General features: G+C 62.7%; 43 protein-coding genes, 1 rRNA gene and 1 pseudogene (1 of these 45 cut by a window edge). 28 read left to right on the top strand and 17 right to left on the bottom strand.

The annotated features are described in order from the left end of the window. Positions 1-29: 29 nt before the first annotated feature. Positions 30-142: ribosomal RNA gene (gene rrf, locus BM193_RS09630) — 5S ribosomal RNA — on the top strand. A 233-nt stretch (positions 143-375) separates the two neighbouring features. Here rrf and uraH read toward each other — a convergent pair. Next, a complete protein-coding gene (uraH, locus tag BM193_RS09625) occupies positions 376-729 on the bottom strand; it encodes a hydroxyisourate hydrolase (protein WP_072454221.1) in 354 nt (117 codons plus the stop codon). 121 nt (positions 730-850) lie between these two features. Here uraH and puuE point away from each other — a divergent pair, with 121 nt between their 5' ends. The 10 genes from puuE (at position 851) to BM193_RS09575 (ending at position 18,034) form a co-directional block, all read left to right on the top strand. Then, complete coding sequence (gene puuE, locus BM193_RS09620) at positions 851-1,804, top strand: allantoinase PuuE (protein WP_092798086.1); 954 nt, start codon at positions 851-853, stop codon at positions 1,802-1,804. Positions 1,805-1,903: 99 nt separating this feature from the next. Beyond that, on the top strand, positions 1,904-3,370 hold the full coding sequence (xdhA, locus tag BM193_RS09615; RefSeq protein WP_092798087.1) for a xanthine dehydrogenase small subunit: 1,467 nt from the start codon (positions 1,904-1,906) through the stop codon (positions 3,368-3,370). A gap of 10 nt (positions 3,371-3,380) precedes the next feature. Next, complete coding sequence (gene xdhB, locus BM193_RS09610) at positions 3,381-5,726, top strand: xanthine dehydrogenase molybdopterin binding subunit (protein ID WP_092798088.1); 2,346 nt, start codon at positions 3,381-3,383, stop codon at positions 5,724-5,726. 10 nt (positions 5,727-5,736) lie between these two features. After that, the gene (gene xdhC, locus BM193_RS09605; RefSeq protein WP_092798089.1) at positions 5,737-6,804 is read left to right on the top strand and encodes a xanthine dehydrogenase accessory protein XdhC; all 1,068 of its coding nucleotides are present in this window, start codon (positions 5,737-5,739) and stop codon (positions 6,802-6,804) included. 9 nt (positions 6,805-6,813) lie between these two features. After that, on the top strand, positions 6,814-8,130 hold the full coding sequence (guaD, locus tag BM193_RS09600; RefSeq protein ID WP_092798090.1) for a guanine deaminase: 1,317 nt from the start codon (positions 6,814-6,816) through the stop codon (positions 8,128-8,130). A 43-nt stretch (positions 8,131-8,173) separates the two neighbouring features. Beyond that, positions 8,174-9,676: an adenosine deaminase family protein gene (locus BM193_RS09595; protein ID WP_092798091.1), complete on the top strand. Its 1,503-nt coding sequence runs from the start codon at positions 8,174-8,176 to the stop codon at positions 9,674-9,676. Between the two features lie 832 nt (positions 9,677-10,508). Beyond that, a complete protein-coding gene (locus BM193_RS09590) occupies positions 10,509-13,880 on the top strand; it encodes a TonB-dependent receptor domain-containing protein (protein ID WP_368087087.1) in 3,372 nt (1,123 codons plus the stop codon). 113 nt (positions 13,881-13,993) lie between these two features. Continuing rightward, complete coding sequence (locus tag BM193_RS09585; RefSeq protein WP_254785990.1) at positions 13,994-15,703, top strand: bifunctional metallophosphatase/5'-nucleotidase; 1,710 nt, start codon at positions 13,994-13,996, stop codon at positions 15,701-15,703. Between the two features lie 16 nt (positions 15,704-15,719). After that, complete coding sequence (locus tag BM193_RS09580) at positions 15,720-16,949, top strand: phospholipase D-like domain-containing protein (protein ID WP_092798093.1); 1,230 nt, start codon at positions 15,720-15,722, stop codon at positions 16,947-16,949. Positions 16,950-16,963: 14 nt separating this feature from the next. Continuing rightward, positions 16,964-18,034: a S1/P1 nuclease gene (locus tag BM193_RS09575; RefSeq protein ID WP_092798533.1), complete on the top strand. Its 1,071-nt coding sequence runs from the start codon at positions 16,964-16,966 to the stop codon at positions 18,032-18,034. A 33-nt stretch (positions 18,035-18,067) separates the two neighbouring features. Here BM193_RS09575 and BM193_RS09570 read toward each other — a convergent pair whose 3' ends face one another. Then, entirely contained in the window at positions 18,068-18,832 is a 765-nt protein-coding gene (locus BM193_RS09570; protein WP_092798094.1) for a DeoR/GlpR family DNA-binding transcription regulator, read from the bottom strand. An 85-nt stretch (positions 18,833-18,917) separates the two neighbouring features. Here BM193_RS09570 and BM193_RS29070 point away from each other — a divergent pair. Then, positions 18,918-19,502: pseudogene (locus BM193_RS29070) on the top strand (NUDIX domain-containing protein); the annotation flags it as partial. A 435-nt stretch (positions 19,503-19,937) separates the two neighbouring features. On the opposite strand, the gene BM193_RS09560 reads toward BM193_RS29070, so the two are convergent. The 7 genes from BM193_RS09560 to BM193_RS09530 all read right to left on the bottom strand — a co-directional run bounded on the left by BM193_RS09560 (position 19,938) and on the right by BM193_RS09530 (position 28,118). Beyond that, positions 19,938-20,909 (bottom strand): ABC transporter permease, encoded by a 972-nt coding sequence (locus tag BM193_RS09560; RefSeq protein ID WP_086145100.1) that lies wholly within the window; start codon positions 20,907-20,909, stop codon positions 19,938-19,940. A 4-nt stretch (positions 20,910-20,913) separates the two neighbouring features. Beyond that, positions 20,914-21,993: an ABC transporter permease gene (locus BM193_RS09555; protein WP_092798096.1), complete on the bottom strand. Its 1,080-nt coding sequence runs from the start codon at positions 21,991-21,993 to the stop codon at positions 20,914-20,916. Beyond that, complete coding sequence (locus BM193_RS09550; protein ID WP_092798097.1) at positions 21,990-23,519, bottom strand: ABC transporter ATP-binding protein; 1,530 nt, start codon at positions 23,517-23,519, stop codon at positions 21,990-21,992. Before BM193_RS09550 ends, BM193_RS09555 begins: the two co-directional genes overlap by 4 nt. 81 nt (positions 23,520-23,600) lie before the next feature. After that, on the bottom strand, positions 23,601-24,596 hold the full coding sequence (locus BM193_RS09545) for a BMP family lipoprotein (RefSeq protein ID WP_092798098.1): 996 nt from the start codon (positions 24,594-24,596) through the stop codon (positions 23,601-23,603). Between the two features lie 437 nt (positions 24,597-25,033). Beyond that, positions 25,034-25,936 (bottom strand): LysR family transcriptional regulator, encoded by a 903-nt coding sequence (locus tag BM193_RS09540; RefSeq protein WP_092798099.1) that lies wholly within the window; start codon positions 25,934-25,936, stop codon positions 25,034-25,036. A gap of 79 nt (positions 25,937-26,015) precedes the next feature. Beyond that, a complete protein-coding gene (locus BM193_RS09535; RefSeq protein ID WP_092798534.1) occupies positions 26,016-26,936 on the bottom strand; it encodes a pseudouridine-5'-phosphate glycosidase in 921 nt (306 codons plus the stop codon). 12 nt (positions 26,937-26,948) lie between these two features. After that, positions 26,949-28,118, bottom strand: a complete 1,170-nt coding sequence (locus BM193_RS09530) for a carbohydrate kinase (RefSeq protein WP_092798100.1) — start codon at positions 28,116-28,118, stop codon at positions 26,949-26,951. A 388-nt stretch (positions 28,119-28,506) separates the two neighbouring features. Here BM193_RS09530 and xapA point away from each other — a divergent pair, with 388 nt between their 5' ends. The 7 genes from xapA to BM193_RS09495 all read left to right on the top strand — a co-directional run bounded on the left by xapA (position 28,507) and on the right by BM193_RS09495 (position 37,140). After that, on the top strand, positions 28,507-29,346 hold the full coding sequence (xapA, locus tag BM193_RS09525) for a xanthosine phosphorylase (RefSeq protein ID WP_092798101.1): 840 nt from the start codon (positions 28,507-28,509) through the stop codon (positions 29,344-29,346). 118 nt (positions 29,347-29,464) lie between these two features. Further along, on the top strand, positions 29,465-30,658 hold the full coding sequence (locus BM193_RS09520; protein WP_092798102.1) for a phosphopentomutase: 1,194 nt from the start codon (positions 29,465-29,467) through the stop codon (positions 30,656-30,658). Then, the gene (deoC, locus tag BM193_RS09515; RefSeq protein WP_092798103.1) at positions 30,655-31,614 is read left to right on the top strand and encodes a deoxyribose-phosphate aldolase; all 960 of its coding nucleotides are present in this window, start codon (positions 30,655-30,657) and stop codon (positions 31,612-31,614) included. The genes BM193_RS09520 and deoC overlap by 4 nt, the downstream gene beginning before the upstream one ends. 42 nt (positions 31,615-31,656) lie before the next feature. Continuing rightward, complete coding sequence (locus BM193_RS09510) at positions 31,657-34,008, top strand: aldehyde dehydrogenase family protein (protein WP_092798104.1); 2,352 nt, start codon at positions 31,657-31,659, stop codon at positions 34,006-34,008. 89 nt (positions 34,009-34,097) lie between these two features. Beyond that, entirely contained in the window at positions 34,098-35,420 is a 1,323-nt protein-coding gene (gene deoA / locus BM193_RS09505) for a thymidine phosphorylase (RefSeq protein ID WP_092798105.1), read from the top strand. Between the two features lie 82 nt (positions 35,421-35,502). Continuing rightward, positions 35,503-35,910 (top strand): cytidine deaminase, encoded by a 408-nt coding sequence (locus BM193_RS09500; protein ID WP_092798106.1) that lies wholly within the window; start codon positions 35,503-35,505, stop codon positions 35,908-35,910. A gap of 12 nt (positions 35,911-35,922) precedes the next feature. Continuing rightward, complete coding sequence (locus BM193_RS09495; protein WP_175533219.1) at positions 35,923-37,140, top strand: nucleoside deaminase; 1,218 nt, start codon at positions 35,923-35,925, stop codon at positions 37,138-37,140. On the opposite strand, the gene BM193_RS09490 is transcribed toward BM193_RS09495, so the two are convergent. The 4 genes from BM193_RS09490 to BM193_RS09475 all read right to left on the bottom strand — a co-directional run bounded on the left by BM193_RS09490 (position 37,137) and on the right by BM193_RS09475 (position 39,781). Further along, the gene (locus BM193_RS09490; protein ID WP_092798108.1) at positions 37,137-38,300 is read right to left on the bottom strand and encodes a dipeptidase; all 1,164 of its coding nucleotides are present in this window, start codon (positions 38,298-38,300) and stop codon (positions 37,137-37,139) included. The genes BM193_RS09495 and BM193_RS09490 overlap by 4 nt on opposite strands. A gap of 11 nt (positions 38,301-38,311) precedes the next feature. Beyond that, positions 38,312-38,734, bottom strand: coding sequence for a VOC family protein (locus BM193_RS09485; RefSeq protein WP_092798109.1), 423 nt, complete (start codon positions 38,732-38,734; stop codon positions 38,312-38,314). A 144-nt stretch (positions 38,735-38,878) separates the two neighbouring features. Then, on the bottom strand, positions 38,879-39,151 hold the full coding sequence (locus tag BM193_RS09480; RefSeq protein ID WP_092798110.1) for a hypothetical protein: 273 nt from the start codon (positions 39,149-39,151) through the stop codon (positions 38,879-38,881). Between the two features lie 147 nt (positions 39,152-39,298). Continuing rightward, entirely contained in the window at positions 39,299-39,781 is a 483-nt protein-coding gene (locus BM193_RS09475) for a hypothetical protein (RefSeq protein ID WP_092798111.1), read from the bottom strand. 301 nt (positions 39,782-40,082) lie between these two features. On the opposite strand from BM193_RS09475, the gene BM193_RS09470 reads away from it, so the two are divergent. Next, positions 40,083-41,027 (top strand): choice-of-anchor A family protein, encoded by a 945-nt coding sequence (locus tag BM193_RS09470; RefSeq protein ID WP_092798112.1) that lies wholly within the window; start codon positions 40,083-40,085, stop codon positions 41,025-41,027. Positions 41,028-41,055: 28 nt separating this feature from the next. Here the strand turns inward: BM193_RS09470 and BM193_RS09465 are convergent, their stop codons facing one another. Both BM193_RS09465 and BM193_RS09460 read right to left on the bottom strand, forming a co-directional pair. Further along, entirely contained in the window at positions 41,056-41,739 is a 684-nt protein-coding gene (locus BM193_RS09465; RefSeq protein WP_092798113.1) for a TetR/AcrR family transcriptional regulator, read from the bottom strand. Between the two features lie 10 nt (positions 41,740-41,749). After that, positions 41,750-43,207 (bottom strand): aminotransferase-like domain-containing protein, encoded by a 1,458-nt coding sequence (locus BM193_RS09460; RefSeq protein WP_092798114.1) that lies wholly within the window; start codon positions 43,205-43,207, stop codon positions 41,750-41,752. A gap of 203 nt (positions 43,208-43,410) precedes the next feature. Here BM193_RS09460 and BM193_RS09455 point away from each other — a divergent pair, with 203 nt between their 5' ends. From BM193_RS09455 to BM193_RS09425, 7 genes are all read left to right on the top strand, one after another. Further along, the gene (locus tag BM193_RS09455; protein WP_092798115.1) at positions 43,411-44,727 is read left to right on the top strand and encodes an omega-aminotransferase AptA; all 1,317 of its coding nucleotides are present in this window, start codon (positions 43,411-43,413) and stop codon (positions 44,725-44,727) included. Between the two features lie 82 nt (positions 44,728-44,809). Beyond that, complete coding sequence (locus tag BM193_RS09450; protein WP_092832290.1) at positions 44,810-46,312, top strand: CoA-acylating methylmalonate-semialdehyde dehydrogenase; 1,503 nt, start codon at positions 44,810-44,812, stop codon at positions 46,310-46,312. A gap of 46 nt (positions 46,313-46,358) precedes the next feature. Next, positions 46,359-47,726, top strand: a complete 1,368-nt coding sequence (locus BM193_RS09445) for an NAD(P)-dependent oxidoreductase (protein ID WP_092798117.1) — start codon at positions 46,359-46,361, stop codon at positions 47,724-47,726. Next, positions 47,726-49,006, top strand: coding sequence for an NAD-dependent dihydropyrimidine dehydrogenase subunit PreA (preA, locus tag BM193_RS09440; RefSeq protein WP_217638481.1), 1,281 nt, complete (start codon positions 47,726-47,728; stop codon positions 49,004-49,006). The genes BM193_RS09445 and preA overlap by 1 nt, the downstream gene beginning before the upstream one ends. A gap of 113 nt (positions 49,007-49,119) precedes the next feature. Further along, complete coding sequence (locus tag BM193_RS09435) at positions 49,120-50,604, top strand: NCS1 family nucleobase:cation symporter-1 (RefSeq protein WP_092798119.1); 1,485 nt, start codon at positions 49,120-49,122, stop codon at positions 50,602-50,604. A gap of 26 nt (positions 50,605-50,630) precedes the next feature. Beyond that, entirely contained in the window at positions 50,631-52,022 is a 1,392-nt protein-coding gene (hydA, locus tag BM193_RS09430; RefSeq protein WP_092798120.1) for a dihydropyrimidinase, read from the top strand. Between the two features lie 13 nt (positions 52,023-52,035). Continuing rightward, a complete protein-coding gene (locus BM193_RS09425; RefSeq protein ID WP_092798121.1) occupies positions 52,036-53,271 on the top strand; it encodes a Zn-dependent hydrolase in 1,236 nt (411 codons plus the stop codon). Positions 53,272-53,291: 20 nt separating this feature from the next. On the opposite strand, the gene BM193_RS09420 is transcribed toward BM193_RS09425, so the two are convergent. Further along, positions 53,292-55,046: an allantoate amidohydrolase gene (locus tag BM193_RS09420; RefSeq protein WP_092798122.1), complete on the bottom strand. Its 1,755-nt coding sequence runs from the start codon at positions 55,044-55,046 to the stop codon at positions 53,292-53,294. Between the two features lie 72 nt (positions 55,047-55,118). Continuing rightward, positions 55,119-56,057 carry a LysR family transcriptional regulator gene (locus tag BM193_RS09415; protein WP_092798123.1) on the bottom strand — a complete coding sequence of 313 codons (939 nt, stop codon included), beginning with the start codon at positions 56,055-56,057 and terminating at the stop codon, positions 55,119-55,121. Between the two features lie 131 nt (positions 56,058-56,188). Here BM193_RS09415 and BM193_RS09410 point away from each other — a divergent pair, with 131 nt between their 5' ends. Further along, positions 56,189-57,225, top strand: the 5' portion of a protein-coding gene (locus BM193_RS09410) for a urate hydroxylase PuuD (protein WP_092798124.1). 196 nt of this gene lie beyond the right edge of the window; the window shows 1,037 of its 1,233 coding nt (coding positions 1-1,037); its start codon is at positions 56,189-56,191; its stop codon lies off the right edge, out of view.

Genomic DNA, 57,225 nt, shown 5'->3' with positions numbered 1-57,225 from the left:
ACTGAGAACAAGCGTCATTACAAGTTATGCCTGATGACCATAGCAAGTTGGTCCCACCCCTTCCCATCCCGAACAGGACCGTGAAACAACTTTGCGCCGATGATAGTGCTGCAACCAGTGTGAAAGTAGGTTATCGTCAGGCTTGTTATTCGCAGTAAGAGAAAAACCCGATCAGCAATGGTCGGGTTTTTTTTCGTCTGGTGTTTTTAACGTTAGCCCCAAGCGAAGGCTGGGGTCAGACCCCCATGGGCGAGCGCGCAAGCCCCTGCGTTTGCGGCATGGAGGGTCTGACCCCGGCTGTTCATTCGTCGGCTGTGCATGCAACAGACGAAAAAAAAGGCAGCGCTGCGCGCTGCCTCTGTCATTGAACGTCGCTTAACTTCCTCGATAAGTCGAATACGACCACGGCGATACCACCAGCGGCACGTGGTAGTTCTCATCCGTATGGGCAATGCCGAAGGACAGGGTCACGAGGTCGATGAAGCGCGGCGAGGGCAATTCCACGCCTTGGGCGGCGAAATAGTCGCCCGCATTGAACACCAGCTCATATTGCCCCGCCTTCATGCTGTCGCCTTCCAGCAAGGGCGAGCTGCAACGGCCGTCGCTATTCGTCATATCCATCTTCAATAACACTTTGCCTTCCGGCGCCACCGAAAACAGGGCCACCTTGACGCCGGCTCCCGGCTTGCCGTGGGCGATATCGAGTACGTGCGTGCTGAGTTTTCCCATTTGCTATCCTGTATATAGGGTGAGTGAATGTGCTTATCGTGCAAATCATATACCGATGACGGCAGCGGGCTATATGATTGGACATATAGCCCACATTGTCCTCCTATAGGCGAGCCAGCGCATGAGCACTTACGACCATTATCCACGTGACCTGATCGGCTATGGCCGCACACCGCCCCATCCGCAATGGCCGGGCAATGCCCGCATCGCGCTGCAGTTCGTCCTCAATTACGAGGAAGGGGCGGAAAACAGCGTGCTGCACGGCGATGCCGCCTCGGAAACGTTTTTGTCGGAAATGATCGGCGCCGCCGCTTTTCCCGCTCGCCACCTGAGCATGGAATCGATTTACGAATATGGTTCGCGCGCGGGGCTGTGGCGCTTGCTGCGCATGTTCGAGGAGCGGCATCTGCCGTTGACGGTATTCGGCGTCTCCATGGCCTTGAAACGCAATCCGGAAGCCGTGGCGGCATTCCAGCAACTGGGCCATGAAATCGCCTGCCACGGCTTGCGCTGGATTTCCTATCAAAACATGGACGAGGCCACGGAGCGCGAACACATGCGCGAGGCCGTGCAGATCATCCGCGAATTGACGGGGGCCGCCCCGCAAGGCTGGTACACGGGGCGCGATTCGCCAAATACGCGCAAACTGGTGGTGGAGCATGGCGGCTTCCGCTACGACGCCGATTATTATGGCGACGACTTGCCCTTCTGGGAAAAGGTGGCGTACACGGATGCGACCGGCAAGCCGGCCATGCAGCCGCAGCTGATCGTGCCTTATACCCTGGACACGAACGATATGCGTTTTGCCGCCATGCAAGGTTTTAATTCGGGCACGCAATTCTTTGATTATTTGAAGGATGCCTTCGATGTACTGTATGCGGAAGGCGATCCGAACGGCTTGAACCAGCCGAAGATGTTGTCGGTGGGCTTGCATTGCCGGCTGGTGGGACGACCTGGCCGCGCGGCGGCGCTGGCGCGCTTCCTCGACTATGTGCAGCGCCACGAGCAGGTCTGGATCACGCGCCGCATCGATATCGCCGAGCATTGGCACGCGGCACATCCGTTCCAGGGATGAGTTTTATTGATATGAAATGATAAGTAAAATCAGTCTTTGCATATAGTTGTCCTGTGTGCCGGTGTTAATCTTCTCCACTGGGACTATTCCGAGGCCAGCATGTCAGAACCGATTCGCTTTTATTACCGTGGTGCCGTACAGGAAGTACGCAACGCCGCCCCTACGCAGACTGTATTGCAGCACCTGCGCGAGGACCTGCATTGCACGGGCACCAAGGAAGGTTGCGCCGAAGGCGACTGCGGTGCCTGCACCGTGGTCATCGGCAGCCTGGTGGATGGCCAGGTCGAGATGAAGGCCGTCAACGCCTGCATCCAGCTCACGCCCACGCTCGATGGCAAGGCCCTGTTTTCCGTGGAAGACTTGCAGCAGCCCGATGGTGCCCTGCACCCGGTGCAGCAGGCGATGGTCGAATGCCACGGTTCTCAGTGCGGTTTTTGCACGCCCGGCTTTGTCATGTCCTTGTGGGGCATGTATCTGAAGAAAAATGGCGCAATGCCCACGCGCTGCGAAATCGACGATACGCTGTCGGGCAATCTGTGCCGCTGTACCGGCTACCGGCCCATCATCGACGCGGCCAGGCGCATGGGCGAATTGCCGCACGTGGAATTTGATCGCCCTGCCTTGCAAACACAATTGCAGGCGCTGCAGCGCGGCAGCCTGCTGACCTACGAACATGACGGCCAGCGCTTCCACGCGCCGCGCAGCATCGAGGAACTGGTGACGTTGCGTGCCGCACATCCCCAGGCATGCCTGCTGGCCGGCTCCACCGATATCGGCTTGTGGGTCACCAAGCAACTGCGCGACCTGGGCGACATCATTTATTTGGGCAACGTGGCCACGCTGAAGAAGATTGCCATCGTCGACGGCAAGCTGGAGATCGGTGCTGGCGCCAGCCTGAACGATGCTTACGGGGCGCTGTGCCAGCATTACCCTGAGGAATTGTCGGAACTGTGGCAGCGCTTTGCTTCCTTGCCGATCCGCAACGCGGGCACCCTGGGTGGCAATGTCGCGAATGGCTCGCCCATCGGCGACTCGATGCCGTGGCTGATCGCGCTGGGCAGCGAGATTGTGCTGCGCGGCCCCGGTGGACAACGCGTGATGCCGCTTGAAAATTTCTACCTTGGCTACCAAAGGAAGGATCTGCAGCCTGGCGAGTTCGTCGAGGGCGTGCGCGTGCCCTTGCCGCGGGCCGGTGTGCATTTCCGCACGTATAAACTGGCCAAGCGCTTTGACCAGGATATCTCGGCCGTGTGCGCCGCATTTGCCTTTGAGCTCGATGGCGAGCGCATCGCCGATGCGCGCATCGCCTTTGGCGGCATGGCGGCCACGCCGCAGCGGGCCGCGCAAACGGAAGCGTTCCTGCGCGGACAGGCGTGGACGGAAGACAATGTGCTCATCGCCATGCGCTTGCTGGCCGACGATTACGCGCCGCTGTCGGACATGCGCGCGTCGAACAGCTACCGCATGACGACGGCGCAAAACCTGTTGCGCCGCTTCTGGCTGGAAACCCGTCCCGGTGCGCCGTTGCCCCCGACGTCCCTCAACGCCTACGCTTGCCGCGCCTGAAAGGACCAGCATGAACCATCCTGCCACGCCCGAACTGCAAGCGGCCGCCTGGGCCGCCGTGGGCAAGCCCAGTCCGCATGAATCGGCCCAGTTGCATGTACTGGGGCAAGCCACCTACACGGACGATATCGCCGAACTGCAGGGCACCTTGCACGCGGCCCTGGGCCTGTCGCAAAAGCCCCACGCGCGCATCACGGCCATCGACTTGTCCGCCGTGCGCGCCGCGCGTGGCGTCGTCGCCGTCTACACGGCGCAGGATATTCCGGGCACCAATGATTGCGGCCCCATCATCCATGACGATCCCATCCTGGCTTTTGATCTGGTGCAATACGTGGGCCAGCCCATCTTCATTGTTGTGGCCAATACGCACGACCATGCGCGCCGCGCCGCGCGCCTGGCGCAAGTGACGTATGAGGAGCTGCCGGCGATCATGACGCCGCAAGCGGCCAAGGCGGCGCAGTCCTACGTGCTGCCACCGATGCGCCTGGCGCGCGGCGATTATCAAGCCGCGTTCGAGCAAGCGCCGCACGTGGTCAAGGGCCAGCTGTATGTGGGCGGGCAGGAACAGTTTTATCTGGAAGGACAGATTTCCTACGCCATTCCGAAGGAAGCGCAGGGCATGCTGGTGCTGTGTTCGACCCAGCATCCGAGCGAGATGCAGCACGTGGTGGCGCATGCGCTGGGCGTGCATTCGCATAACATCACCGTCGAATGCCGGCGCATGGGTGGCGGCTTCGGCGGCAAGGAATCGCAATCGGCCCTGTGGGCGGCGGCTTCGGCCATCGCGGCAGCGACATTGAAACGGCCCGTCAAGTTGCGCGCCGACCGCGACGACGACATGCTGGTGACGGGCAAGCGCCACTGTTTTTACTATGAGTACGAAGTGGGCTACGACGACGAGGGCAAGATTCTCGCCGCCAAGGTCGACATGACCACGCGCGCCGGGTACTCGGCGGACTTGTCCGGCCCCGTCGCCACGCGCGCCGTCTGCCACTTCGACAACACCTATTATTTGTCCGACGTGGACATCCGCGCCGCGTGCGGCAAGACGAACACGCAGTCGAACACGGCTTTCCGTGGCTTTGGTGGGCCGCAGGGCGCCATCGCCATCGAATACGTGATCGATGAAATCGCCCGCCACCTGCAGCGCGATGCGCTCGACATCCGCCTGCTCAATTTCTATGGCCGCAACGATGGTGAAGGGCGCAACGTCACGCCGTACGGGCAAAAAATCGTCGACAACGTGATCCATGAACTGGTTGCCGAACTGGAACAGAGCAGCGACTACCGGGCGCGCCGCCGTGCCATCGACGCCTACAACGAAGCCAGCCCGGTCCTGAAAAAGGGGCTGGCATTCACGCCCTTGAAATTCGGCATCGCCTTCAATGTCACGCATCTGAACCAGGCTGGCGCCCTGGTCCACGTGTACGTGGATGGCTCCGTGCTGGTCAACCATGGCGGCACGGAAATGGGGCAGGGCATCAATACCAAGGTGATGCAGGTGGTGGCGCACGAGCTGGGCCTGGACCTGGAGCGCGTGCGCGCCACGGCCACCGACACCAGCAAGGTGGCGAACACGTCGGCCACGGCGGCCTCCACTGGCGCCGACCTGAACGGCAAGGCGGCGCAGGATGCGGCGCGGCAAATCCGTGAACGCCTGGCCGCTTACGCGGTCAAACTGTATGGCGGCGAAGACAGCGCCGTGCGCTTCTTCGATAACCACATCCATGTGAATGGCCATGTCGTGCCGTTTGCCGAACTGGTGCAGAAGGCGTATCTGGCCCGGGTGCAACTGTGGTCGGACGGCTTCTATGCCACGCCCGGCTTGTCATGGGATGCGAAGACGATGACGGGCCATCCGTTTTCGTATTACGCGTATGGCGCGGCTGTGGCGGAAGTGGTGGTCGATACCCTGACGGGCGAATGGAAGCTGCTGCGCGCCGATGCCTTGTACGATGCGGGCCAGTCGCTCAATCCCGCCATCGACCTGGGCCAGGTGGAAGGCGCGTTTATCCAGGGCATGGGCTGGCTGACGACGGAGCAGCTGTGGTGGAATGCGGCGGGCAAGCTGATGACGCATGCGCCTTCGACGTATAAAATTCCCGGCATTTCCGATTGTCCCGAAGATTTTCGCGTGCAGTTGTTCCAGAACCGCAATGTGGAAGACAGCATCCACCGCTCGAAAGCCGTGGGCGAACCGCCGTTGCTGTTGCCGTTTTCCGTCTTCTTTGCCATCCGCGACGCCATTTCCAGCGTCGCCAATCACGCTGTCCAGCCACCGCTGAATGCCCCCGCCACCAGCGAGGAAATCCTCAAGGCGGTGATGGCCGTGCAAGCGGCTGGCGTGGCGGCGTAAGGAGCGAATGATGAGCGACTGGCTGACGACGCTGGAAGATGAGACGCAAGCGTGCGTGCTGGTGACGGTGGCCGTGGTGGAGGGCTCCGGGCCACGCGAGGCGGGCGCGAAGATGCGCGTCACCACGCGCGGACAGCTCGACACCATCGGTGGCGGCCACCTGGAATTGCGCGCCGTCGAAATTGCCAAGACCATGCTGGTCACGGGCAATACCCAGGCGCGCCTGGAGCGCTTTGCGCTGGGCCCCAGCCTGGGCCAGTGCTGTGGCGGCGTCGTCTGGCTGGCATTCGAACCCGTCGATGCCGGCCTGGCGGCCGTATTGGCCGCCTTGCGCGAACGCCGCCAGCAGGACAGCTGGCGTTTGACGGCGTTCGACGGCGCTGCCGCTGCGGCCCTGTTCGATGCGGCGGGCAAGCTGATCGCTGGCACGGGCGACCAGGCGCCCGATACGTTTTCACGCGAACGCGGCGCGCATGTGGCGCAAGGCATGGATGGGCGGCGCTGGCTGGTCGACCCAATCCTGGCGCCGCGCGCCCACCTGACCCTGTTTGGCGCCGGCCACGTGGGCGCCGCCATCGTGCGCGCGCTGGCCCACTTGCCGTGCAATGTCACCTGGGTCGATGAACGCGAGGACATGTTTCCTGCGCAGATGCCCGATAATGTGCGCATCGCCGCCACCGACACGCCAGAAGAGTTTGTGTCCATGGCGCCGCCGGGCGGCAGTTTTCTCGTCATGACGCACAGCCATGCGCTGGATCAGCGCTTGACGCAAGCCATCATGGCGCGCGACGATGCGGGCTGGTTCGGTCTGATCGGTTCGCAAACGAAACGCAAGCAGTTCGAGCATCGCCTGCAGGCGCGCGGCGTGCCGGACGAGCGTATCGCCGCCATGGTGTGTCCGATCGGCATGCCGGGTATCCGCAACAAGGCGCCGGCCGTGATCGCCGCGTCCGTTGCCTGTCAATTATTGATGGTGTGGGAGGAAGCCGCCAGCGCGGCCCTGGCCGCACCGCTGCGGCTGGTAACTGCCAGCGCGCCGCCGCGCCGCAAAAGCCGCGCGGCCATTCACCCCTTATAGAAAGACGTCATGCCGATTGTTCCTGCCACATTGCAAGCTTACCGTGCCAGCTTGCTGCACTTCCACGCCGATCCCGCATTCAATGAAGCGGCGCATGCCTGGCATGCGGATGGCTTGCTGATCGTTGCCGACGGAAAAGTTGTGGCAGCCGGTGATTACGCGCAACTGCTGCCGACCCTGCCGCCGGGCACCGGCATCGTCGATTACAGCGGCAAGCTGATCGTCCCTGGTTTTATCGACACGCACCTGCATTTCCCGCAGACGGAAATGATCGCCTCGCCCGCACCGGGCTTGCTGCCGTGGCTGGAAACGTACACGTTTCCTACCGAGCGCGCGTTCGAGGACCCTGTGCATGCGCGCAACGTGGCCGAGTTCTTCCTCGACGAACTGCTGCGCTGCGGCACCACCACGGCGATGGTGTATGGCAGCGTGCATCCGCAATCGGTTGATGCCTTCTTTGGCGCCAGCGAGGCGCGCGGCTTGCGCATGGTGGCGGGCAAGGTCATGATGGACCGCAACTGCCCGGAATTCTTGCGCGACACGGCCGAGTCGGGCGCGCATGAGAGCGAAGAATTGATACGCCGCTGGCACAAGCGCGGCCGCTCGCTGTATGCCATCACGCCCCGCTTCGTGCCTACGTCGACGAATGAACAGATGCATCTGGCGGGCGAGCTGGCGCGCGCTTACCCGGATACCTATCTGCAGACGCACGTGTCGGAAAACGAGGATGAATGCCGCTGGGTGCGCGAACTGCACCCGCAGGCGCGCAGCTACCTCGATGTGTATGACCAGTACGGCATGCTGCGCCCGCGCGCCATGTTCGGCCACTGCATCTGGCTCGATGAGCGCGACCGCGCACGCATGGCGGAAAGCGCCTCGGCGGCGGCCATCTGCCCCACGTCCAATCTCTTCCTCGGCAGCGGACTATTCGATTTTGAACGGGCCGATGCGGCGCGGGTGCTCATCTCGCTGGCCACGGACGTGGGCGGTGGCACTTCGTTCTCGATGTTGCAAACCATGAACGAAGCCTATAAAGTAGCACGCTTGAAAGGCAGCTACCTGCCTGCCTTGCGCATGTTTTACCTGGCCACGCTGGGCGCCGCGCGGGCCATGCAACTGGAAGGCATCCTGGGCAATTTCACGGCCGGCACGGAAGCGGATTTTATTGTGCTCGACAAGAAGTCGACACCGCTGCTGGCGCGCCGCACGGCGGCTTGCCAAAGCCTCGAGGAATTGCTGTTTGCCTTCGCGTTGCTGGGCGATGACCGCACCGTGGCCGCCACCTATTCGGGCGGCCGCTGCGTGCATGTGCGGGAGCAGGGCTGACCTACCCGTTGTTCAATAGGAATCACTCTGATCGAGAACGCTGATGCAAAAGAAACTCACTAGCCTGGCGCTTGGCGCCGCGCTGGCTATGTCCGGGACGGCGTACGCCGCGACGGCCACCGCCACTCCGTCCGCCAACGAAGCGGCCACCGCGCGTCATTTTGCCGCGCTGGTGGCGGGTAGCCAGCCCAGGACTGCCGAGCTGAGCCTGTTCTTTTCCATGATGCCCAAGGGCGGCGACTTGCATCATCACTACTCGGGCGCCATCTACGCGGAGCAATTCCTCGACTGGGTCGACAAGGAAAACTATTGCGTCAACAAGACGACCTACCGCATCGAGAGCAACAAGGAGGTCGTGGCGGCCGAGCGCGCCAAGCCGGCCGCACAGCGCAGCTGCCTGTCGTCCACGGAAGTGTTTGCCGATGCGGGCCTGTATGCGGAATTGCTGCAGCGCTGGTCGACCAAGGATTTTTACAACCACGGCGCCATCCAGACGCCACCGGACCGCACTTTTTTTGACACCTTCGGCTACTTCGGCCCTGTGGCGTCGACGAATACGGCCGATGGACTGAACACCCTGAAGCAGCGTGCCATCGCGGAAAACCTGAGCTATATCGAAACGATTTTCGAACTGTCGCCGTTCGTGCAAAACGCCCAGTTCGACCAGCAGGTGCTGGCACCGGGCTTGCCGCCGGCGGCCTTGCATACCGTGCTGGCCAACTGGACCCAGAGCCTGGAGCAGGATGCCAGCTTCCAGAAAAGCATCCGCGCCTACAACGATAACGTGAACAGCAGCAGCGCCGGCATCGATGACGCGCACTTCACCATGCGCTACCAGGCGTACGTGCTGCGCTTTCTGTCGCCATCGCAAGTGTTCTCTTCGATGGTGGCGGCATTCAAGGCGGCCAGCCTGAATCCGCTGGTGGTGGGCGTGAACATCGTGGGCCAGGAAAGCGTGAATGTTTCCATGCGCGATTACAGCCTGCACATGGAAATGTTCAAGTTCCTCAAGACAAAATATCCGAACGTCAAGATCGCCCTGCACGCGGGCGAGCTGGCGCTGGGCATGGTGCCGCCGGAAGGCATGGCTTTCCACATCGCCGAAGCCGTCGACGTGGCCGGTGCCGATCGTATCGGCCACGGCATGGATATCGCCTATGAGCACAATGCGCTGGCCACCATGCAGAAGATGCGTGAGCGGAACATCCCCGTGGAAGTGAACCTGACCAGCAACGACTACATCCTCGGTATCAAGGGCCAGGCCCATCCGATCACCCTGTACCGCAAGTACGGCGTGCCGTTCGTGATTTCGACGGATGACGCGGGCGTGTCGCGCAATACCTTGTCGAATGAGTACGTGCTGTTTGCCAGCCAGTACAAGACCGATTATGCGGAATTGAAGCAGCTGTCGTATAACAGCCTGCGCTACTCCTTCCTGGCTGATGCAGACAAACAACGTTTGTTGAAAGCGCTCGACGCGCGTTTTGCCCGCTTTGAGGCGCAGATCGCTGCCGCCGACAAAGCGGGAAAAAGAAGCAAACCGTAAGTTTCGGCATTGTCGATACTGAGACTTTCACAACGGCCGGATTCTCCGGCCGTTTCTTTTTTCCCCTTCCCATTCCGTGCTGTTTTTTTGTTAATTTTGTGGCGGACATGCGACACAATTAACGACAGATGCGCGACTTTGCGCAATTTGATGGATGAATCAAATTCAAGGACATATTGCTCATTTATAATCTCGCGCCATGAGCCCGGACGCTGTCAGCACGATATCAATCCAGCCAGTTCTCCCACGCTATTTATATTTAAAATATATAAATATGTAAAAAAAAACGTATTTGTCATCCATTTTTTGATGATGCATAGTGGGATGAGCGTGATGTTAAAAAGTCACAATTCAGATGGCTGATAGCGTATGAAGATGGGTATTTGCAGTAAATAACGGTGAGATGCAGAGTGGAACAAACAGTCGCGTCGCTAAATGACGACATTCCTCCGTATCTTGCCGCCGTGTCACAGTCTTGAAATATTTAACAATTACACTCGCGGCTTGCCATGTTGGCCGGCTCAGCATGTCGGGTGAATGACACAGGTGCTAGCGCCCTGGGTTGTACAGACAGGAAGCATGGTTTTCTGTCGTTATTGCTTGAATCTTCCATGGCCGTGATGTGTGGAAAGGCGTTTGTGATGGTCTTTGTCAGGACCGCAGCCAGTCCAGCCGGCGTAACAGTTGCAGCATCGTAAAGAGGAAATGTTGTGTTTGTGTTGCTGTGCGGCGCAGCCGGGCAGCGGGGCAATCCAGGATTTTCAAAAAATAATAGTCTTTTCTGGGGTTAAAGATGATCAATCACAAGCGACTTCGGCTGACGCAAATCGCGTTGAGCCTGTCTATTGCACTGGCGGCGGCACCATCGTTCGCACAGAACACTACATCTTCCATCGGCGGCCGTATCTCGGCCACCGACGGCAAGCCGGCAGCTGGCGCGCAAGTCAATATCGTTCACGTTGAGTCCGGTTCGGCCAGCAACGTGACCACCGATGCAGAAGGCCGTTATGTTGCACGCGGCCTGCGTGCCGGCGGTCCTTACACCATCACCATTACCAAAAATGGCGTCGTTGAAAAACGCGAAGGCGTGTATATCGCCCTGGCCGAAACGGCCAACGTCGATGCGACGCTGGGCGCCGACATGCAAGTGGTGAAAGTCAGCACCAACGCTATCCGCAATCAGGTTTTCAACCGCAACAACATGGGCGCCGGCACGAATATCGGCCCGACCGAACTGGCTACCCAGGCATCGATCTCGCGCAGCCTGCAAGACTATGCCCGCGCCGACCCACGCCTGTCGCAAACGGACAAAGAGCGCGGTGAAATCTCCGTTGCCGGTCAAAACTCGCGCTACAACTCGATGACGATTGACGGCGTGGCCGTGAACGACACGTTCGGCCTGGAAGCGTCCGGTACCGCGACTGGCAAGCAGCCAATTTCGATCGAAGCGATCCAGTCGGTGCAGGTGAACGTGGCCAACTACGACGTCACCCAAAAAGGCTACACCGGCGCGAACGTCAACGCGGTGACCAAATCGGGCACCAACAAGGTCAAGGGCAGTGTCTACTACGCTTTCCGTAATGACACCATGTCGGGCGACCGTTACAACAGCACCGACGACACGTACTACGCACCGCCAAAATCGAAAGACACCACCAAGGGCATCACCCTGGGCGGCCCGCTGATCGAAGACAAGCTGTTCCTGTTTGCTAACTACGAAAAAACCACCAGCTCGCGCGGCGCGCCAGCATTCGGTCCTGTCGGCAGCGCACAGACCAACGTTGCCATTACCCAAGGCGCCATCGATAGCGCGATTGCGATTGCCAAGGATAAATACGGTATCGATGCTGGTACTTCGGCAGTTCCTGCGGGTTCCGAATTCACGGCGACGGAAAAGTTGCTCAAGCTGGACTGGAACCTGACCGACACCCAGCGCATGATGCTGCGTTACACCAAGACGGAACAGTCCGAGCCGATTTACACCGGTTTTTCCGGCACTGGCCTGTCGCTGAGCTCGTACTGGTATGACCAGAACAAGAGCCTGGAAACCCTGGTTGGTCAATGGACCGCCGAGTGGACCCCGACCTTCTCGACCGAAGTCAAAGTGTCCTCGCGCGACTACGACAGCGTACCGCGCAACAACGCTTATCTGCCGGCAATCGGCCTGCAGTTCAGCGGCGCGCTGCCAGCGGGCGCACCGTCGAGCCTGGCTACCGGCAACCGCTTCCTGAACTTTGGTACCGAAATGAGCCGTCAGCGTAACATTCTTGGCACCAAAACCAAGGATTTCTACGCAGCCGGTACCTGGTCGCTGGGCGAGCATGAAGTCAAGTTCGGCACCGACTACAGCAAGAACGACGTCTATAATGCGTTCCTGCAAAACGTCAACGGTAACTACACCTTCGGCTGTATTAACAGCAGCGCCACGTTTGCCTATTCGTTCGGTGCCATCAACTGCGGTACCGCCACGGCGGCGCAATTGCAGGCAGCCGTGCTGGAAAACTTCAGCCGTGGCCGTCCTAGCTCGTACACCTATCAGGTGCCACAAGCAGGCCGCACGCTGGATGATGCCGTGGCGACGTTCTCGCTGAAAAACATCGGCCTGTTCCTGCAAGACACCTGGGAAGTCAACAAGCAGCTGACGCTGACCGCCGGCCTGCGCATCGACGGCACCCGCATCGGCGAAAAGCCGATCTACAATGCGCGTGCAGCACAGGCAACCGTCGCCCGTACCACGCCTACCGGTCGCCAGACCGGCGGTTTCGGTATCGATAACTCGCATACCATCGACGGCGAAAACCTGTATCAGCCACGTTTTGGCTTCAACTACAAGCTGGAATCGGCGCGTCCGACGCAAATTCGCGGCGGCGTCGGCTTGTTCCAGGGCGCGGCGATGAGCGTCTGGCTGGGCAATCCTTACCAGAACACCGGCATGGCAACCCAGAACATTACTTGCGCCTCGTCGGCCGGCACTTGCCCGACCTCCGATGGTTTCTTCAATCCTGATCCAACCAAGCAGCCAACGAGCGTGCCGGCGGTTATCCCGGCAATGAAGGTCGATGCCCTGAGCCAGGACCTGGCGCAACCATCGGTATGGAAAGCCAACCTGGCCATCGAACATGAGTTGCCATGGATGGGCCTGATTGTCAGCGCGGAATACCTGCGCTTCCAGACCAAGAGCGCGATTTACTACGAAGAGCTGAACATGGGCGCGCCAACGGCGACCGGCAGCGATGGCCGTCCAATGTACTATGGTCCTAACGCCTACAATACGGCTTGCTGGAATGCAAATGGCGCCCTGATCGGCGGCGCCAATTGCAGCGCCTTGACCAAGGCTGGCAGCAATGCCGCTTTCGGCCAGGTGCTGATGGCTAAAAATACCGACAAGGGCGAGTCGAACGTGCTGACCCTGTCGGTGCGCAGCCCGACCCGTGATGGCCTGTCGTGGGGCTCGTCGTACACCTACACCGATGGCACTGAAGTATCGCCGCTGACGTCGTCGACCTCGAGCTCGAACTGGGGTTCGCGCGCCGTGTTCAATCCGAATGAAAACGTGGCGTCCAACTCGAACTATCTGGTCAAGGATCGCTTCACCGCCAACGTGAACTGGCAAAAACGTTTCTTCGGCGAATACAAGACCACCTTCGGTCTGTTCTATGAAGGCCGTAGCGGCAAGCCATACAGCTGGACCATCAACAACGACTTGAACGGTGACGGCCTGGCCGGCAACGACCTGATGTACATCCCTAGCGCGCCAGGTTCGGGCGAAGTGGTGTTCTCCGGTGCGACGCCAGCAGCGCGCGCCGCCAACGAGGCAGCGTTCTGGAAAGTGGTCAACGCCAATGGCGACCTGCGCAAAGCCAAAGGTGGCGTGATTGGCCGTAACGAGAGTTTTTCTCCATGGACCAACAGCTTCGATGTGCGCATGAGCCAGGAAGTACCAGGCTTCTTCAAGGGTAACAAAGGCATCATTACCTTCGATATCCTGAACGTCGGCAACCTGCTGAATCGCAAATGGGGCCGCATCAATGAAGTGGGCTTCCAGAGCGCAGGTGGCCAGGTGCGCAGCTTCGTGGACTATGTCGGTATGGAAAACGGCAAGTATGTGTACAACACCCGTCCTGTGGTGGAAAGCCTGGAAACGCGTCAAGTCAAAGGCGAATCGCAATGGGCGCTGCAAGCCACGGTCAAGTACGAGTTCTAATATCGTCCTTGCCTCGTAGCTTGGCAGACTAAAAAACGGCTGGTGGCGACACCAGCCGTTTTTTTTATACAGAAGATGGTTTACTCTTTCCCCTTTTTAATAAATATCATTCCATGGCTCACTTCCTACGCACTCCGGTCGCCAGCGCGGCCCTGATCCTCATCCTGTCCGGCTGCAGCCATTTCGCTTCCGCGCCACAGGCTGCGTCCAGCGGCCCGATTGAAGTGAACCTGGTCGCCCTGAACGATTTCCACGGCAACCTCGACCGCAGCAAATTCACCTACACCAGCGTTACCGACCCGGTTCGCCAGACGGTGCAGGCGGGCGGCATCGATACCTTGTCCGGCGCCCTGGCGGCATGGCGCAAGGAGGATGCGCAATTGATTTTTGTCGGCAATGGCGACCTGGTGGGCGCCAGTCCCGCCATGTCGGCGCTGTGGGCGGACGAGCCGAGCATCGTGGCCATGAATATGCTGGGCATGAAGGCCAGTTCGGTCGGCAACCATGAGTTTGACCAGGGCAAGGCGGAATTGCTGCGCCAGCAGCGCGGCGGCTGCGAATCGTCGCGCGCCGACAAGGCGTGCAAGTTCAGCCCCGACTTCAAGGGCGCCAGCTATGCCTACCTGGCCGCCAACGTGATCGACACGCAGACGGGCAAGTCACTGCTGCCGGCCTACCGCATCGAAGAGGCGCATGGCGTCAAGGTGGGCCTGATCGGCGCCGTGCTGAAAGACACGCCCTCCGTGGTGACGGCGGCCGGCATCACGGGCTTGCAGTTCGGCGATGAAGCCGACGCCATCAACGCCACCTTGCCGCCATTGCGCGCGCAGGGCGTGGGCGTCTTTGTCGTGCTGCTGCACCAGGGCGGCGAGACGCCCGAAGCTGTTGACCAGGCGGATTGCAGCGGCCTGAAGGGTGAAGTGGTCGACGTGGTGAAGCGCCTCGATCCCGCCATCCAGCTGGTCATCAGCGGCCACTCGCACCAGGGCTATCTGTGCCGCGTCGATGGCCGCCTGGTCACGCAAGCACAGATGGGCGGGCACATGCTCACGCGCATCAAGCTCAAGGTCGATCCCGTCAAAAATGCCGTGATCGATGCCAGCGCACGCAACGTCGTCATGCTGCCGGGCCAGTTTGAGCCAGATCCTGCCGTGGCAGCCTACCTGGAATCGGTGAAGCGGCGCAGCGCGGCCGAATTGTCGCGTCCCGTGGCCGTCATCGCCGTGCCTACCGTGGGCCGCAGCACCAAGGGCAGCGGTGCTTCCGCGCTGGGCGACCTGGTGGCCGACAGCACCCTGTTCGGCGCGCGCGCTGCAGGCGCGCAAATCGGCCTGATGAACAATGGCGGCATCCGCAAGGACCTGGAAGCGGGCGCGGACCTGATGACGAACGTGGGCCAGAACCAGGCCGTGGTCCCGTTCGGGAATACCTTGATCGTCGTCAGTCTGTCCGGCGCGCAAATCCGCACCTTGCTCGAACAGCAATGGCCGGGCGAAGAGGCCGGCGAGGGCAATCTGCTGCAAGTGTCCGAAGGTTTTACCTACCGCTGGGACAGCACGCAGCCCCAGGGGCAGCGCGTGCTGCCAGGCAGCATCATGCTCGATGGCGTGGCCATCGATGATCGTCAACAATACAGAGTCGCCGCCAATAGTTTCCTCGCCGGCGGCGGCGACCGCTTTACCGTGCTGGCGGCCGGCACGCGCCGCCTGGATACGGGCGTGCGCGACATCGACGCCTTCAGCGACTACCTGATCGCCCGCGCGCGCGCCGGCAAGCCCGCTGGCAGCGCCACGTCGGCGGGCCGCATCGTGCGCGTCAAATAACCTACAAGGAAAAACCATGCGTCGTTTATATGTTTCCGTACTTCTCTCCAGCCTGTTCGCGGCCAGCGCCCACGCCGATTTCACGATACCCGGCTACGAGCTGGTGCACACCTCGCCCGTAGAAACCACCTTGACCAATCCCGATCTGCGCGAGCCCGTCGCCGTCTGGACCGAGCTGTTCGACGGGGCAAAGAAAGAGATCGTCATCGCCCAGTTCTATGCCGTCAGCAAGCCGGGCACGGCCTTTGAAAAAGTGCTGGCCAGCCTGACAGCCGCCGGCCAGCGCGGCGTGAAGATCCGCTTCCTGCTGGACCAGAAGGGCGTGGGCCTGTCGGAAGCGGCGACCATCGCGCAGATCAAGGCGATTCCCAACCTGGACTTGCGCCTCATCGATTTCAACAAGGTCACGGGCAATGGCATCGTGCACGCGAAATACCTGGCCGTCGATGGCCAGGTGGCGTACATCGGCAGCCAGAATTTCGACTGGCGCTCGTTCGAGCACATCCATGAGACGGGATTGAAGATCACGGAGCCCGCCATGGTCAGCCAGGTACAAGCCATCTTCGAGCAGGATTGGCAAGCGCAGGCATTGACGTCGCAAGGCAGCCGCGCCACTGTACTCAACAGCAAGGTGGTGCCGGCCAATTACGCGCAAAACGCTTTCCTGCTGGCCAGCCCGAATGCGTATAACCCGGCCGGCGTGGGCGATTCGGAAACGGGCTTGCCGGCCTTGCTGGCGGACGCGAAAAGCGAGGTGCGCATCCAGCTGCTCGATTACGCACCGCTGTCGTATGGCCCGAACCGCACGCGCCCGTATTACGCCGTGATCGACAACGCCGTGCGCGCGGCCGCCCAGCGTGGCGTGAAGATCAAGCTGATGGTATCGAACTGGAACACGGAAGCGCCCGCCATTGCCTACCTGAAAAGCCTGGCCCTGGTGCCGAACGTGGAAATCCGCATCGTCGCCTTGCCGACAGCATCGACGGGTTTTATTCCGTTCGCGCGCGTGATCCACAGCAAGACCATGAGCATCGACGGCAAGCTGGCCTGGGTCGGCACGAGCAACTGGGCGGGCGGCTATTTCGACTTGTCGCGCAACCTGGAAGTGGTGCTGCGCAACGATGCCATGGCGCAACGCATCGCGGCCTTGCATGAGCAGACGTGGAACTCGGCGTATGCGCAGCCGATCGACATCAACAAGCAGTATCCGAAGCCGGCCAAGGCCGCGCCGCAAGGCAAGGAGTAACGGTGAAGAATTCGATGAACAAATTACTCAGCGTGCTGGCGCTGGGCGCCGCCTTTGCTTCCGGCAATGCGCTGGCCTGGGGTAGCGATGGCCACCGCGCCGTGGGCGCCATCGCCGATCAATTGCTCAAGGGCAGCGCGGCGCAGGCGCACATCAGCCAGTTGCTGCTGCCGGGCGAAAGCCTGGAAAAGATCGCCAACTGGCCCGATTGCGTGAAGGGCACGTATTGCGGCCCGCAATCGCCGGAAATGCTGACCTACGTGGCGGCGAACCCCAAGCATGGCCAATACCATTACACGAACGTGCCCTTCCAGAGCGCGCATTACCACGACCATGGCGTGGGCACGGCCGATGACGATATCGTGCAGACGCTCAAGCAGGCGATCCTGGTACTGCAAGGCAAGGCTGATGCGGCCAGCAATCCGCATGGCTTCAGCCAGCGCGAAGCGCTGATTTTGATCACGCACCTGGTGGGCGATATCCACCAGCCGCTGCATGTGGGCAATGCGTTTCTCGGCAAGGATGGCCAGTTCTTCGTGCCCGCCACGCAGGCGCAGATCGACGACGTCGCCGTTTTCAATGCGCGCGGCGGCAACGACTTGCTGCTCGACGATGCGAAGATGACGGCCTTGTCGGACGCCGTGATTCCCGCGCCGCTGCCGGCGGACGAGGGCGATGCCAAGCCTGCCAGCAACTATCCGAAGTCGCCCACCAAGCCCCTGCATTCCTACTGGGATACGACCGTGGTCGATTACGCCATGCGCCGCCTGAGCACGCGCACGCCGCAGCAGTTTGCCAGCACCGTGATCGCCAGCGCGCCTGAGGTCAGTGGCAACAGCGGCGACCCCGTCAACTGGCCGTATCAATGGGCCGATGCCTCGCTGGCCGCCTCGAAGCTTGCCTTCGCGGACGTGGCGGCGGGACCGGCCACGCAGCAGACCAGCCGCAAGGGCGAGGTCTACAACGTCTGGAGTTTGACGGTGCCCGACAATTATCCGGTGCCCAGCTCGGCGCTGGCAAAGCAGCAGCTGATCGAGGGCGGCTATCACCTGGCCTCGCTGTTACAGGCCATTTGGCCGCAGTGAAATGAGTGAAAAGCGGCCTGCGGGCCGCTTTTTTCATGCCAGGGTGAGGTGGATTCCCATCTCGCGGTAGGGGGCCAGCAGTGTTTCATCGGTTTCGCGGTGCACGACGATATCGCTGACCTGGTTCAAGGGCGCGACTTGGAACGGCGAAGTTGTGTTGAACTTTTCCGGCGATGCCAGCACAACGGTGCGTGCGGCGGCGTCGCTCAGCGCGCGTTTCACGCACGCTTCCTCATAGTCGCCCGTGGTGATGCCCGCCTGCGGATGCAGGCTGGACACGCCCATGAAATACAGGTCGGCGCGGATGCGGCCGATCGCTTCCACCGTGGCGGCACCGACGCCCACGATCGAGTGCTTGTACAGGCGCCCGCCTAGCATCAGCACCTCGATCGATGGGTGATGCAACAGTTCGACGGCAATCGACGGGCTGTGCGTGACGATGGTGGCGCGCAATTCGCGCGGCAGCTGGCGCGCCAGCTGCACGGCGGTCGTGCCGCCATCGATGAACACCACTTGCCCCGTTTGTATCATGGCGCCCGCCGCGCGGCCGATGGCGGGCTTGGCTTCCGCGGAAATCTGTTCGCGCCCCGCAAACGGCGCCAGCGCGGGCGAGCGGGGCAGCAAGGGCAGGGCGCCGCCGTGCACGCGCTCCAGTAATCCCTCTTTTGCCAGTTCGCGCAAGTCGCGGCGTATCGTGTCTTCCGACAAGCCCAGGGCGTCGCTGACGGCCTTGGCGACGATCTGGCCTTCGCGCTGGAGCAAGTCCAGCAGGTATTGTTTGCGTTGATGTGTGAGCATGGATTTTCTTGTATTTTCTTGATATTGCACGAGTTTGCATGATAAAGTCGGCGAAGGCAAGCACATGTCAACACAAGGAGACACGATGGGTGAACAAACTAAACAGCCGGAGCGGGTCCGCATCCAGGGCGTGCAGACGCTGTCGCACGACTGGTATCTGTTGCAGAAAACCACGTTCGATTATCTGCGCCGTGACGGCCAGTGGCAGACGCAGACGCGGGAAACCTATGACCGCGGCGACGGGGCCACCATCCTGCTCTACAACAAAGTCAAGCGCACGGTGATCCTGATCCGCCAGTTCCGCTTCCCCACGTATCGTCAAGGCCATGACGGTTTCCTGATCGAGGCGGCGGCCGGCTTGCTGGAACAGGCCAGCGCCGAGCAGCGCATCCGCGCCGAAGTGGAAGAAGAAACGGGCTACGCCGTGGGCGACGTACACAAGGTGTTCGAGGCCTTCATGAGCCCCGGCTCCGTGACGGAGCGTCTGCATTTCTTTGTCGCCGAATACGACCCGGCCAGCCGCATCAGCGATGGGGGCGGACTGGCGCATGAAGGCGAAGATATCGAAGTGCTGGAGTTGCCGCTGGCGCAGGCGATGCGGATGGTGGCCGATGGGCGCATCTGCGACGGCAAGACCATCATGCTGCTGCAGCATGTGCAACTGCAACTGATGCCGCCAGCGCAAGAGAGGTGGCAGGGCATGCAGATTCTCGTCGCCGGCCCCTACCGCTCCGGCACGGGTGACGATCCCGCCCTGATGGCGGCGAACGTGGCGGCCATGCAAGCCGTCTGCCTGCCCTTGTATGCCAAGGGACACATGCCCGTGCTCGGTGAATGGCTGGCCTTGCCCATGCTGGCGCTGGCAGGCTCAACCCGGGTGGGCGATGCCGTGTACGAGGAATTGTTTCACGCGCATGCGACGCGTTTATTGAGCCATTGCGATGCCGTGCTGCGCATTGGCGGAGCGTCGGCCGGGGCCGACCAGATGGTGGCCGTGGCGCGCGGCCTGGGCTTGCCCGTGTTTTTCTCGCCGGACGAGATTACCCAGGCGTAAAAAAAGCGAAGCCCGCAGGCTTCGCTTTTTTGCGTCAAGTCAAAGTGAGACTTAACGAGACTTGACGAAGGGAATACCGATCGCCTTCGGCGCGATGGATTTCGCCATCAGGCCCGCCAGCACGATCACCGTGACGACATACGGCACCATCTGGATCAAGGAGCCGGGAATGCGGCCGACGACGGGCAAGTCCACGCCTTCAATCTGGATCTGGATGGCGGCGAAGAAGCCGAACATCAGGCAGCCGAGGAAGGTGTAGACGGGACGCCAGTTGCCGAAGACCATGGCCGTCAGGGCCAGGTAGCCGGCGCCGGCCGACATGTCGCGCAGGAAGAAGCCGCTTTGCACGATGGCCAGGTAGGCGCCCGAGAACGAGCACAGGATGCCGGCCACCAGCATGGCCAGGTAGCGCGTCGCTTCCACGCTCACACCGGCCGAGTCGGCCGCATGCGGGTTTTCGCCGCAGGCGCGCAGGCGCAGGCCGAAGCGCGTGTGGTACAGCAGCCAGTGCACGAGCGGAATCAAGAGGAAGGCCACGTAGACGAGGATGGAATGGCCGCCGATCAGATGGGCATACACCCAGCCGATGAAGGGAATGTGCTCCACGTACTGCGTGCCCGGCAAGACCACGTCGAACAGGCGCGCCGACCCCAGGTCGGGCGTGCGGCCGCCTTGCTGGAAGAAGAATTGCGCCAGCACGAACGTCAGTCCGCTCATGGCGATGTTGATCGCCATGCCGGCCACCAGCTGGTTGCCCTTTTGCGTGATGCTGACGTACGCCTGCAGCAGGGCCAGGGCGACGCACACGAGCATGCCGGCGGCCATGCCGTAATACGGATTTTGCGTCGTGTAGGCCACGGCGGCGGAAGCGAAGGCGCTGGCCAGGATCTTGCCTTCCAGGCCGATGTCGATCATGCCGCTGCGTTCGGCAAACAGGCCGGCCATGGCGGCGAAGATCAGGACGGGCGCATTGCGCACGGTCGATACCAGGATGCTGGCGAAATGAAAGTCGTCGAGTGTCATGGTGTTAGCCTTTGGTGCGCTTGAGCAGGGCGGAAATGGCCGGTGCATAGAAATTTTCCATCGCGCCGCAGAACAGGATGATCAAGCCCTGGATGAAGATGAAGGTTTCCGTCGGGATATTCGGTTTTTCCAGCGACAAGTCGAAGCCGCCCTGGATCAGCGCGCCGAACAGCACGGCGGACAGGAAGATGCCGACCGGATGCTGGCGCCCCATCAGGGCGATGGCGATGCCGATGAAGCCGGCGCCGCCGACGAAGTTCAGCGACAGGTAGTGCGTCGAGCCCATGATGGAATTGACGGAGCCGAGGCCCGCCAGCGCGCCCGAGATCAGCATGACGATGATGATCATCTTGCTGATCGACACGCCCGCATAGTGGGCCGCATGCTTGTTGAGGCCCGTGGCGCGCAGCTTGAAGCCCCACGACGAACGCCACACCATCACGCCGTAAATCACCAGCGCGAGGATGGCCAGGATAAAGCTGATGTTCAGCGGCGTGTCGCCCAGCGACGGGAACCAGGTACTCAAGCGCGGCATTTCGCCGCTTTCCGCGAAGACGCGGCTGGCCGTGTTCTGCTCGCCTGGCGGGATCAGGTATTTGACGATCACGAAGTTCATCAGGCTGGCGGCGATGAAGTTGAACATGATGGTGGTGACGACGATGTGGCTGCCGCGCTTGGCTTGCAGATAGCCTGGCAGGAAGCCCCACAGGGCGCCGAACAGGGCCGCGCCGATCATGGCCACCGGGATCAGGAGCCAGGCGGGCAGGCTCTGGTCGAAGGCCAGCATGGCCGCCGTCAGGCCCAGGCCGCCGATATACATCTGGCCTTCGGAACCGATATTGAACAGGCCGGCCTGCATCGCCACGGAGACCGACAGGCCCGTGAAGATGAAGGTGCTGGCGTAGAACAGCGTGTAGCTCAAGCCTTCCGGATTGAGGATGGCGCTGTTGACGAGGATACCCAGCGATTCGCCCGGATCTTCGCCCAGCATATAAATCACCAGGGCTGCGACCAGCATGGCCGACAGCAGGTTTAACATGGGCATGACAAAGGCTGTCGCCCAGCGTGGCAAGTCGTTATTCATGATTTATGCATTCCCCCCATCAGCAGACCGATGCGGGTGGTATCGAATTCTTCAATTTTCAGTTCGCCGGTGATGCGTCCGCCGCACATGACCAGAATGCGGTCGGCCAGCGCCCGCACTTCTTCCAGTTCGACCGACACCAGCAGGATCGCCACGCCTGCGTCGCGCAGGGCCAGCAATTGCGTATGGATGCTTTCGATGGTGCCGATGTCGACGCCGCGCGTGGGCTGGCCCACCAGCATCAGTTTCGGCTGCGCCAGCACTTCGCGCGCGATCACCACCTTTTGCTGATTACCGCCCGACAGCAAGCCGATGCGCAGGTCCGGATTGGCGGGGCGCACATCGAAGGTTTTGAGCAGTTCCGCGCAGCGCGCGCCGATGGCCTTGAAGTTGAACAGGCCCCAGCGATTCTTCAGGCGGTCCTGGTAGCCGAGGATGGTGTTCTGCATGACGGAGAAATTCTTCACCACGCCATCGCGCAAGCGGTCTTCGGGAATGTGGGCGATGCCCAGTTCGCGGAAGGCCAGCGGCAAGCCGTCGGCATCGTGGCGCTTGGCAAACGGCAAGTCCTTGTCCAGGAAGCGCAGCTTGCCGGACGTGGGCAAGCGCATGCCGGACAGGATTTCCAGCAGCTCGCTCTGGCCATTGCCCGAGACGCCCGCGATGGCGACGATCTCGCCGGCGCGCAGGTTGAAGCCTATATCGGCCAGCAACTTCACCTGCTGCTCGTCGGCCAGTTGCAAGCCGTCCACTTCCAGCACCGTGGCGCCCGGATTGTACGGCGCGCGCGGCAAGTGGCTCTGGATGGGGCGGCCGACCATCATGTTGGCCAGTTCCTCTTTCGAGGTGCCGGCCGTTGCCACGGCGCCCACCACCGTACCGCCGCGCATGACGGTGACGTTGTCGGTGATTTCCAGGATCTCTTGCAGCTTGTGCGTGATCAGGATGATGGTCTTGCCTTGCTCCTTGAACAGGCGCAGGATTTCAAACAGCGAGGCCGTTTCCTGCGCCGTCAGCACGGCCGTCGGCTCGTCGAGGATCAGGATATTGGCGCTGCGGTAAATCTGCTTGAGGATTTCCACGCGCTGCTGCGCGCCGACGGACAGGTCTTCGATCTTCGCCAGCGGATCGACATCGAGGCGGTAGCGGGCGCAAATGTCGCGCAGCTGGGCCTCCGCTTCGGCGCGGTGGCTGGCCAAACGAAAACCGCCTTCCGTGCCCAGCATGATATTGTCGAGGACGGTGAAATTCTCGACCAGCATGAAGTGCTGGTGCACCATGCCAATGCCGAGGTTGATCGCCTCCTGGCTGTTGCGGATAGGCTGTACTTTTCCGTCGAGCAGGATTTCTCCGCCGTCGGCACGGTAGTACCCGTACAGGATGCTCATCAAGGTCGACTTGCCGGCGCCGTTTTCCCCCACCAGGCCGTGGATACTGCCCTTGGCGATGGAGAAGCTGACGTCGGCGTTCGCCTTCACATGTCCAAATTGCTTGGAAATGCTGCGAAATTCTACTGCTGGCTGCATAGGTTCATAACTGGATAGTTTCATGGAAACGCGCCGCGCGGAGACAGGCCCCGGCGGCGCGCTAAAAGATACGGAGAAAAATTAAACCGGGCAGCTGCTGCCGACGCGGTAATCGATCACTTTGATCTTGCCATCGATAATGTCCTTACGCGCACCCAACACGCGTTTTTCGATTTCCGGCGTAATCAGCTTGCGGTTGTTCGCGTCGAGCGCCCAATCCACGCCGCCTTCTTTCAAGCCTTTATAGCTGACGCCGCCCTTCCAGGTGCCGTTCTTGACTTCCATGAAGCTGTCGTAGACGGTGTTGTCGACGCGCTTGACCATCGAGGTCAGGATGCTGCCTGGATACAAATGGTTCTGGTTCGAATCGACGCCGATCGCCAGCTTGCCTTTTTCCTTGGCCATCTGCAGGGTGCCCATGCCGCTGCCGCCAGCGACGGCGAAGACGACATCGACGCCGCGCTCGAATTGCGAGCGGGCCAGTTCGCCGCCCTTGGCCGGGTCATTCCAGGCGCCGGACGTGGTGCCGACCATGTTTTGCGTGATTTCCGCCTTCGGATTGACCGCCTTGACGCCTTGCGCGTAGCCGCAGGCGAAGTTGCGGATCAGGGGAATATCGATGCCGCCGATGAAGCCGACTTTCTTGCTCTTGCTGGCCATGGCCGCCGCCACGCCCACCAGGTAGGAGCCTTCTTCTTCCTTGAAGACGACGGAATTGACGTTGCTGCCGGCGGCCTGGCCGTCGATCAGCACGAATTTCACGTTCGGGAATTCCTTGGCGACCTTTTGCACGGCTTGCGTTTGCGCAAAGCCAATGGCGGCGATCATGTCGAGTTTCTTGCGGGCCAAGCCGCGCATGACTTGTTCAGCCTGCGTATCGCTCGATGCCTGCACTTCGATGAAGGAAATGCCCGTGTCTTTTTTGAAGCGCGAGGCGCCTTCGAAAGCGGATTGGTTGAACGACTTGTCGAACTTGCCGCCCGCGTCATACACGACACCCAGTTTTGGGGTAGCCGCGGACGCTTGAGCAGTCAGAAAAACGGCTGCGATCGTCAAACTAAATTGTGTAAGTTTCATGAATTGGCTCCTGGAAGATCGATATTGTATATTTTTTATAGGTGAAACATATAATTTGGGGCCGATTTAGCCTGTTTTTCATGCACGAGGTGATGGTTCCTTATCAACATTGCACCGTATTGCACAAGATCATTGCTGGGCTTGTACGGTTTTGCGGTGACAGTGTGATGCTCATGCAACAGTTGAGCCCCGTCTCTTTTATAGTTACAACATCGAATGGGCGGCCGGCAGGGGCAGGAATGCGCCGTCGGCGGGACGGGCAGGGCAAGCACGGGACCGGCGCCACGCTGGGCGTCCGAATCACTATGCATCATGCCAGATATGTATGACAAATACGTTTTTGTTTAACTATTTATATGAAAGCCATATAAATTGGCCTGCCCACCCAACACGAAGGGCCGGGCTTAGCGTTGCCGAGTGACGCCTGAGGCTGGGCCTCAATTGGCTGGGGGATTAATAATATTCAGGAAGGCCCGCACGACGGGCGCGTCGTCGAGCGTGGTATAGCTGATATACAGGTTGGCCGACGGGGGATTCGTCTTGATCGGCAGGAAGACGACGCCGGGCCAGCCGATGCGGCTCGTCGTTTCCGGCACCAGGGTCACGCCCAGGCCGGCGCCCACCATGGCCAGCAGGGTTTGCGGTTCGCTCGCTTCCTGGAAGATCACGGGTTCGAAACCGGCATTGATGCAGCACTGCACCAGGTAGCGGGGAAACGCGGATTTGTCCAGGTTGAGGGTGAGCATGGGTTCGTGGGCGATGTCGATCAGCTCGATGGCCGTGTTTTTCGCCAGCGGATGATGTTCATTGACGGCCACGCAGACATTTTCGCGGAAGCACAGTTCCTGGCGCAGATTGTCGTGGCGCAGATCGTCGTCGTTGAGCTTGGGTTCGCGCCAGAAGCCCACGTCGATCTGCTTGGCGCGCAGCGCTTCGTATTGCACCGTGGGACCGAATTCATGGATGGTCCAGCTAACGCGGGGAAATTTGGTCTGGAATTCTTCCAGCAGGCTGGGGATGGGGCCCCACATGGCCGAGCCGACAATGCCCACGCGCAAGCGGCCCACTTCGCCGCGGTCGATCTGGCGGATGGTGTCGATGGTCATGCGCATCTTGGCCAGCAGGTCGGCCGCTTCATTCATCAGCGCCTTGCCCGCCACGGTCAGTTCGAAGGTGCGCGTGGTGCGCGCAAACAGGCGTACGCCCAGTTCGCTTTCCAGTTTCATGATCTGCTGGCTCAGGGGCGGCTGCGAGATATGCAGGCGCTCGGCGGCCCGGCTGAAGCTTTTCTCCTCGGCGACGGCAAGAAAATACTTTAACTGTTTCAGATCGATGGACATGCTTTCCTTGGCTTGCGTGAAGCTTGGCGGGAACGGCGCGCGGCCCGAAAAACCGCGCGCTTTCTTTACAGCAGTCCTATTATCGTGCCACCACCGCCTGCATGGCAATGGCCAGCGCGGTGCCGACTTGCGCATTGTGCTTGACCAGGGCGATATTCGTTGCCAGGCTGCGGCCATCCGTCAACTGCTTGATGCGCGACAGCAGGAAAGGCGTGACCTGCTTGCCCTTCACGCCGCCCGCGTCCGCTTCCTGCAGCGCTTGCGCGGTGATCGCATCGATTTCTTCCTTGGGCATGGCTTGCGCGGCCGGCACGGGATTGCTGACGACCACGCCGCCTTTCAATCCCAGCTGCCATTTGGTGTCGATGAAGGCGGCCTGCTCGGCGGCCGTGTCGAGGCGGAAATCGGCCTTGAAGCCGCTTTCGCGCGTGAAGAAGGCGGGAAAGCCTTCCTGGCCCACGCTGATGACGGGCACGCCATGCGTTTCCAGGTATTCCAGCGTCAGGCCGATGTCGAGGATCGATTTCACGCCCGCGCAGACGACGGCGACGGACGTTTGCGCCAGTTCCTGCAGGTCGGCGGAAATGTCGAAGCTGGTTTCCGCGCCGCGGTGCACGCCGCCGATGCCGCCCGTGACGAACACGGCAATACCAGCCAGTTCCGCGCAGATCATGGTGGCGGCCACGGTGGTGGCGCCCAGCTTGCCCTGCGACAAAACAAACGGCAGGTCGCGGCGGCTGACCTTCATGGCATCGGGCGAGGTGCCCAGCAATTCCAGCTGCTCGGGCGACAGGCCCACGCAGATCTTGCCGTCGATGATGGCGATGGTGGCCGGCACGGCGCCGCCGTCACGGATGATCTGCTCCACTTCGCGCGCCATTTCCACGTTTTGCGGATACGGCATGCCGTGCGAAATGATGGTCGATTCCAGCGCCACGATGGCCTTGCCGGCGGCGCGCGCGTCGAGGACTTCTTGCGAAAACGAGAGGAAGTTATTCAGTTGAGTCATGCTTCAATCCTGTTGAAAGAGGGTAGGAGGGGGCGGCGCCAGGTCGGCGTCGTCAATATCGTCGAGCGCGGCCGCCGAAATCAGCGGTGACACGGTCGCTGCGGATTCCAGGGTCATGGCGGCCAGTTTCAAGCCGCGCCGGCAGGCCAGTTTCAGGTCGCTGCTGTCGTGGTAGAGCGACCAGCAGACGGCGGCGGAAAACGCGTCGCCGGCGCCCGTCACGTCGACGGCATCCACTTCGCGCGCGGCCAGGTGTTCGATCGGCGCATCGGGCGTGTCGCCATCGGTGAAGTACACGCCTTCGCCGCCGCAGGTGACGATCACCTGGCGCGCGCCCTGGCGCTGCACTTCGCGGCAGGCGGCGCGCACCTCAAAGGCCGTCGGCAGGGCGCGCGCCACGCGCGTTTCCAGCTCGCCCCGGTTGAGGATCAGCAGGCGCAAGCCCGTCAGGTCTAGCGGCAGGTGCGCCATTTTCGGCTGCGAGACGGCGATGATGACGAGCGGCGCCGCCTGGCTGCTGCCCTGGCCGGCGTCCTGGCGCGCATCGGCCAGCAGCGCCTGCACGCTGTCGTGGCCCAGGTTCAGGTCGCACACGGTCAGGGCGGCGGCCGCGCGCTGCGGCTGGCGGCTGTGCAGAAAGGCCGGGGTCAGCTGTTCATACAGCTGCATGTTGGCCATGGCCAGCAGCATTTCGCCATGCTCGTCGAGCACGGCCGTATACGTGCCGCTGCTGGTATTGCTTAAATGCAAACTGCCGCGCATGTCGATGCCCGCGTCTTCCGCATGCGTTTGCAGGGCGTGGCCGGCCGCGTCGTCGCCCAGTGCCGTCAGCAGGGCGACGGGCAGCGACAGTCGGGCCAGGTTTTCCGCGATATTGCGGCCCACGCCGCCAAATACCTCTTCCGAGCGCACGGGATTCGAGGTGCCCATCTGCAGGGTGGCCAGCGTGCGCATCTTGCGGTCCAGGTTGGCGGCGCCGATGCACAGCACGGGCCGGCTGTCGGGCAGCACATAGGCGCGTCCCAGCAGGCGGCGTTCACGGATCAGCCCGGCGATATGGCCGGCGACGGCCGAGCGCGACAAGCCCAGTTCGTTCGCCAGTTCCTGCTGCGAGATGAAGGGATTGTTGCGGATCAGTGCGTAGAGCTGGTCTTTTTTATTGGTATCGGTCACAAGGTTTCCGCTGAGGTTTAAACATTTGTCTTTAACTGTAAACATTTGTCCGTTCAGTGTCAAGCCCGTATCCACGGCGCGCGAAACATGCTCGTATGGGGCTTGTATGCATGCATTTCCCGGGCATGGTGAAGGAGCGGCTGCCGCTGGCAGGCGAGTGCTTGCCTCGACTATAATATCGGCCATTTATATTTGAATTGTATAAATGGGAAAGAAAAATGGTATTTGCCATACATATTCCGTTTGATGCATAGTGGCGGCAAATAGTGGCAATACGCATTTCGATATACCAGTCATACCAAACATACCCGATACCTGGGCCGCAGTATCTTGCCGTGTACTGCCGCGCAGGCAGCAACCTTCATCATTAGTCAATCAGAGGATAACCATGTCGAACAACGCCCCTTTCCACGCCGCCGAAATCATCCGTGCCCGCGCTCCTGAAAATTTCAAGCCGCGCGTGGCGATGATCCTCGGCTCCGGCCTGGGCGTACTGGCCGAGCAAATGACGGACGCCGTCAGCATCAGCTTCGACGAATTGCCAGGTTTCCCGATCAGCACCGTGCACGGCCATGCGGGCGAACTGGTGGTCGGCACCCTGTCGGGCGTCGCCGTCGTCTGCATGAAGGGTCGCGGCCACTTCTATGAAGGCTATGGCATGGGCGTCATGACGAGCGCCATCCGCACCCTGAAACTGCTGGGCTGCGAAATGCTGTTCGTTACCAACGCCGCCGGTTCCCTGCGCCCTGAAGTGGACGCGGGCAGCCTGGTGGCCATCAGCGACCATATCAACCTGCTGCCAGGCACGCCGATGGTCGGCCCGAACGACGACCGCTTCGGCCCGCGCTTCTTCAGCATGGCCAATGCCTACGATGCGGACTTGCGCAAGCTGGTCAAGGACACGGCCGCCTCGAACGGCATCACCCTGCACGAAGGCGTGTTCGTCGCCTACCCGGGCCCGAACTTCGAGACGGCCGCCGAGATCCGCATGATGGCCCGCCTGGGCGCCGACACGGTCGGCATGTCGGTGGTGCCGGAAGTGGTTTCGGCCCGCCATTGCGACCTGAAAGTGGTGGGCGTGTCCGTCATCACCAACCTGGCAGAAGGCATGTCGCCATTCGCCCTGTCGCACGAGCAGACCCTGAAATACGCGGCCATCGGCGCGAAAGACCTGGTCAAGCTGATCCTGGCTTTCCTGGCCACCGTTTCCGCTACGCCGCAAGCCTAAGCACTTTTTTACGCAGCAGCGGCGCGCCGGCCACCGGCGCTGCCGCGCGGCAGGCCGGGAAAATCCGGCCTACACTGACCGCATCATCTTTGCATCACTCCATAAAGCGAGCCTTATCATGTCACGCGCATTTATCCTCCTGCTTGATTCCTTCGGCCTTGGCGCGACGCCAGACGCCGCCAAGTATGGCGACGCAGGTGCCAATACCTTTGGCCACATTGCCAGCACTGTCGCCAAAAGCGGCAAGACCTTGAAACTCCCGAACATGGAACGCCTGGGCCTGGGCGCCGCCGCCCACCTGGCCAGCGGCGAATGGGCCACGGGCTTCGACCAGCGCGACGGCTTTACGGGCGCCTACGGCGCGGCGCGCGAGCGCTCCACCGGCAAGGACACGCAGAGCGGCCACTGGGAAATCGCCGGCGTGCCCGTCGAATTCGACTGGGGTTATTTTCCCCGCACCACGCCGTCGTTCCCGGCCGACCTGACCGACAAGCTCAAAGCCCTGTCCGGCGTGCCGGGCTTCCTGGGCGACTGCCATGCCTCCGGCACGGACATCATCAACAAGCATGGCGACGAGCATGTCGCCACGGGCAAGCTGATTATCTATACCTCGGGCGACTCGGTGATGCAGATCGCCGCGCACGAGGAATCGTTCGGCCTCGAACGCCTGTACGCAGTGTGCGAAATGGCCTTCAAGCTGGTCGAGCCGTACAACATCGGCCGCGTCATCGCCCGCCCGTTCAAGGGCAGCAACGGCAACTACACGCGCACTTCCAACCGCCACGATTATGCCGTCGCGCCGCCCGCGCCGACGCTGCTCGACCACGTCAAGAACGCGGGCGGCGAAGTTGTCGGCCTGGGCAAGATCAGCGACATTTTCGCTACCCAGGGTATTTCCCGGGTCGTCAAGGGCGTCGACAACATGGCGCTGTTCGAAGCGCTGCTGACCACGGCCGATGAAGTGCAGGACAAGTCGCTCACTTTTGTCAACTTCGTCGATTTCGACCAGGCCTTCGGCCACCGCCGCAACGTCGAAGGCTATGCCGACGCGCTGCGCGAAATGGATGGTCGCCTGCCGGAATTCATGGCCAAGCTCAAGGAGGGCGACCTGGTCGTGATCACCGCCGACCATGGCTGCGACCCCACCTGGCACGGCTCCGACCACACCCGCGAACACATTCCGATGATCTTCTTCGGTCCCGGCGTCGCCCCGCGCGCACTGGGCATTTCCGAGACCTTCTCCGATATTGGCCAAACCCTCGCCAAGCACCTTGGCGTACCACCACTTGCTAATGGAACCAGCTTGTTATGACACTCATGCACCCCGAATTCAAGCGTAATGAGGCCGTTGGCCTCGACCTGGGCTGGATCAACCAGATCCGCGTCAACCGCGCCGCGACGGACCGCCGCGCGGCCAGCCTGGCGAACCGCCGCACGGTAAAAAAGGAATACCAGGCAGCCTGGCTGGTGAAAGCCATCCAGATGATCGACCTGACCACCCTGGGCGGCGACGATACGCCGGGCCGCGTGGAACGCCTGTGCATGAAGGCCATGCGCCCGCTGCGCGCCGACCTGATGGACGCGCTGGGTTTGACGCAGCTGAGCACGGGCGCCGTGTGCGTGTACCACGAGATGATCCAGCCGGCCGTGAAAGTCATCCAGGGCCGCCTGCCCATCGCCGCCGTGTCGACGGGTTTCCCGGCCGGCCTGACGAGCATGGAAACGAAGCTGCGCGAGATCGAACTGTCGGTCGCCGCCGGTGCTTCCGAGATCGACATCGTCATCACGCGCCAGCACGTCCTGAATGGCAACTGGCAAGTGCTGTACGACGAAATGCTGGCCTACCGCAAGGCGTGCGGCGAAGCGCACGTGAAGGCGATTCTCGCCACGGGCGACTTGCTGACCCTGGAAAACGTGGCCAAGGCGTCGTGGGTGTGCATGATGGCCGGCACCGATTTCATCAAGACCTCCACCGGCAAGGAGGGCGTGAACGCCACCATTCCCGTGGCCCTGACGATGGTGCGCACGATCCGCGAATACCACGAGCAGACGGGTTTCCAGGTGGGCTTCAAGCCGGCCGGCGGCGTCAGCTCGGCCAAGAGCGCGCTGCAATACCTGACCCTGATGAAGGAAGAACTGGGCAACGAATGGCTGCAGCCGCACCTGTTCCGCATCGGCGCTTCCAGCCTGCTGACCGACATCGAGCGCCAGCTCGAGCACTACGTCACCGGCAGCTACTCGGCCAATCATCGTCACGCACAACCTTAAAGAACAATCGTCATGCCTACAATTAACGAGATTCTCACTACTATGGACTACGGCCCTGCTCCCGAAAGTCAAAAAGAAGCACAGGCGTGGCTCGACGGCCACCAGCGCACATTCGGCCTGTTCATCGACAACGCCTGGAGCGAGCCGGCCGAGCTGTTCGCCTCGACCAATCCTGCCGACGGCACGCAGCTGGCCGAGCTGACGCAAGCCACCGATGCGGACGTGGAACGCGCCGTGGACGCGGCGCGCCGCGCGCTGCCGGTCTGGCAAAGCATGGGCGGCCATGGCCGCGCGAAAGTCATGTACGCGCTGGCCCGCTTGCTGCAAAAGCATGCGCGCCTGTTCGCCGTGCTCGAAACCCTGGACAACGGCAAGACCATCCGCGAAACGCGCGATATCGACCTGCCGCTGGCCGCGCGCCATTTTTATCATCACGCCGGCTGGGCGCAGCTGCAGTCGGAAGAATTCGCCGACTACCGCGCCGTGGGCGTGGTGGGCCAGATCGTGCCGTGGAATTTCCCCCTGCTGATGCTGTCGTGGAAAATCGCCCCGGCCCTGGCGGCCGGTAACACGGTGGTCTTCAAGCCGGCCGAATTCACGTCGCTGACGGCCATGCTGTTCGCCGAACTGTGCGTGCAGGCGGGCGTGCCGGCCGGCGTGGTCAACATCGTCACCGGCGACGGCAGGGTGGGCGCGGCCATCGTCAACCACCCCGGCGTCGACAAGATCGCGTTTACGGGTTCCACGGAAGTGGGCCGCCTCATTCGTGAAGCGACGGCCGGCAGCGGCAAGAAGCTGTCCCTCGAATTGGGCGGCAAGTCGCCGTTCATCGTCTTCGAAGACGCGGACCTGGACGGCGCCGTGGAAGGCCTGGTCGATTCGATCTGGTTCAACCAGGGGCAGGTGTGCTGCGCCGGATCGCGCCTGCTGGTGCAGGAATCGATCCAGGAACGCTTCCTGAACAAGGTGCGCGCGCGCATGGACAACCTGCGTCTCGGCTCGCCCCTGGACAAATCGATGGACGTGGGCGCGCTGGTCGACCCCGTGCAGCGCCAGCGCATCGCCGCGCTCGTCGATTCGGCCCGCGCCGAAGGCTGCGACGTGTGGCAGCCCGCATGCGAACTGCCGGCTGACGGCTCGTGGTTCCCGCCGACCCTGATCACGGGCGCGTCGACATCGGCTGCCGTGGCGCAGGCTGAAATCTTTGGCCCCGTGCTGGTGGCCATGAGCTTCCGCACGCCGCCCGAAGCGGTGCAGCTGGCGAACAACACGGTGTACGGCCTGGCCGCCAGCGTGTGGACCGAGTCGATCAGCCTGGCGCTCGATATCGCGCCCGCCATCAAGGCTGGCGTGGTGTGGATCAACAGCGCGAACCAGTTCGACGCGGCCTGCGGCTTTGGCGGCTACCGCGAATCGGGCTTCGGCCGCGAAGGCGGCCGCGAAGGCATGCTGGAATACATGACGGCCCTGGCCGAAGATGCGCGCCCGGCCCTGCCGGTGGTGGAAGCGAAAGCCAAGGCGGCAGTGAAGCCGGCGGCAGCCGACCCGTTCGCCATCGACCGCACGGCCAAGATGTACATCGGCGGCAAGCAGGCGCGCCCTGACAGCGCCTACAGCGCGCCCGTGTTCGGCGCCAACGGCGCCCTGCTGGCCGAAGTGGGCGTGGGCAGCCGCAAGGACATCCGCAACGCCGTCGAAGCGGCGCATAAAGCGTCCGGCTGGACCAGCGCCACGGCGCACAACCGCGCGCAAGTGCTGTACTACATCGCCGAGAACCTGGCCGCGCGCGCCGAGGAATTCGCCGCCCGCATCGCTGCCATGACGGGCAGTAAAAACCCGGAGAAGGAAGTGCAGGCATCGATCGAACGCCTGTTCTACTACGCCGCCTGGGCCGACAAGTACGACGGCCTGGCGCACCAGCCGCCGACGAAGGGCATCACCGTGGCGCTGAACGAAGCGGTTGGCGTGATCGGCATCGTCTGCCCGAACGAGGCGCCTTTGCTGGGCTTCATTTCGCTGGTGGCGCCCGCCATCGCGCTGGGCAACCGCGTGGTGGTGGTGCCGTCCGAAGCGCATCCACTGTCCGCGCTGGACCTGTACCAGGTGTTCGACACGTCCGACCTGCCGGGCGGCGTCGTCAACATCATCAGCGGCAACGCCGATGAACTGGCGCGCACCCTGGCCACGCACGCCGACATCGACGCCGTCTGGCGCCATGACGGTTCCGCCGACGGTTGCGCGGAAGTCGAGCGCCTGTCGGCCGGCACCCTGAAGCGCACCTGGGTCGGTGGCGCCAAGGGCCGCGACTGGTACAGCGCGGCGCAGAGCGGCGGCCGCGCCGTGCTGGCGCACGCGTCGCAAGTGAAAAACGTGTGGATTCCTTACGGCGTCTAATGTAAATCGCAGTAATGCCGGGGCCGCAACTCCATCGCAAAGCCGATCGGGGTGCGGCCCCTAAGTCATTCATTTATTGGAGTTATTCCATGTTTTTGACCCAAGAAATCATCCGCAAGAAGCGCGACAAGGGCGTCCTGAGCGCCGAGGAAATCCAGTTTTTCGTGCGCGGCATCACTGACGGCAGCGTCAGCGAAGGGCAGATCGCGGCGCTGGGCATGGCCGTCTTTTTCAACGACATGAACATGGATGAACGCGTGGCGTTTACCCTGGCCATGCGCGATTCCGGGCAGGTGCTGGACTGGCGTTCGCTGAACCTGCCGGGCCCCGTCGTCGACAAGCATTCGACGGGCGGCGTAGGCGACGTCGTCTCCCTGCTGCTGGGCCCCATGGTCGCCGCGTGCGGCGGCTACGTGCCGATGATCTCGGGCCGCGGCCTGGGCCACACGGGCGGCACGCTGGACAAGTTCGACGCCATTCCCGGCTACTGCACCGTGCCGGACAATGCACTGTTCCGCAAGGTGGTGCAGGAGATTGGCGTGGCCATCATCGGCCAGACGGCGCAGCTGGCACCGGCCGACAAGCGCTTCTACAGCATCCGCGATGTCACCGCCACGGTGGAATCGGTGGCCATGATCACCGGCTCCATCCTGTCGAAGAAGCTGTCGGCGGGCCTGGACGCGCTGGTGATGGACGTGAAAGCAGGCAGCGGCGCCTTCATGCCGACCTACGACAAATCGGTGGAACTGGCCGAGAGCATCGTCGCCGTCGGCAATGGCGCGGGCATGCAGACGTCGGCCATTTTGACGGACATGAATGAATCGCTGGCGCCGTATGCGGGTAATGCGCTGGAAGTGCGTGGCGCCATGGATTACCTGACTGGCCGTTCGCGTCCCGCGCGCCTGCACGAAGTCACCCTGGCGCTGTGCGCCGAGATGCTGGTGCTGGGCGGCCTGGCCGCCACCGAGGAAGAAGCGCGCGCCAAGCTGATGGCGGCCCTCGATTCGGGCGCAGCGGCCGAGCGCTTCTCGCGCATGGTCGCGGCCCTGGGCGGCCCAGCCGATCTGCTCGAGAATCCGGACAAGCACCTGGAAAAAGCACCATTCGTCGTGCCGGCGCCGGCGCTGTCGGCCGGCTTTGCCAACGTGCGCGATTGCCGCGCCATCGGCCTGGCCGTCGTCGCCCTCGGTGGCGGCCGCCGCCGTCCGACCGATAGCATCGACTTCGCCGTCGGCTTGACGGACCTGGTGGGCCTGGGCGAGCAGGTAGCCGTTGGCCAGCCGCTGGCCATGGTGCACGCACGCACGGAAGCGGCGGCGCAGCTAGCCGTCAAGGAAATCCAGCAGGCGTATGAAATCAGCGCCGTGGCGCTGACGGCCAATCCGGTGATTTACCGTACCATTCGACCATAACTTAACCCTAGAAGCAAAATCTGGGGTCAGACCCTGAGGGTCTGACCCCGGCCTTTCGCGGGTTTTACAGATAGATAATCAAATGAACAACCAAGAACTGATCGCCGAAGCCAATGCCGGCCGTGAACTGGCCTACGCGCCATACTCGCGCTTCAAGGTGGGCGCGGCACTGCTGTGCAAGGATGGCCGCGTCTTCCGTGGCTGTAACGTGGAAAACGCCGCCTATGGGCTGTGCAACTGCGCTGAACGCACGGCGTTTTTCAGCGCCATCGCGCATGGCTGCAAACCGGGCGACTTCGCCAGGCTGGCCGTCACGGGCGACACGGCGGAGCCGATTTCTCCATGCGGCGCCTGCCGCCAGGTGATCTTCGAGATGGGCGGCGCCGACCTGCCGGTGATCCTGACGAACCTGAAGAACGACATCATGGAAGTGACGGCGGGCTGGCTGCTGCCGCACGGTTTCGGCAATTCCGATCTGGACATGAAGTAACTAGGTAATGGCATCCGCTTGAACAAGACGATCGACATCCAGGCCGCCGTGGCCATTGCCGCGGCCGAAGCCCTGGCCGCCAAGACACAGGGTACGTTCGGCGTGGGCGGCGTGCTGCTCGATGGCGCCGGCAATGTGCTGCAATCGATGCACAACAACGTCGTGCGCCAGGGCCTGGTGTTCGATCCCACCGCGCATGGCGAACGCCAGCTGGTGGACTGGTATTTTGCCGAGCGGGCCAAGGGCAGGCCGTTGCCGCCGCCGGGCGAGCTGACCATCGTCACTTCGCTCGACCCGTGCTGCATGTGCACGGGCGCCATCCTGGCCGCCGGCTTCAACGTGGTGGTGGCCGCGCCTGATGTCAAGGCGGGCATCAATTACGATGCTGCCGCCAGTTTCACGGCCTTGCCGCCGCCGCTGCGGGCGCAAGCGGGCCGCAGCTTCTGCTATCCGGCCGTGCGCGGCGCCACTGAATACGCGCGCGTGCCGTCCGGCGCCGCGCCCAAATCCTTTTTCATCGGCAAAAGCATCCACGAGGCGACACAGGCCCTGTGCTCGCTGGTGTTCGAGTCGACGTCGGCACAGGTGATGCAGCTGCTGAACGCGGGCGACGATGAACAGCGGCGCGACCCCGCTACCTTGCCGTCCGAGCATCCGGTGGTGCGCGCCTTGCGCCGCCGCTATCCCGATGCCCTGACTTACCGCTGCGCGCCGCATGCGCCCGACGCGGGCCTGGCGCCCTTCCTGCAGGCGGCCATGGAGCAGGACTTGCGCGATGGCGGCCAGGGCGACGCGGCCGCCTTGCTCGACTCCTTCGGCAACCTGCTGCTGTGCATGCCGGGAAAGCTGGCGCAATCGGCCGTCCGCACGCCGTTCATGGAATGTACGCGCCAATATGCGCAGCTGCGCTTTGAATTGATGGCGCATGCGGCGCCGGCGCTGCAGGAGGAAATCAAACGCTACCTGGGCCACCCCAAGCACGGCACCTTCGTGCTGGCCATCGGCCCGGACGACAGCGCCGCCAGTTTCATGACCCTGGGCGCCTACGGCTCCACCATGGAAGGGGCGCTGCCGGAGAATAATCCCGCGCAATTCCAGTACGTGCGCCCGGCCATGGACGAAGACGCGCTGCTGGCGCTGTGCGACGCCATGCCGCCCCTGTACCGCAAATTGATACGCATCCGCCCGCGCCAGGTGGCGGATCCGTCCCTGCGCATGGCACTCGCCTAGGCATCATCGTCCGGCAGGTTCTTGAGTAAAAAGTCGCGCACGTTTTCACCGGCCACGCGGCGGATCTGCGCTTCCGACAAGCCTGCGTCCAGCAGCGCCTGCGTCAGGCGCGGCAGGCCGGCCGCGTCGATGGCCGTGGTGACTGCGCCGTCGAAATCCGAGCCATAAGCGACGTGTTCGGCGCCGATCAGTTTTACCGTGTATTTGATGGCGCGCGCGATCGATGCCACGTCCTTGCCGCAGACGGCCGTATTCCAGAAACCGATGCCCACCAGGCCCCCCTGCGCGGCGATGCGTTTCAGTTGTGCGTCACTGAGATTGCGGCCGTTGGCGCAGGTGCCGCGCACGCCCGTGTGCGAGACCATCACGGGGCGCTTCGCCAGGCTCAGGACGTCGTCGATGGTGGCCGGCGAGGCATGCGCCAGGTCGACGATCATCTTGCGCTGCTCCATGGCGCGCAGCCACTGCCTGCCCAGCGGCGTCAGGCCGCCTTTTTGCAGGCCGTGCTGCGAACCCGAGATTTCCGTGTCGAAGAAATGCGTGGGCGCGGCCATGCGGTAGCCGGCCTGGTACAAGGTATCGAGATTTTCCAGTTTGCCTTCCAGCGCATGCGCGCCTTCCAGCGTCAGCCAGCCGCCCAGCAGGCGCGGCTCCTTTTCGCGCGCGGCGATGAAGCTGCGCAGCTGCGCGCGGCTGCCGATGACGCGCACCTTGCCATCGCTCTTGCCCGCTTGCTGGCGCAGTTCGCCGGCCTGGTAAGTGGCGCGCGCCAGCAGGCTGTTCCAGGTGGCGGGCGGCAAGCCTTGCGCCACGACCAGGGCCGTGATGTTGTCCGTGTCGCTGCCATTGCGCTCGATATTCATCTTGCGCGGCGTCTTGGTGACGACGGAAAAGGCTTGCAGCGCCACGTTGGCGCGCTGCAGGCGGGGGAAGTCGACGTGCCCGCGCTGGCTGTCGCGGTTCAGGTCGCGTTGCCACAGCAGGCTGTCCGCGTGCAGGTCGGCGATCCACAGGCTCTGGTGCAGGGCCAGGGTGGCCGCCGCCGGCGCCTTGCCGGACGGGGGATGGGTGCGGTTGAGGTGCTCGTCGACGAGGACGGGAGCGGACAGGAAGCCGCCCACTAGCGCAAGGCTGGCGGCGGCGAGGGTACTGATGATCATTGTTCTCCGTTTCACCATGGGTCGTAGGTGCCCAGGCTCCAGATGTGGCCTTCCGGATCGCGGCAAGTAAAGCCGCGTCCGCCGTAATCTTCATCCTTGATGTCGAGCACGATCTCGGCGCCCGCTTCGCGCGCGCGGCGGTAGACGGCATCGGCGTCGCTGACGACTAGGTAGCAGCTTTGCGTGTTGGCATTGCCGATTTCGCCGGGTTGCTTCATCAGGCGGCCATATTCGCTGTCGACCACGGAACCGAGCATGATCATGCCGTTTCCATAGCTGAGTTGCGCATGGGCGATGCCGCCGTCGCTGTCGGGGACGACCAGCTGTTGTTCAAAACCGAATGCCTTGCATAGCCAGTCGATGGCCGCTGGCGCATCGCGGTAGCGCAGGCAGGGAATGGTGGTGGCCCTGGTGGCTTTTGCTGTCGTGGTCATATGGACACTCCTGTAGGGGGATGGAGTAGTTTCGATCGTGATTGGTGCGCAGCGTTCACCATGCAGGGCATTCATGGTGATCGTGTTGATGCCTGTCATGGGCGCGCTTCACTATATGCCACTCCCGTCCGTCCTACAAGAGCGTCACGTTTGCGGCGGCTGTTCCGGCTGCGGCGCTTTCTTGTCCCAGCTGAAGCCGTCCGTCTTGCCGGCCCACTTCAGCAGCAGGAAGACGGCGAACAGCGTGATGACCAGCGGCAAGATGGTGAGGATGACGGCCAGGCCGATGGCGCACGCGAGCAGCATGGGCCATGACATGGCCGAGAGGGCAGCGAGCCCCTGGCGCGCGTAGCCGCACAGGTCGCTCCAGAAGGCGGAAAAGGAAGTGCTGCCTGGTGCCGGGTTGATATCTTTCATGGTGCTCTCCTGTCGTCGTTGAGTGCCGTTGCCGTCATGCTGGCCTGGCGATGAAGCAACTATAGCCTGGCATGTTCCTGCTGGCGCCCTGTCTGCGACGAACGGTGCGTTGGGCGGCACAAACGACGATTTTGCGGCGACAGGCCGTTACTCGAAGACCTTCAGCTTGAGCTGGAAGCTGAGGGCGCCATACAGCCGGTCTTTATATGAAGGCACGATGGCGATATTCACGCCCACGCGCTGGTACTCATAGCTGATGGTGGGCACCAGGGCCGGGAACCAGCCGCCGTCGCGCATCTTTGGATAGCCGCTGAAGCCGCCAACGACGGCGCCTACGCGAAACGGTCCCATCTGGATGGGCTGGTAGTACACGCCCAGGTAATTCGAGTAGGCGCGGTCACTGTTGTAGAAGCGGCCCGCCGTGGCCGACGCGACGGTGGAGAAACGGTATTCGGCGCCCAGGCCAGGGTTGCTGTCATTCAAGCCCTTGTCGCGCTGGAAATGATACGAATAAAAGCCCGCGTTGAGCCAGGTTTCACTGAGCGGCTGGTTGTCGATCATGTTGAACACATCGGCGTGTGCGCCGCAGGCATATGCCAGCATCAGTGCGCCTAGGGACAATCGTTTCATGCTTGCTTCATCCTTATGATGTCGTAATCGGTGGGCTGGCCTGGTCTGGCGCTGCCGCGATCGTATCACCAAGTTGGCTGTGCTTCTAAGCAATATTGAAAGTGCGGAACAGGCGGCTGTTTTCCCGTCTGTTCCAGGCATCCGCGGCATGGTCAGGGCGGACGCCGGGCTGCGCTCAGAGAATGATTCTCATTGAGCAACTAAGTTTTCATATTTGTTACAAAAGTTGTTGGTTGGCGACATCTCAAATCCAATGGATATGATATTCTGGCGTTAAGTTAATTTTCTTTTTGGAAATAAAATGTCAAGCCTGCCTAAATTGCCACTCCTTCTCGTCCTGTCGACCGTGTTCGCCGCCGGCGCCGCGCAAGCCGGTGTTGTCGATCTGGGTATCGGTGGCGCCAATTTGTATTCGTTGAGCAATTTCAGCGCGTCCGGCAGCGATGTCGAAGGCGCCGTGCTGGTTGCCGGCAATCTGACGGGATCGAGTTATTCGATCAATGACAAGAACAAGGACGCCTACGTCACGCATGGCAATACCGGCTACGCGCTGGTCGTTGGCGGCAACTTGAACTACAGCTCCGGCTCGATCAAGAACGGCAACTATTATGTCGGCGGCACGACGACGACGAGCAGCGTGGGCCTGAACACGGCGACCAAGACCACGGCCTCGCCCGTGTCGTTTGCCACCACCTCGGCCCAGCTGAAGAACACGTCGACCTCGCTGGCCAAGGTGGCGGCCACGGGCAGCAGCTCGGTGGCCTATGGCGGCATGACCCTGAAGGGCGGCACGGGCGGCGTGCAAGTGTTCGACCTGACTTCCGCGGCGCTGGGCTCGGTGAACAACTTCAAGTTCAGCAACCTGCACACGAACGACACCCTGATCCTCAATATCAGCGGCACGGACGTGACCTTGAGCGGCGGCTATGATGGTTTCAAGAACTACAATGTCTTGTACAATTTTTATGAAGCGAAGAACCTGACCCTGAGTAACGTTGGCCTGTACGGCAGCGTCCTGGCGCCGCTGGCGACCCTGGCTGGCGGTGGCGGCCAGATCAACGGCAGCGTGGTGGTGGGGAACTGGGCTTCGAACATCCAGGTCAACGCCAACCATTATTTCAATGCCACCAACGTGGCCGGTTATGTCTCGGCCGTGCCGGAACCGGAAACCTATGCGATGCTGCTGGCGGGCCTGGGCCTGGTCGGCTGCATGGCGCGCCGCCGCCGGAACAAGACGGCAGCGTAAGCGTTCACGCCGGCCTGAAAACCGCCTGTCAAGGCGGTTTTTTTTCGCCTGCTGGCGGCAGGGACACGGCCGCCAGCACCATGTGGGAGATCAGGGTTTCCGCATCCTCGTAATCCTTGCGCGTCAGCTGCTTGCGCTCCAGCACCAGGGTCATCTGGGCTGAAAAATCCGCATACGATTGCGTCATGGCCCAGATGGCGAACATCAGGTGCGTGGCGTTGACGGGGGCGATCCTGCCGGCCGCGATCCAGGCCTCGAAGATGGCGATATCCTTGCGCAGCAGCGGCACGACCCTGTCGCGTATCTGCGCGCCGTACAGGGGCGCGCCATTGATCACTTCCAGCGCATACACGCGCGACGCCCACGGCTGTTCGCGCGAAAAACGCAGCTTGGCGCCGATATACGCGCGCAGCACGTCCCCCGGTTCAGCGTGCCCGCTGGCCAGCATGTCCATGCGCGCCAGCCAGTCGTCGAGCACATCGTCGAGCACGCGCTGGTACAGCTGCTGCTTGGACGGGAAGTAGTACATCAGGTTCTGCTTCGACAGGCCCGCCCGTTCGGCGATGGTGGCGATCGATGCGCCTTCGTAGCCGTTTTCCGCGAACACGCGCACAGCCTGTTCGAGGATGTCCGCTTCCAGGCGGTCGCGGTTTTGCAGGCGCCGACCGCTGGCGTTTTTCGCGGGAAGGGCAGGGGATTTGTCGCTGGCCATGGCGGATTCTTTAGCGTGGACGGATCGATTGCAGGAAGGCTTGCAGCACGGGCGTGTCGGTGTAGGCCACGTTGAAGCGGAACCACACCGTCTCGGGCGCGCGCAGCATGAAAAACTCGTTGGGCGACAGCAGGATGCCAGCCTTTAACGCCATGTCGGCGATGATTTTTCCATTCCATTCCGGCGTCTGGACAGTGGGCCAGCCGGCGCTGACGAACATGCCGCCGCGCGGACGCGCCACGGGGGCCATGCCTGCCTGCGCCAGGCAGTCGATGCTGCGTTCGCGGGCCGCATCGAGCTGCGCCACCAGGCGCTCGACCATGCGTTTGTAGGGCCGCGCGGACACGGCGTGATAGACGGCGCGCTCGTTGATTTCCGACGTCGTCAGCCCCGCCAGCATTTTCACGCGCACCAGTTCGGCCACCAGCGACGGCGACGCGCAAATCGACCCCACGCGCAGCACGGGCGACAGGGTCTTGGAAAAGCTGCCGACGCGGATCACGCGGCGCAGGCCATCCATGGCCGCCAGCGACGCGTCGCCGCGCGCCGCCAGTTCGCGGTAGATATCGTCTTCCACCAGCCAGAAATCGAATTGCTCGGCCAGCGCGAGCAGGCGATGCGCCTGCGCCTGGTTCAAGGATGTCCCCAGCGGATTTTGCAGCACCGTGTTGACGAACATGAGCTTGGGCTGCGTGCGCGCCGCTGCCAGCGCCAGCGCTTCGAGGTCGAGGCCCGCCTCGCCGCGCGCGATGCCCACGGGGATGCAGCCATGGTGGCGTATCAGCGATTGCAGGTTGCTGTAGCCGGGGTCTTCCACCAGCACCGTGTCGCCCGGCTTGGTCAGGCTGCGCAGGATCAGGTCGAACGCGTGCGTGGCGCCGTGCGTCAGCAGGACCTGGTCCGGTTCGGCCTGGAACAGGTCTTCGGACAAGCCGGCCGCCAGGTGCTGGCGCAGCGAGGGAAAGCCGAGGGGGTGGCCATAGCCGCGCAGGCGGCTGGCGGGAATGCGCATGGCCTGGCGCACGGCGTCGAGCACCGTCGCCTCGCCATACATCTCGGGCGGCAGCCAGCCCGCGCCCACGGGCAGCGCTTCGGAGACCCCCGAATACAGGTCGGGCGTGAGGGCATCGATGGCCGTGGGGCTGGCGTGGATGGCTGCCTGCGGCGAGGCCGCCACATCGTGGCGCGCGACAAAATAGCCGGAGCCGCGCCGCGACGACAGCAAACCGAGGTTGACGAGGCGGTCATACGATTCGACGACGGTAAACGTCGACACGCCATTGCAGCGGGCGAACTGGCGCACGGATGGCATGCGCGTGCCGATGCGCAGGGCGCGGCTGCCCACCATGATGCTGATGGCGATGACGATCTGCTCGACCAGGCCGCCCTTCTTCTGGCGGTCGATATCGAGCACGGGCCAGCCGCTGGCGTGACCTTCGCCCTCGTCCTGCTTCACGTTGTGCGTCACCGGTGGCTCCTTATGCTGCCTTGCACAAAAAAACTGTAGTGGTTTTTCGACCTGTACGGTTGGCACACTTTGCCGTTTGTGTATCTGTGCCTTCCAGGATGGCCTGTCTATTATTACATCAGCTTTTTGCCAACTGGTAAATTATTTTACGCTTCGTCAAAAACGATCCTGACGCCGCGCCAGCCCATCCCAAGGAGAAGGTCATGAACGAAACAAGGCCGGAATCGATGTCGGCATTCTGGATGCCGTTTACCAACAACCGCGACTTCAAGGCCAACCCGCGCTTGCTGGTCTCGGCCGAAGGCATGTACTACAAGGACGTCGATGGCAATGCCATCCTCGATGGCACGGCCGGCCTGTGGTGCGTGCCATGCGGCCATGCGCAGCCGAAGATCGTCGGCGCCATCCGCGAGATGGTGGGCCAGCTCGACTTCGCGCCCACTTTCCAGATGGGCCATCCGGCCGCCTTCGACCTGGCGGAAAAACTGATGGACTACACGGGCCACAAGTTCGGCCACGTGTTCTATACGAATTCCGGTTCCGAAGCGGTGGACACGGCATTGAAGATCGCGCTCGCGTATCACCGGGCGCGCGGCGAGGGCGCGCGCACGCGCCTGATCGGCCGCGAACGCGGCTACCACGGCGTGGGCTTTGGCGGCATTTCCGTGGGCGGCATCGGCGGCAACCGCAAGACCTTCGGCCCCCTGCTGCCCGGCGTGGACCATCTGCCGCACACGCATAACCTGGAGAAGAACGCCTATACGGCGGGCGAGCCCGAATATGGCACGCACCTGGCCGATGAACTGGAACGCATCGTCGCGCTGCACGACGCCTCGACGATCGCCGCCGTCATCGTCGAACCGGTGGCCGGTTCCACGGGCGTGCTGATCCCGCCGAAAGGCTATCTGAAACGCTTGCGCGAGCTGTGCACCAAGCACGGCATCCTGCTCATCTTCGATGAGGTGATCACGGGTTTCGGCCGCATGACGACGCCGTTCGCGGCCGATTATTTCGACGTCGAACCGGACCTGATGACGACGGCCAAGGGCCTGACCAATGGCATGGTGCCGATGGGCGCCGTGTTCAGCAAACAGTATATCCACGACGCCTTCATGGATGCGCCGGCCGGCATCGAACTGTTCCACGGCTATACGTATTCCGGCCATCCGCTCGCCTGCGCCGCCTCGCTGGCCACCCTGCAAGTGTTCGAGGAGCAGGACATCCTGGGCCACGCGAAAGCGATGCAGGCATATTGGAGCGACGCCGTGCATTCCTTGAAAGGCTTGCCGCACGTGATCGACCTGCGCAGCATCGGCCTGATCGCCGGCATCGAACTCGATCCCATCGCCGGCAAGCCGGGCACGCGCGCCTTCAACGCCTTCAAGCAGGCCTTCGCCGACGGCGTGCTGATACGCACGACGGGCGACATCATCGCCCTGTCGCCGCCGCTGGTGCTGGAAAAACAGCATATCGACGAGCTGTTCGGCAAGCTGGCCAAGGTACTGAAGAATCTCGATTGAACTGCGACCCCAAGAAAAGCCTGGGGTCGGACCCTGAGTGTCCGACCCCGGCACTTGTTTTTGGGTTTGAAAAAGGAACATCATGAACACTCTCGACACCATCACCCACTACATCAACGGCGCCAAAGTCGACACCCAGAGCGGCCGCTATGGCGACGTCTACAACCCCGCCCTGGGCGAACCCGTGGCCAGGGTGGCGCTCGGCACCAGCGAGGAAGTCGACGCGGCCGTGCAGGCGGCCGCCGCCGCCTTTCCATCCTGGTCCGCCACGCCGCCGCTGACGCGCGCCAGGGTCCTGTTCCGCTACCTGCAGCTGTGCCAGCAGCACACGGACGACTTTGCCGCCATGCTCACGCGCGAACATGGCAAGACCTTCGCCGATGCGCAGGGCGAGGTGGCGCGCGGCATCGAGATGGTGGAGTTTGCCGTCGGCATTCCGCAACTGTTGAAGGGTGAATTCACGGACCAGATTTCGCGCGGCATCGACGCCTGGTCGATCCGCCAGGCGCTGGGCGTCTGTGTCGGCATCACGCCATTCAATTTTCCCGTCATGGTGCCGATGTGGATGTTCCCGGTGGCGATTGCCTGCGGCAACACCTTCGTGCTGAAACCGTCCGAGCGCGATCCGTCGGCCTCCCTGCTGCATGCGAAACTGCTCAAGGAGGCGGGCTTGCCCGATGGCGTCTTCAACGTGGTGCAGGGCGACAAGGTGACGGTGGATGCCCTGCTCGACCATCCCGTGGTGCAGGCCATCAGCTTTGTCGGCTCCACGCCGATCGCCGAATACATCTATGCGCGCGGCAGCGCCAGCGGCAAGCGCGTGCAGGCGCTGGGTGGCGCGAAAAACCACATGGTGGTGATGCCCGACGCCGACATGGACATGACCGTCGACGCGCTGATCGGCGCCGCCTACGGTTCGGCGGGCGAGCGCTGCATGGCCATTTCCGTGGTGGTGGCCGTGGGAGACGCGGGCGACAAATTGATCGATGCACTGGCAACGCGCACGGCCGCACTGAAAGTGCGCGACGGCATGGCCGATGGTGCGGAAATGGGACCGGTGGTGTCCAGCGCGGCGAAGCAGCGCATCGAAAAACTCATCGCCTCAGGCGTGGAACAGGGCGCCACCTTGCTCGTCGATGGCCGCAACCATGTGGTGGCCGGACGCGAAAACGGCTTCTTCGTGGGCGGCACCCTGTTCGACCACGTGACACCCGACATGAGCATCTACAAGGAAGAAATTTTCGGTCCCGTGCTGTGCGTGATGCGCTCGCCCGACGTGGTGCATGCGGTGAACCTGATCAACGCCAACGAGTATGGCAACGGCGTGGCCATCTACACGCGCGATGGCGGCGTGGCGCGCGAATTCGTGCGCCAGATCCAGGTGGGCATGGTGGGCGTCAACGTGCCGCTGCCCGTGCCGATGGCCTTCAACAGTTTCGGCGGCTGGAAGCGCAGCCTGTTCGGCGACCACCACGCGTATGGCCCCGAAGGCGTGCGCTTCTATACGCGCCACAAGGCCGTGATGCAGCGCTGGCCCAACACGGCCAGCGCTGGTGTGGAATTTGCTTTTCCCCAGATGAAGTAAGGGTTTCAAACGACAAGCCGGCCGCACATAACAAGAGGAATACGCGATGATCGAGTCTTTGCACTATTTACCGCATCCCGCCCTGCCCAACGAGGAACTGGCAGGCCATTTCACGGACCTGGCGCCGCCGCTCACGGCGCGCCAGGCGGCCATCGAAAGCGCCCGCTGCCTGTACTGCTACGACGCGCCGTGCAGCCGCATCTGTCCATCGGAAATCGACGTGGCCAGCTTCATCCGCAACATCCATGACAAGAACATCAACGGCGCCGCCGCCGGCATCCTGAAGCAGAACATCCTGGGCGGCAGCTGCGCCCGCGTCTGCCCGACGGAAATCCTCTGCGAAGACGTCTGCGTGCGCAACCACGACGCCGAAGGCCAGCCCGTGAAAATCGGCCTGCTGCAGCGCTACGCCGTCGACCACATGCACTTTGCGACGCACCCGTTCCGGCGCGCGGCGAGCACCGGCAAGACGATTGCCATCGTCGGCGCGGGCCCTGCCGGCCTGTCGTGCGCGCACCGCCTGGCCATGCTGGGGCACGATGTGGTGATCTTTGAAAAAGAGGGCAAGGCGGGCGGCCTGAATGAATACGGCATCGCCAAGTACAAGCTGACGGACGATTTCGCGCAAAAGGAAATCGCATTCCTGCTGGGCATCGGCGGCATTGAAATCCGATGTCGCCAGGCGCTGGGCGAGAATGTGCACCTGCGCGACCTGCACGCGCAATACGATGCCGTGTTCCTGGGCCTGGGCCTGGGCGCCAGCCGCAAGCTGGCGCTGACGGGCGAGGATGCGCCGGGCCTGCTGGCCGCCATCGATTACATCGCCGCGCTGCGCCAGGCGGAAGACCTGGCCGCGCTGCCCGTGCCGAAACGCGCCATCGTCATCGGCGCCGGCAATACGGCCATCGACATGGCCGTGCAGATTGGCCGCCTGGGCGCCGAGGAAGTCACCCTCGTCTACCGGCGCGGCTTCGACGCCATGACGGCCACCCACCATGAACAGGAAATCGCCAAGGCCAACCAGGTGCGCATGCTGACATGGGCCCAGCCGCAGCAGGTGCTGTTGGATGGCGGGGGAAAGGTGGCCGGCATGCGCTTCGAAAAAACCGCCATGCAGGGCACGCGCCTGGCGGGCACGGGCGAAACCTTCGACGTGGCGGCCGACGCCATCTTCAAGGCCATCGGCCAGAGCCTCGATGCGCAGGTGCTGCATGACCCGATGGCATCCTTGCTGCAGCGCGAAGGCGACAAGATCGCCGTCGATGCGGGTTTTCGCACGGTGCTGCCGGGGATCTACGCGGGCGGCGACTGCGTGGCGCCGGGGCAGGACTTGACGGTGCAGGCCGTCCAGCATGGCAAGCTGGCCGCACTGGCCATTCATTCCGATTTGTTGAATAAAGTGGAGGCTGCATAATGGCTGATCTCAGCATCGAATTTTGCGGCATCAAGTCGCCGAACCCGTTCTGGCTGGCCTCCGCGCCGCCGACCGACAAGGCCTACAACGTGGTGCGCGCCTTCGAGGCGGGGTGGGGCGGCGTCGTCTGGAAGACGCTGGGTGAAGACCCGGCCGCCGTCAACGTCTCGTCGCGCTATTCCGCCCTGTATGGCAGGAACCGCGAAGTGGTGGGCTTCAATAACATCGAACTGATCACCGACCGCTCACTGGAGATCAACCTGCGCGAAATCACGCAGGTGAAAAAGGACTGGCCTGACCGCGCCATCGTCGTTTCGCTGATGCTGCCGTGCGAGGAGCACTACTGGGCCGACATCCTGCCCAAGGTCGAGGCGACGGGTGCGGACGGCATCGAACTCAATTTCGGCTGCCCGCACGGCATGCCGGAGCGGGGCATGGGCGCGGCCGTGGGCCAGGTGCCCGAGTACGTGCAGATGGTCACCGCGTGGTGCAAGAAGCACAGCAAGCTGCCGGTCATCGTCAAGCTGACGCCGAATATCACGGACGTGCGCATGCCGGCGCGCGCGGCCAAGGCGGGTGGCGCCGATGCCGTCTCGCTGATCAACACCATCAATTCCATCACCTCGCTGGACCTGGACCGCATGGTGGCCCTGCCCATCGTCGGCGGCGCCAGCACGCACGGCGGCTACTGCGGCGCGGCGGTGAAACCCATCGCGCTGAACATGGTGGCGGAAATCGCCCGCGATCCGCAGACGCGGGGCTTGCCCATTTCCGGCATCGGCGGCATCGGCAACTGGCGCGACGCGGCCGAATTCATCGCCCTGGGCGCCGGCTGCGTGCAGGTCTGCACGGCCGCCATGCTGCATGGTTTCCGCATCGTCGAAGAAATGAAGGATGGCCTGTCGCGCTGGATGGACGAGAAGGGCTATGCACGAATCAGCGATTTTTCCGGCAAGGCCGTGGCCAACACGACGGACTGGAAATACCTGGACATGAATTACCAGGTCATCGCGCACATCAACCAGGACGACTGCATCAAGTGCGGCAAGTGCTACGTGGCCTGCGAAGACACGTCGCACCAGGCCATTGCGCAGCTGATCGACGCCGCCGGCACGCGCAGCTATGAGGTCATCAAGGAGGAATGCGTGGGCTGCAACCTGTGCGAAATCACCTGTCCGGTGCAGGGCTGCATCACGATGGTGCCGCAGACAACAGGAAAGCCGTACATGAACTGGACGCAGGATCCGCGCAACCCAAGGGCGTTGGCGGAGACGGCATAGGGCACGCTTTTTGCGTGTGTTTATTTATAAACATTCCCTGGTTATTGCGGTAAGCTAGATTCGCTTACCGTGATTTCCCCTTTGCCGTATCTCGCTACCGATGGAGTCCACCTGTGAACCACGACTACTCAGGCAACACGCAACTCTGGAATGAAGACCTGGCGCCCACCACGGCGGCGCAGCGCACCTGGCGCTGGTACCACTTCGCCGCGCTGTGGGTCGGCATGGTGATGTGCATACCCGCCTACACCCTGTCGGCCAGCCTGATCGACAGCGGCATGTCCGGCTACCAGGCCGTGCTCACGGTCTTTCTCGCCAATGCCATCGTGCTGCTGCCGATGCTGTTGATTGGCCATGCGGGCACCAAGTACGGCATTCCGTATGCGGTGCTGGCGCGCGCCTCGTTCGGCACCATGGGCGCGCGCTTGCCGGCCCTGATGCGCGCCATCGTCGCCTGCGGCTGGTACGGCATCCAGACCTGGTTCGGCGGGCAGATGATCTATACCCTGATGGGCGTGCTGGTGGGCCATGAACTGGGCGGCGAGAAGATCGCCGGCCTGGGCATCAACGGCAGCCAGCTGCTGTGTTTTCTCGCGTTCTGGGCCATCCAGTTCTACTACATCCTGCATGGCATGGAATCGATCCGCAAACTGGAAACCTACACGGCGCCGCTGAAAATCCTCATCTGCTTCGTGCTGCTGTACTGGGTGCACAGCAAGGCCGGCGGCGTGAGCGCGCTGCTGGACCAGCCATCGCAATTCATCCCCGGCGGTAAAAAGGCGGGCCAGTTCTGGAGCGTATTCTGGCCGTCGCTCACCGCCATGGTGGGCTTCTGGGCTACCCTTGCATTGAACATTCCCGACTTCACGCGCTTCGCCAGGACGCAGCGCGACCAGGTGATCGGCCAGTCGATCGGCTTGCCCGTGCCCATGGGCTTGCTCGCCATGCTGGCTGTCATCGTCACCGCCGGTTCCGTCGTCATGTACGGCAAGGCGATCTGGGACCCCGTCGACCTGGCCAGCCGCATGACGGGCGCCGCCGTGCTGATCGCCCTGATCATCCTCCTGATCGACACCGTCAGCGTCAACCTGGCGGCCAATCTGGTGGGGCCGGCATACGATTTTTCCTCGCTGGCGCCGAAGCAGATTTCGTACAAGATGGGCGGCTACATCACGGCCTTCATCGCCATCGTCATGATGCCGTGGAAGGTGCTCGAGTCGACGCAGGGCTATATCTTCACCTGGCTGATCGGCTACTCGGCCCTGCTGGGACCCATCGCCGGCATCCTCATCGTCGACTACTATTTTGTGCGCAAGACGCAGCTCGACGTGAAGCAGCTGTACCGCGATGACGGCGTCTACTCGTATGGCAATGGCTGGAACATGGCGGCGCTGATCGCCTTTGTCATCGCCGTGCTGCCGAATATCCCGGGCTTTTTGAACGCGGCCTTTCCCGCGGCGTTCCCCGACGTGGCCGAAGGCTTTAAAACCATCTACACCTACGCCTGGTTCGTGGGCGTGGCCATCGCCGCCGTCGTCTACGGCGGCATGATGAAGGGCAAGGTGGCGGCGCGCGTGGAGCAGGCGCCGCAATCCTGATCTATGCGAATGAAAAGGGAGACAAGATGACTACACTGATACGTGGCGGCACCGTCGTCAACGCCGACCGCGCCTTCCGCGCCGATGTGCTGATCGAGGGCGACACGATCGCCGCCGTCGGCGAGAATCTCGCTGTTCCTGCCGGCGCCACCGTGATCGACGCGGGCGGCCAGTACGTGATGCCGGGCGGGATCGACACGCATACGCACATGAATTTGCCCTTCATGGGCACGGTGACGTCCGATGATTTTTTCACGGGCACGGCGGCGGGGCTGGCGGGCGGCACCACCACCATCATGGACTTCGTCATCCCCGCCCCGAAGCAGTCGCTGATCGAGGCATATCACCAGTGGCGCGCGTGGTCGGCCAAGGCGGCCGGCGACTACACCTTCCACGTGGCGATCACCTGGTGGAGCGAGCAGGTTCATGAGGAAATGGGCACCCTGGTGCGCGAGCATGGCGTGAACAGCTTCAAGCACTTCATGGCCTATAAAAACGCCATCATGGCCGACGATGAAACCTTGGTGAAAAGCTTTACCCGTTCGCTGGAACTGGGGGCGCTGCCCACCGTGCATGCGGAAAACGGCGAGCTGGTTTTCCAGTTGCAGCAAGCCTTGCTCAAGAAGGGGATTACGGGACCACAGGCGCATCCGCTGTCGCGCCCGCCAGCAGTGGAAGCGGAAGCGGCCAACCGCGCCATCGCCATCGCCAACGTCCTGAATACGCCTGTCTACATCGTGCACGTCTCGTGCGCCGAATCGCTGGACGCCATCACGCGCGCGCGCGCCAACGGCCAGCGCGTGTATGGCGAGGCGCTGGCGGGCCACCTGGTGATCGACGACAGCGTCTACCAGGGCGACGATTTCGATTACGTGGCTGGCCACGTCATGAGCCCGCCGTTTCGCGGCAAGCACCATCAATCGGCTTTGTGGCACGGCCTGCAAAGCGGCAACCTGCACACGACAGCCACCGACCACTGCACCTTCTGCGCCGAGCAGAAGGCGGCCGGCAAGAATGACTTCACGCGCATCCCGAACGGCTGCGGCGGCGTCGAGGAGCGCATGGCCGTGGTGTGGGATGCAGGGGTCAATTCCGGCATGCTGACGCCCTCCGAATTCGTCAAGGTGTCGTCCACCAATGCGGCGCAGATCTTCAATATGTATCCGCGCAAGGGCGTCATCGCCGTGGGCAGCGACGCCGACATCGTGCTGTGGGACCCGCAAGGCACGCGCACCATTTCCGCCGCCACGCAGTTCGCCAAGGGAGGCTTCAATGTCTTCGAAGGGCGCACCGTGCGCGGCATCCCCAGCACCACGATTGCCGCCGGCAAGGTGGTGTTCCACAAGGGCGAGCTGACGGCCGTCGAGGGTGCGGGACGCTATGTCGAGCGCCCCGCCTTTTCCGCCGTCACGGCATGACCAGGAGAGTGGCATGAGTGAATTGAGGATCAATGGCGACCGCCTGTGGGCGGCCCTGATGGAACTGGCGCGGATCGGTGCCACGCCCAAGGGCGGCGTCAAGCGCCTGGCCCTGACGGACCTGGACAAAGAAGGCCGCGACCTGGTGGTGGGCTGGGGCAGGGACGCGGGCATGAGCATCACCATCGACCAGATCGGCAATGTCTTCATGCGCCGCGATGGCGTCGACAACACACTCCCGCCCGTGATGACGGGCAGCCATATCGATACCCAGCCCACGGGCGGCAAGTTCGATGGCAATTACGGCGTGCTGGCGGGCCTGGAAGTGGTGCGCACCCTGAACGATCTGAAGATCAAGACGCAGGCGCCCATCGAGGTGGCTTTCTGGACCAACGAGGAAGGTTCGCGCTTCGTGCCCGTGATGATGGGTTCGGGCGTGTTTTGCGGCGCCTTTTCGCTGGAGACCGCGTACGCGGCGAAAGACACGGAGGGAAAAACGGTGGGCGAGGAGCTGGCGCGCATCGGATACAAGGGCGAGCAGGTGCCGGGCGACCATCCGATCGGCGCCTACTTTGAGACGCATATCGAGCAGGGGCCCGTGCTGGAAGACGCCGATAAAATCATCGGCGTGGTGCCGGCCGTGATGGGCCTGTCGTGGTACGACTGCGTGGTGACGGGCATGGAAGCGCATGCGGGACCGACGCCCATGGGCTTGCGCAAGGATGCGCTGCAGGTGGCCACCACCATCATGCAGGAGGTGGTGGCGATCGCCAACCGCTACCCGCCGTACGGGCGCGGCACGGTGGGCATGGTGCAGGTGTTCCCGAACAGCCGCAACGTGATCCCCGGCGAGGTCAAGTTCAGCATCGACCTGCGCAACGTGAACGACGAACTGCTCAACACCATGCATGGCGAGATCACGGCCTTCATCGACGCCACGCGCGACAAAACCGGGCTGGGTATTTCACTGGAAAGAGTCTCCTACTACCCGCCATGCCCGTTCCACCCCGACTGCGTGGGCGCCGTGCGCAACGCCACGGAAAAGCTGGGCTACTCGGTGATGGACGTGGTCTCCGGCGCCGGCCACGACGCCATCTACGCGGCCCGCCTGGCGCCGGCCGGCATGATCTTCGTGCCGTGCAAGGACGGCATCAGCCACAATGAAATCGAGGACGCCAAGCCCGAGCACCTGGAAGCGGGCTGCAACGTGCTGCTGCACGCGATGCTGGAGCGGGCCGTCGCCGTGTAGCGGCGCCGGCCCGGGCCCGCTCAGGGCTTGGGCTGGAAGTCGCGCAAAAACGCCAGCAGCGCGCGCGCCGCGATGTCGGCGTCGTCCGCCGTCATGGTTTCCAGCGGATTGTGGCTGATGCCGCCATTGCCGCAGCGGACAAACAGCATGGCCACGTCGGTGATGGCGGCCATGGCCATGGCGTCGTGGCCGGCGCCTGACAGCAGTGCGTACGGGGCGATGCCGACCGATTCCACGGCGCGCGCCAGTTGCGCCATCAGCCACGGCGCGCATGGCGCCGCGCTGATCGCCAGCAGCAATTCCAGCTGGTAGTCGATCTGGCGCCGCGCGCAGATGGCGGCGATGCCGTCCAAAATATCGTCGACGGCCGCCTGGCGCACGCTATCAACGGCCGCGCGGATATCGAGCGACAGGGTGCAGGCGCCCGCGATCACGTTGACGGAACCATTCGGCACGTGCAGCTGACCCACGGTGCCCACCAGCGCCTCGCCCTGGCCGCAGCGCTGCTCCACCAGCAGGATGATTTCGGCGGCCGCGCTGGCCGCATCCTTGCGCATGGTCATGGGCGTGGTGCCCGCGTGGCTGGCCACGCCGCCCAATGTCACCTGGTAGCGCGAGCTGCCGGCGATCGCCGTGACGATCCCCAATGGCAGGTCGCGCTCCAGCAATACGGGCCCCTGCTCGATATGCACTTCCACGTAGCCCAATAAGTCAGCCGGATCGCGCGCGATGGCGCCGATGGCGGTCGCTGCGTGGCCGGCGGCGGCCAGCGCCTCGCGCATGCTGACGCCATCCGCATCCACCTGCTCCAGCAGCGATACGTCGAACCTGCCCGTGACGGCCGTGCTGCCCAGGAAGGTGCTCTTGAAACGCACGCCTTCCTCTTCGGCGAAACCGACGATCTCGAAGTGGAACGGCAGTTTCTCGCCCCGCTCATGCAGGTGGCGCACGACGGCGATCGGCAGCACGATGCCCAGGCGGCCATCGTACTTGCCGCCGTTGCGCACCGTGTCGTAGTGCGAGCCTGTCATCAGGGTTTTCGCGCCGGGCGTGTCGGACAGGTAGCGCCCGACCACGTTGCCGACGGCGTCGATATGCACCTGCATGCCCGCTTCCGTCATCCACGCGGCCAGCTGCGCGGCCGTTTTGCGGTGCGCCGGCGTCAGGTAGGCGCAGGTCAGGTTGTAGTCGCTGTCGCTCCAGCCGGCCAGCGTTTCCGCCTGCTGCATGATGGCCGGACCGAAGTCCAGGCGCACGTCGAACAGGTCGTTCAGGCGCAGCTCGGCGATGCGCTTGATCTGCCGCAGCGATTCGGCCAGTTCGTCGGCGCGGCGGTTCTTCAGGCGCCGCGCAAAGGTGGCGATGATGTCCTGGCGCGTCAAGCCTTCGCCCGTCGGTCCCTTGACGGCGAGGATGAAGGGAAAGCCGAACTTGGCGTTGTAGTCGCTGTTCAGGCGCTGCAGGGTGGCAAATTCGTCGGGGCTGCACAGGTTCAGGCCGGACTTGGCCTGTTCGCGCGTGGACTCCGCCGTCAGCTGCCCGGCGATGGCGGCCTTGCCGGCCAGTTCGGGGTGGGCGCGAATGAGTCCCAGCTGTTCTTCCGGCGAAGCCAGGGCCAGCACGCGCTGCAGTTCCGTCTTCAGCGCCGTCAGGCTGGCGAACGGCATGGCGGCGGCGGCGCGCTGGGCGATCCAGGGCGAATGTTCGTAGATGCCATGCAGCCGGGCGATAAAGTCGGCCGGGCTGCCGGCGTTCAGGTCTGAAAGGGTGGTCATGGTTTTCCGATCATGCAAGCGGTGATGATAGCGCCCCGTCTGGCGTCCATTATATGCGCGCGCTGATAGCGCCTATCGCTGCACCAGCGCCTTGGCCGCGGCGCTGACCTGGTCGCGCAGCCATTTATGTTCGGGCGCCTGGTGCACGCGCTGGTGCCACAGCTGGTAAAAGCGCATCGGCGGAAATTTCAAGGGCACGGTATACGTCTTCAGCGCCAGGGTCTTTTCATAGAAGCGCATGAACTGGCGGCCCGTTGTCAGCACCAGATCGGTCTGCGTCAGCATGTAGGGAATCAGGCCGAAATACGCCGATTCGACCACCACGTTGCGCTGCAGGTTTTGCCGCTCGAGGAAGGAGTCGATCACGCCGTGATAGCCGGGCATCATCTGCGACGGCGCCACGTGGGGCAGGCTCAGATAATCATCGAGGGTCATGGCGTCGCTGGCCGTGCGCCGCGCGTAGGCGTTTTCCGCATGCATGGCGCAGATGATCGGGTCCTCGAACAGTTTCGAGATATGCAAATGGGCGGGCGGCTCGTCCCAGTTGGCGATCACCAGGTCCAGGCCACCGTCGGACAGCTGGCGGATATGGTCGATGCCCGGCCCCAGGCTATGCAGCACCACGCGGCTTTTCGGCGAACCGCGGCGCAGCAGCGCCACCACGTTGGGCAGGAACTGGCTATCGAGGTAGTCTGGCGCGGCGATGTGGAAGGTGCGCGCCTCTTCCTGCGCCACGAACGGCGTCTTCTTGACGAACAGGCTTTCCGTCTGGTCGAGGATGCGCTTGGCCGGATTGAGCAGGCTTTCGCCATGCTGGGTGGGCACCATGCCGCGCGCGCCACGCACCAGCAGCGGATCACCCGTCAGCTCGCGCAGCTTGCGCAGCGAGGCGGAAATCGAGGGCTGCGGCTGGTTCAGTTTCAGCGCCACGCGCGAGACGTTTTTTTCCACCAGCAGCAGGTAGAGGATGCGGATCAGGTGCAAGTCGAGGTGTTGCGGCAGGCTGGACATGGGACGATGGCTCTGTTGTATATCGAATCGGATATGTCAAATATACGATATTTTTCATGTGATGGGCGGTAAATCCGTTTATCTTGTGTAGATTGGCACGAATATGGGTTCGGTCTGACTAGAGGAAATTTATGGAAGTATTTGCCTACCTGATTCCGTACGGCCTTGAATGGCTGAACCTGATCGTCCGCTGGCTGCACGTCATCACGGGCATCGCCTGGATCGGCGCTTCGTTTTATTTTGTCTGGCTCGACAACTCGATACGTCCGCCCACACCCGGTTCCGAACTGGCGAAAAAAGGCGTGTCGGGCGAGCTGTGGGCCGTGCATGGCGGCGGCTTCTATAACCCGCAAAAATACCTGGTGGCGCCCGCCGAACTGCCGAAGGAGCTGCACTGGTTCAAGTGGGAAGCGTATTCCACCTGGCTGTCCGGCTTTGCCCTCCTGACCATCGCGTATTACTTCAATGCGCAGGCCATGATGATCGACAAATCCGTGGCCGATATTTCCAGCGGCCAGGCCGTCGGCATCGGCATCGCCACCCTCGTCATCGGCTGGACCGTGTACGACCTGCTGTGCCGCTCGAAGCTGGCGCAATACGAGCTGTGGTTCGGCGTGACGGTGTTCGCGCTCATCGTCGGCGCCGCCTATGTGCTCACGCATCTGCTGAGCGGACGCGCCGCCTACATCCACGTGGGCGCCATGATCGGCACCATCATGGTGGCCAATGTGCTGATGCTGATCATTCCCGGCCAGCGCAAGATGGTCGAGGCCATGGCCGCCGGCAAGCTGCCCGACCCGAAGCACGGCCTGAAGGCCAAGCAGCGCAGCGTGCATAACAATTATTTCACCTTGCCGGTGCTGTTCATCATGATCAGCAACCATTACGCGATGACCTACCGCAACGATCACGCCTGGCTGGTGCTGGCGCTGATCATGGCGGCCGGCGTCTTCATCCGCCACTTTTTCAATTTGCGCCACAAGGGCCGGGTCGAGTGGCGCTATCCGGCCCTCGGCGTGGCCTTGCTGGTGGCGGTGGCCGTGGCCATCGCGCCGAAAGCGCCCGTGGCCGTGGCGGCCGCGCCGGCCGTGGATCCGGCCGCCCAATTTCAGGCCGTGCATGCCATCATCGCCCAGCGCTGCGCCACCTGTCATTCCGCCCGGCCCAC

Origin of the sequence: Janthinobacterium sp. 344, from assembly GCF_900112025.1 — a bacterium.
Lineage (GTDB): Bacteria > Pseudomonadota > Gammaproteobacteria > Burkholderiales > Burkholderiaceae_D > Janthinobacterium.
This window is presented reverse-complemented; position numbering and strand designations above follow the sequence as displayed.

Bases quoted from the DNA above. Each gene is read 5' to 3' on its own strand.
- uraH (WP_072454221.1), bottom strand. From the start codon at position 729: ATGGGAAAACTCAGCACGCACGTACTCGATATCGCCCACGGCAAGCCG.
- puuE (WP_092798086.1), top strand. From the start codon at position 851: ATGAGCACTTACGACCATTATCCACGTGACCTGATCGGCTATGGCCGC.
- xdhA (WP_092798087.1), top strand. From the start codon at position 1,904: ATGTCAGAACCGATTCGCTTTTATTACCGTGGTGCCGTACAGGAAGTA.
- xdhB (WP_092798088.1), top strand. From the start codon at position 3,381: ATGAACCATCCTGCCACGCCCGAACTGCAAGCGGCCGCCTGGGCCGCC.
- xdhC (WP_092798089.1), top strand. From the start codon at position 5,737: ATGAGCGACTGGCTGACGACGCTGGAAGATGAGACGCAAGCGTGCGTG.
- guaD (WP_092798090.1), top strand. From the start codon at position 6,814: ATGCCGATTGTTCCTGCCACATTGCAAGCTTACCGTGCCAGCTTGCTG.
- BM193_RS09595 (WP_092798091.1), top strand. From the start codon at position 8,174: ATGCAAAAGAAACTCACTAGCCTGGCGCTTGGCGCCGCGCTGGCTATG.
- BM193_RS09585 (WP_254785990.1), top strand. From the start codon at position 13,994: ATGGCTCACTTCCTACGCACTCCGGTCGCCAGCGCGGCCCTGATCCTC.
- BM193_RS09580 (WP_092798093.1), top strand. From the start codon at position 15,720: ATGCGTCGTTTATATGTTTCCGTACTTCTCTCCAGCCTGTTCGCGGCC.
- BM193_RS09575 (WP_092798533.1), top strand. From the start codon at position 16,964: ATGAACAAATTACTCAGCGTGCTGGCGCTGGGCGCCGCCTTTGCTTCC.
- BM193_RS09570 (WP_092798094.1), bottom strand. From the start codon at position 18,832: ATGCTCACACATCAACGCAAACAATACCTGCTGGACTTGCTCCAGCGC.
- BM193_RS09560 (WP_086145100.1), bottom strand. From the start codon at position 20,909: ATGACACTCGACGACTTTCATTTCGCCAGCATCCTGGTATCGACCGTG.
- BM193_RS09555 (WP_092798096.1), bottom strand. From the start codon at position 21,993: ATGAATAACGACTTGCCACGCTGGGCGACAGCCTTTGTCATGCCCATG.
- BM193_RS09550 (WP_092798097.1), bottom strand. From the start codon at position 23,519: ATGCAGCCAGCAGTAGAATTTCGCAGCATTTCCAAGCAATTTGGACAT.
- BM193_RS09545 (WP_092798098.1), bottom strand. From the start codon at position 24,596: ATGAAACTTACACAATTTAGTTTGACGATCGCAGCCGTTTTTCTGACT.
- BM193_RS09540 (WP_092798099.1), bottom strand. From the start codon at position 25,936: ATGTCCATCGATCTGAAACAGTTAAAGTATTTTCTTGCCGTCGCCGAG.
- xapA (WP_092798101.1), top strand. From the start codon at position 28,507: ATGTCGAACAACGCCCCTTTCCACGCCGCCGAAATCATCCGTGCCCGC.
- BM193_RS09520 (WP_092798102.1), top strand. From the start codon at position 29,465: ATGTCACGCGCATTTATCCTCCTGCTTGATTCCTTCGGCCTTGGCGCG.
- deoC (WP_092798103.1), top strand. From the start codon at position 30,655: ATGACACTCATGCACCCCGAATTCAAGCGTAATGAGGCCGTTGGCCTC.
- BM193_RS09510 (WP_092798104.1), top strand. From the start codon at position 31,657: ATGGACTACGGCCCTGCTCCCGAAAGTCAAAAAGAAGCACAGGCGTGG.
- deoA (WP_092798105.1), top strand. From the start codon at position 34,098: ATGTTTTTGACCCAAGAAATCATCCGCAAGAAGCGCGACAAGGGCGTC.
- BM193_RS09500 (WP_092798106.1), top strand. From the start codon at position 35,503: ATGAACAACCAAGAACTGATCGCCGAAGCCAATGCCGGCCGTGAACTG.
- BM193_RS09490 (WP_092798108.1), bottom strand. From the start codon at position 38,300: ATGATCATCAGTACCCTCGCCGCCGCCAGCCTTGCGCTAGTGGGCGGC.
- BM193_RS09485 (WP_092798109.1), bottom strand. From the start codon at position 38,734: ATGACCACGACAGCAAAAGCCACCAGGGCCACCACCATTCCCTGCCTG.
- BM193_RS09480 (WP_092798110.1), bottom strand. From the start codon at position 39,151: ATGAAAGATATCAACCCGGCACCAGGCAGCACTTCCTTTTCCGCCTTC.
- BM193_RS09475 (WP_092798111.1), bottom strand. From the start codon at position 39,781: ATGAAACGATTGTCCCTAGGCGCACTGATGCTGGCATATGCCTGCGGC.
- BM193_RS09470 (WP_092798112.1), top strand. From the start codon at position 40,083: ATGTCAAGCCTGCCTAAATTGCCACTCCTTCTCGTCCTGTCGACCGTG.
- BM193_RS09465 (WP_092798113.1), bottom strand. From the start codon at position 41,739: ATGGCCAGCGACAAATCCCCTGCCCTTCCCGCGAAAAACGCCAGCGGT.
- BM193_RS09455 (WP_092798115.1), top strand. From the start codon at position 43,411: ATGAACGAAACAAGGCCGGAATCGATGTCGGCATTCTGGATGCCGTTT.
- BM193_RS09450 (WP_092832290.1), top strand. From the start codon at position 44,810: ATGAACACTCTCGACACCATCACCCACTACATCAACGGCGCCAAAGTC.
- BM193_RS09445 (WP_092798117.1), top strand. From the start codon at position 46,359: ATGATCGAGTCTTTGCACTATTTACCGCATCCCGCCCTGCCCAACGAG.
- preA (WP_217638481.1), top strand. From the start codon at position 47,726: ATGGCTGATCTCAGCATCGAATTTTGCGGCATCAAGTCGCCGAACCCG.
- hydA (WP_092798120.1), top strand. From the start codon at position 50,631: ATGACTACACTGATACGTGGCGGCACCGTCGTCAACGCCGACCGCGCC.
- BM193_RS09425 (WP_092798121.1), top strand. From the start codon at position 52,036: ATGAGTGAATTGAGGATCAATGGCGACCGCCTGTGGGCGGCCCTGATG.
- BM193_RS09420 (WP_092798122.1), bottom strand. From the start codon at position 55,046: ATGACCACCCTTTCAGACCTGAACGCCGGCAGCCCGGCCGACTTTATC.
- BM193_RS09415 (WP_092798123.1), bottom strand. From the start codon at position 56,057: ATGTCCAGCCTGCCGCAACACCTCGACTTGCACCTGATCCGCATCCTC.